Below are 44674 nucleotides of genomic sequence, written 5' to 3' on the forward strand. Positions count from 1 at the left end.
TGGCTTTAGGACCTTGGGCTGTCACTGTTAAAGTAGCGACATAACGTAATTTATTGCCGGCCGCTTCAGCTTTGGCAAAAGTAGCAGCCATAACATTGTTGAGGGTGTCGCGCTCCAGCCAGAAATCATCCCAGCTACCCTGCTCCAAACCCTGAGGTAATAAAGGCGTCAGTTCTATATCATTGATATCCAGTGTTAAACCCAGCTCACGCGCCAGTACCAGCAATTTACGTTGTACATCTTTGCCGGATAAATCGTCACGTGGATCCGGCTCTGTTAAACCTTCGGCCTGCGCCTGTAACACAAAGTCAGAAAAAGGCGCACTACCGTCGTATTTACACAACAACCAGGACAAAGTACCGGAAAAAATGCCGCTGATTTGCTGAATATGATCACCGGAACTTTGCAGCTCCTGCAAAATACGTTGCACCGGTAAACCAGCGCCAACAGTGGTATTGGCCAACCAGCTGACCTGCTGCTCGGCAACAGTAGCGGCGATATGCTGATATTGCGCCAGCGGTAAGGTTACCCCTTGTTTATTGGCGCTGATTAAGTGACAACCTGTTTGCACAAAGTCGGCATAAGCTTCAGCAAAAGTTTTACTTGGTGTGATGTCCACCAACACTTTTGGGCTTGGCAAGGCTGTTAAATAATCGAGTAAATCCTGTTTTTGATACAAAGGCGCCGCCGCTAACTGCGGCTGCCAGTTGTGCACATTCAGCTCGTCACTAAAACAGGCCTGGCGCGAATTCAGCACACCCGCCAGTTTTAATTCAATTTGCCCGGCAAAAGCCTGTTGTTGTTTGGCCAATAACGCCAAAAATTCAGCACCAACATTACCAGTGCCGGCGACGACCACATTCAGCCGCACCTGTGTTGGCAACAGCAGCTGATGAAATTCGGTGAGTTCTCTTGCTGTTAAAGCGGGTGCAAATAACCAAAGCGCTAATTCGTGGTTGGCAAAACTAAAAGCCGGTTGTTGCCGCTCCAGCCAATGCGCGGCCTGCAACGACAACTGTTTTTGTTGTTTAGCAGCTGGCTTTACCCAGGCAACAGCCTGATATTGTTCACTGCTGACTCTGGGGTAAATCTGTTGCTGACCCAGATAACTTAATAAAATATCTAGATTTTTTTGCGCAACGACCCAGGAGTTGTTATCGCCAGGCACTGCAAACACTGTCAGCTGCAAGCTGGCCGCAACAACTTCGGCCTTTAGCACCACGCCTTTTGGCAAAGTGACCAGCACCACATCGTTTAAATCAGTGACAAACTGCACTTCTATCGCGGCCTGGCGGCTGACTTTACAACCAGGCTGCTCCGGCTCGTAACTGCTGCGTACCACCAATTCTGCGGCATAATCATGCAACGGGCTTAACGTTTTGGCATGCAACACAGGGTTACCCAATTGCGCCAATAGCGTGGCCTGAGCAAAAGGCACCTGACGGTAAGCCCGGGCTGAAGGCACTTTACGTGGATCTGCACTATAAATGGCATCCACATCTGTCCAGATATTAATACTTTGCGCCTGCACCAACCGACCCAAAATAGTGGCGGAATAATCACTGCCATTACGGCCAAGGGTAATGCTGTCGCCTGCTTCATTGCGGGCAATAAAACCAGTCACCACATTAAAACCGTTTATACACAGCGGTTTTAACAAAGCTTGTGATTCTTGCCATAACACCTGCTGGCCAGACAGTTTTAAAAAGTCGCGTGCATCTATCGCTTTGGCGGCAACACCACGTTCCTGCAATAAAAAGCTCAGCAACAAGGCCGACAGTTTTTCGCCTGTTGCCAGCACATCGTTGTGTTGACCTGCCAACACCAAAGCCGGAATAGCCGCCAGCCAATGGTTCAGCTCATTTAACACTAAAGGTGCAGTAGCAGCAGTTAAAGTGCGGCTAACCAGCAAACGTAATTGTTGTGCCAACTGCTGGTACTGAAGTTCAAACGCTGAGGTGTCAGTAGCGCAGTCGAGCAGCGCCAGCAAATGGTCTGTGGTATCACCCGGCGCCGAAACCACCACAAAAGCTGAAGCCTGAGCTTGCGGCAGCAAAATGTCGGCCACCGCATGAAACCGCTCGCTTGAGGCTAAACTGCTGCCACCAAATTTATGCACCACCAGCACAGAGGCTGCTGAATTCGTTGAAGAAACTGACGATAAGACGGTCATAAAACTCACCAGAAAGCGGCCAGCGCCGGATTTAAACGAAAAGACTGTTCAGCTTCTGCCGCATTTTGGCGTCCGGCATCATGGTGTTTTGCCGCTGCAGTTGTCGCAACAACCTGAGTGCCGGCGTCGGCAGTGGTGCTGCCAGCAGTGTTGCCAGAATGCGGTTTGCCGTCGGCCTCAATAGCCAAAGCCACAGCCGCAAAAGCCTGAGCTAAGTCGGCCAATAAATCTCTTGGGTCTTCAATGCCCACAGATAAACGAATTAAGGTTGGGCCAATACCGGCCGTTTTTTGCGCGGCGGCATCCATAGAAGCGTGGGTCATGGAGCCTGGGTGGCAAATTAAACTTTCAATGCCCCCTAAAGACTGTGCCAGCGTAAAACAACGTAAAGCGCTGAAAAACACCGGTAAATAAGCTTCATCAGCCGCTAAATCAAAGCTGACCATGGCACCAAAACCGTTTTGTTGGGCTTTGGCAATGGCATGACCCGGATGGTCTTTCAGGCCGGGATAATAAGTTTTGGCCACCAGTGTTTGCTGCTGCAGAAATTCCACCACCAGCGCAGCGTTTTCCTGATGGGCTTTCATTCTTGGCAATAAAGTACGAATGCCCCGCAAGGTTAAGTGAGCGTCAAAAGCGCCGCCTGTAACCCCTAAACAATTGGCCCACCATTTCAATTCATCACCAATGGCCTGATCTTTGGCAATCAGCGCACCACCAACAATATCGCTGTGGCCGTTTAAATATTTAGTGGTGGAATGCACCACAATGTCAGCGCCCAGTTGCAGCGGTTGTTGTAACACCGGCGATAAAAAAGTGTTGTCCACCACCACCAACGCATTGAGGTTTTTTGCAAAATCACAGACCGCTTTGACATCAGTGATTTGTAGCAATGGATTGCTCGGTGTTTCCAGCCAAATCATTTTTGGTTTGGCGTTTTGCACCAGTGCTTTCCAGTCGTTTTGCTGAAAATTAACAATCACTACTTTAAAAGCTTGTTTACGGTTAGCCAGATTGACAAACAAACGGTAACTACCACCGTAACAATCATGTGGGATCACCAGCGTGTCCTGGGGTGTTAGCAGCTGCAGTGCCAATAAACAGGCTGACATGCCGGTGCTGGTCACTAAACCTTTGGCGCCGCCTTCTAATTCAGCTAAAGCATCACCCAATAAGTCGCGGCTTGGGTTATTGGAGCGCGAATAATCGTATTTGCCCGGCTGTTTAAAAGCTTTTAATTCGTAAGTTGAAGTTAAGTATAAAGGTGGAGTAACAGAGCCATAAGCCGGATCCTGCGCTATGCCAGCGCGGGCGGTAATAGTGGCGGAGTGGCGGTTCGACATAGTTAACCTCAAACTTATATAGGCGTTTAGACGTCTAAAAGTATACTTGCCAAAAATGAGAAGTCAAAACATTTAGACGTCTACAATGATTATTTCTTGCGCATTGTTTGTGTCCCGTCGTATAAAGAAGTAAAATTCCGGCCCAAAATGCGCTACGCAACTTAAAAAAACAATCAAGGTACAACTATGGCTAAGTGGAATGGTGAATACGTTCACCCGTATGCCGAACACGGCAAAAAATCTGAGCAGGTGAAAAAAATCACCGTTTCTATCCCGCTGAATGTATTAAAAGTGCTGACTGATGAAAGAACCCGCCGTCAGGTCAATAACTTACGTCATGCCACCAACAGCGAATTATTATGTGAAGCTTTTTTGCATGCCTTTACCGGTCAGCCACTGCCAGCCGATGAAGACTTACGCAAAGACAACCCACATCAGATTCCGGTGGAAGTGCGTAACATTCTGACCAGCATGGGCAAACCAATTCCGGTTATTCAGGAAGCTGAATCTGACGAAGAATAATCTGACTCACCACTAAAAATTCCAAGAGTCAGAAAATACAATAAACACAAATCAACAGAATGCAGAAACCCGCCAATTGGCGGGTTTCTTTTTTGCGTTTTTAACTACAGCGGTTTATTGCTGCATATAACCATCTGGCATGGCTATACGGGCAACGCCTGAAGCAACAGCTGCGTCAGCCACAGCTTTGGCCACTCTTGGCAACAAGCGTGGGTCCATAGGTTTTGGAATAATATACTCTTTGCCAAACTCCAGGCTTTTCACCTGGGACGCCACCAACACGGCTTCCGGCACCGGCTCTTTGGCAATTTTGCGGATGGCTTCTACCGCCGCCACTTTCATTTCGTCGTTGATCACACTGGCACGCACGTCCAGCGCACCACGGAAAATAAAAGGGAAACACAACACGTTGTTTACCTGATTTGGATAATCCGAACGGCCTGTAGCCATAATTAAATCTGAACGCACGGCATGCGCCAGCTCAGGTTTAATTTCCGGATCCGGGTTAGAGCAGGCAAAAATTACCGGTTTATCCGCCATTAACTTCAGCGCTTGTGGCGGCAATACGTCCGGGCCCGACACACCCACAAATACATCAGCGCCGTCCAGTGCATCTTCCAGCGTGCGTTTGTCGGTGTTATTGGCAAATAAGGTTTTGTATTTGTTTAAATCTTCACGGCGGGTGTGAATTACACCTTTAGTGTCGAGCATATAAATGTATTCACGTTTGGCGCCACATTTAATCAGCAATTCCATACAGGCAATAGCGGCAGCACCGGCGCCCATACAAACGATAGTGACTTTACGGATATCTTTGCCCTGAATTTCCAAAGCGTTTAACAGGCCAGCTGCTGTGACAATAGCGGTGCCGTGCTGGTCGTCGTGAAACACCGGAATATTGCAGCGTTTAATCAGCTCTTTTTCAATTTCAAAACATTCAGGCGATTTAATATCTTCAAGGTTAATACCACCAAAGGTGTCGGCAATATTGGCAACAGTATTAATAAATTCTTCAGTAGTGCGGTGCGTCACTTCAATATCAATCGAATCAAGGTTCGCAAAACGTTTAAATAACAACGCTTTACCTTCCATCACCGGTTTTGAAGCCATAGGGCCTAAATTGCCTAAACCTAAAATAGCGGTACCGTTGGTGATCACAGCCACCAGATTGCCTTTGGCGGTGTATTTGTAAACGTCGTCCGGATTGGCGGCAATTTCCCGCACCGGCTCAGCCACACCCGGGCTATACGCCAGCGCCAAATCTTTCACCGTTTCGGCCGGTTTACTAATCTCAATACTGATTTTGCCTGGCTTAGGTTCGGCATGATACCGCAGTGCTTGTTCTCTGAAATCTGACATGGTAAGAGTGTCCTGACGCTTAGCCCTTTGGGCATTTAGTTGTATTTGCCAATCTTTTGCCATTTTTTTGCGAAGGTGCTGCGCAAAAGGCCGCTCATTCTAATAAGCAGACCCGCTGAATCAAATCATTAACTTTCTGATCGTACCACTGGTGTAGGAACAGCTGCACTTTCAGACAATTTGCACACCAGCTACCGGCCAAAAACCATGCACCGATACCCGCCCTTTGTGCTGCACATAATTTGTGCAAATTTCAGCGTCTTAGGGTTTATAACAAGTTTTTCTGACGAAACCAAGCAGTATTTCAGAGGGAGGTATGACCAGTGATGGTGCTTATTATTAACCATGCAATATAGATGCATAAACGGCCAGATGGATAATGAAAGGTTGTTGATATTTATGCAGTACACTGCAAAACAGACAGGTAAAACTTGTTTAAAATCAAAAATATAAAGCAATAGCGAATAGAAAAAAATTTGCATAATTTTCTTTTTCTTATGCAGAGGAATTTTTTTGCACAAGTGCAGTGTTAGCAGGAAGCTGTTATAGCGAATGAAAGAAAACAGTACTCAAAACAAAAAGATGAAGTTGTAGACCTGCGAGCAACAACAGGCTGTAGCCAGGCGGCTTGATTCAGTAAATTGCCAAATTGCAACCAACAAAAAAGGCACCGGAGTGCCTTTTTGCTGTTTTACAACGGGAAGCCGGATTATTTGGCACCCAGTACCGCAAAACGTTTTTTGAAGCGGTCAACACGACCACCTACGTCCAGAACTTTTTGCTTACCAGTGTAGAACGGGTGGCAAGCTGAGCAAACGTCCAAGTGGATGTCTTTGCACAGAGCTGAACTTGTTTTGAATGCATTACCGCAAGTACAGGTTGCAGTGATTTCTTTGTATTCCGGGTGGATACCTGGTTTCATGGCTTACCTCGTTGGGCCGTATCGCAATCTGATCAGTCTTGCTGTCAAACACCATACGTATTTCAGTTAAATTAGGGCGCGTAGCTTAATAGATCAGCAGGCCTTATTCAACAAAAAAAACCGTCTGCAGAAAAAAAGCTCAGTACCAGAAGCTACAACAGAAATAGCCCTGTTCAGGGTGCATCCCGCTTTGTACACTGCAGGGAGTTTGTCCGCGGAATTTAACTGTGCTGATTGTTCGTGTTGCCCTACCGGTGCCGCTGCGCCAACATTTTGATTATCAACTGGAAACTGACGATCCTACCCATGTGAAAGTTGGTGCAAGGGTGTTGGTGCCTTTTGGCAAACGCCAGCTGGTGGGTATCGTCTGGCAAATAAATCCAGTGGATAGTTTTAACGACAACAAACTAAAAACCGTTAGTGCCCTTTTGGATCCAAGCCCTGTGCTTGGGCCTAAACTCAGAGATTTACTGAGTTTTGCCAGCGATTATTACCATCATCCGCTGGGTGATGTACTGACCAGTGCTTTACCGGCTTTATTGCGGGAAGGCCGTTTGCTGGATGATGAAAAACATAAAATAATAAAGCTCACTGAAACAGGCCAAAAGCTCAGCGAACACGATTTTCGCCGCTCCGCCAAACAGCTGGCCTTGTGGCAAGCTTTGCGCACAAATGAGCTTTCTGAAGCAGAGTTACTGCAAAATCACAGCAGAACCACACTGAATCAGCTGCTGGAAAAAAACCTGGTTGAGCTCGTCAGCCAACCTTTTGCACCATTTGTTTATCAGAGAGAAAAACAAAAAGCGCTGCAACTGAACCCGGCACAGGCACTGGCCGTCACCGCAGTGGTACAGGCGCTTGGCAGTTTCAGCCGTTTTTTGCTGGAAGGGGTCACAGGCTCTGGCAAAACCGAAGTGTATTTACAGGCAATAACGCCTGTGCTTGCCAAAGGTCAGCAGGTATTGGTGCTGGTGCCGGAAATTGGCTTAACGCCACAAACACTGGCGCGTTTTGAAAAACGTTTTGCTGTGCCTATGCAAAGCTGGCATTCCAACATGACCGACAGCGAAAGGTTGCGCGCCTGGCAACGCAGTCAGAGTGGTGACGCTGCTATTACCATAGGCACGCGCTCGGCTTTGTTTTTACCCTTTAGAAATCTGGGTTTATTGATCATTGATGAAGAGCATGATCAGTCGTTAAAACAGCAGGACGGCTTTCGTTATCATGCCCGCGACTTGGCGGTTAAACGCGCCAGTATAGAGCAGTGCCCTATTCTGCTGGGTTCTGCCACGCCCAGCCTCGAATCTTTATATAACGTACAACAGAAAAAATTCAGCCATCTGCAATTACCGGAACGTGCCACCAGTCAGTTAGTGCCACAAATAGAACTGATTGATTTAAAACAACAAGTACTGAAACACGGTTTGGCAGACGGCACGCTGGCGCAAATGCGCCAGCATCTGAGTCGCGGCCGTCAGGTGATGTTATTTTTAAACCGCCGTGGTTTTGCTCCGGCGCTGATTTGCCACGAATGTGGCTGGCTGACCGAATGCCTGCATTGCAGCGCTTTTACCACTTACCATAAACAAAGCCGCCAGCTGGTGTGCCACCACTGCGCCGCCACCAGACCAGTGCCGCACCAGTGTGGCGCTTGTGGCAGCACCCAGCTGGCACCTGTGGGTCAGGGCACAGAACAATTGGAAGAGCAACTGGGCAAATTGATTCCGGATTTTCCTATTACCCGGCTGGACCGCGACAGCACCAGACGCAAAGGCAGTCTGGAAGCACATCTGGCTACTATTCAAAGTGGCGCCCCACAGCTTGTTATCGGTACTCAGATGTTAGCCAAAGGCCATCATTTTCCGGCTGTTACTTTAGTAGTGATTGTTGATGTGGACGGTGCCTTGTATAGCAGTGATTTTCGCGCTGCCGAGCAGTTATCGCAGCTGCTGACCCAGGTGTCAGGCCGCGCTGGCCGTGGCGACATGCCTGGCAAAGTGCTGTTGCAAACCCATTATCCGGGCCATCCGCTGTTGCAGGATGTGATTCAGAATGGCTACAGCGCTTTTGCCCGCAGTGCCTTAAAAGAGCGGCAACAAACCCAGCTGCCGCCTTATCAGTTTATGGCGATGTTTCGTGCTGAAGGCCTCGACAGCGCCATTTGCCAGTTATGGTTGTCGGAACTGCAGCAAATTTGTGCCGGGCAAATGCAAGCGGCAACACCGTTAGCTCCGGCCAAAAGAGTACAGTGGCTTGGGCCTGTGAAAGCACCGCTGGAGCGCAAAGCCGGTAAATATCGTTGGCAGTTACAGTTATTTAGCCCGGATCGCAAAGCTTTACATCAGATGCTGGAGCTGTTGTTAGACCATATCAGTCGCTCGGCGCTTAGCCGAAAACTAAAATGGCAACTGGATGTAGATCCATTGGATCTGAGTTAATGGCCAGATAAAACTGCACAGCAAAACATCAACAACAGCAAAGGCGAATCTTATGTCATTTCTTTTTTGCTGAACTTCAGTAGAATGCCCTAAAGCCTGTAAAAAAGTGTGAAGCAGTTTCCTGTTATGCCCCAGCAAGATTATGTCAAAGCCGCAAGGCCAGCCCCAAGAACACGGAAAAAAGCCAATGCGCCTAAACCGTTGCCCAAATTATTGATTGCAGCTGTGTTGCTGTTGTTAATCGTTTTTGGTTATTTCCTCTGGCACATTTCACACCGCCCTGGTGCAGAGCAACTGGCGGCAGAAACTGCTGCCGCTCTGCCGGCCAAAACCGAAGTGCTGGATGAACTGCCACAAAAACCGTCAAAAGAACCTTATACCTACATTGAAGAGCTGCAAACCAAAGAGGTTCAGGTAAAGGCAGACGAGCTGGAATCAAAAAAACCGGCCACTATGTATTGTGGCGCTTTTAAAACTCTGGACGCTGCGCAGCAAACCAAAGCCAAAATTGCTTTTGCCGGTTTAACCGCTTCTATTAAAGAATCGTCCGGCAAGTTCAGAGTTGTGATAGGTCCTTATGCCAGCCGCCGTCAGGCCCAAAACGACAAAAACCTGTTAAAACGGCAAAAAATCGCCGATTGTTGGATCCCACTTTGATACATAGCCGGAGTGCAGCGCTGCAGCACTCCGGCTAGCTTCAGCCCTGCCGCTCCCTCGTCAGTATTACCCCCACAGCTATTGCACAGCTGCAGCTTGAAAAAACAGACAAATGCCCTTATTTCCTGAAACAGTGCCCGCTTTCAGGCTGAATACAGCCGTTTAAGAAGAGATATTATGACCACAATAGTTTCTGTACGCCGTAACGGTCAGGTTGCCTTAGGTGGTGACGGCCAGGTTACCTTGGGTAATACAGTCATGAAAGGCAACGCCCGCAAAGTGCGGCGTTTGTACCATGGCAAAGTGCTGGCTGGTTTTGCTGGTGGCACTGCTGACGCTTTTACCTTATTTGAACGTTTTGAAGCCAAATTGGAAATGCATCAGGGCCATTTGATGCGCGCCGCTGTTGAACTGGCCAAAGACTGGCGCACCGACCGCATGCTTCGAAAACTCGAAGCTTTATTGGCGGTAGCCGATGCCAACTGCTCTTTGATCATTACCGGTAACGGTGATGTGATCCAGCCGGAGCAAGACTTAATAGCTATTGGCAGTGGTGGCCCTTTTGCCCAGGCCGCCGCCAAAGCGCTGCTGGACAATACTGAACTCAGCCCACGCGACATCGTCGAAAAAAGCCTGACTATTGCTGGTGATATCTGCATTTACACCAACCAGCATCACACTATTGAAGATTTGTAAGAAGGTCCGTTATGTCTGAAATGACCCCAAGAGAAATTGTACATGAGCTGGACCGTCATATTATTGGTCAGCAGGACGCCAAAAGAGCAGTGGCTATTGCGCTGCGTAACCGCTGGCGCCGTATGCAACTGGACCCGGCGCTGCGCCAGGAAGTCACGCCAAAAAATATTCTGATGATAGGCCCGACCGGCGTTGGTAAAACTGAAATTGCCAGACGCCTCGCCAAACTTGCCAACGCACCATTTATTAAAGTGGAAGCCACTAAATTTACTGAAGTGGGTTATGTCGGCAAAGAAGTGGAAAGTATTATCCGCGATCTCACCGACAGCGCCGTAAAAATGGTGCGTGAGCAGGAAGTTGCCAAAAACCGTTTCCGCGCTGAAGAAGCCGCTGAAGAACGTATTCTGGATGTGTTATTGCCCCGCGCCCGCAACAATTGGGGTGAAGTGGAAGCGTCCGACAGCGATGCCAACACCAGGCAGATTTTCCGCAAAAAACTGCGCGAAGGTCAGCTCGATGACAAAGAAATTGAGCTGGATTTAGCGATGCCTGCCATGGGTGTGGAAATTATGGCGCCACCAGGCATGGAAGAAATGACCCAGCAACTGCAAAGTATGTTTCAGAATATGGGTTCGGATAAAACCAAAAAACGTAAACTGAAAATTAAAGACGCTTTTAAGCAGCTGATTGAAGAAGAAGCCGGCAAGCTGGTGAATCCGGAAGAACTCAAAGCCAAAGCTTTGGAAGCTGTAGAACAAAATGGCATTGTTTTTATTGATGAAATTGACAAAATTTGCAAACGTGGCGAAACATCAGGCCCGGACGTTTCCCGTGAAGGTGTACAACGGGATTTGCTGCCATTAATCGAAGGCTGCACCGTCAATACCAAACACGGTATGGTGAAAACCGACCATATTCTGTTTATTGCCTCTGGTGCATTTCAGATGGCCAAACCATCAGATTTAGTGCCTGAATTACAAGGCCGTTTACCGATAAGGGTTGAGCTGCAACCGCTGTCAGCCAATGACTTTGAGCGTATTCTGACCGAGCCTAAAGCCTCGTTAACAGAACAAACCATTGCCATGCTGGCCACCGAAGGTGTTGCGCTGAGTTTTAGCAAAGAAGGTATAGAACGTATTGCTAAAGCCGCATGGCAAGTGAATGAAACCACAGAAAATATTGGCGCCCGCCGTTTATACACTGTGATGGAAAGATTGCTGGAAGAAGTGTCGTTTGAAGCATCCGACCATGCCGGACAAAAACTGCTGGTTGATGGCGCTTATGTTGACAGTCATCTGGACGCTTTAGTGCAGGATGAAGACTTAAGCCGGTTTATTTTGTAACCTCCCAACTACAGTGCCGGAACTGGGTTCAGCACAACAGTGGCTTAGTCTCCGATTTGCACAACAGACAGCACAACACCCATAACAAGCCCGGCCATCACGGGCTTGTGTTTTTAAGGACAATAGCATGCATCAGGTGACTAAATTACATTACCACCAACAAGCAAAAATGCTGGATGTGCATTTTGATGATGGACTTTGTGCCGTCTTCAGCGCTGAATTTTTGCGGGTTTTGTCGCCTTCAGCCGAAGTGCGCGGCCATGGCAAACTCAGGCTGGTTAGTCATAAAAAGCAGGTCGCTATCAGCCAGATTTTGCCTGTGGGTTTATACGCCGCCAAAATAGTGTTTGATGATGGCCACAACAGCGGCATTTACAGCTGGCCCTATTTGCGCGACTTACATCAAAACCACGAAGTTTTATGGCAGGATTATTTAACCCGCCTGGCTGCTGCCAATAGTAACCGGGAAGCCAGTTTAAACTTTAAGCAACTCTGAGCTGGTGTCGACAAAGCAAACACACTTTTGGGCAGCAGCTTAGGTGGATTGCTGTTGCTCATGCCATGTCTGCGCTTTTGTTGCAACGCACTTTTGCATCAGCGCACTGTTGCAGCAGCACCTTGTTGTAGCTGCAACTGATACAAAGCCGCTATTAAATCGGACTGGCTGATCATGCCGGTTAACTGTTGTTGTGAGTTGATCACCGGAATATGGTGCAAGCCCAAATCAGCTAACAAAGGCACTAACGCAACTATATGCTGCTGTTCACTGGTAGTGACAACTTGCTGACGCATCAGCTCGGCTACAGGGCGCTGCAAGCGTTTTTTATCTTTGAGTTGGAACACAAAGGTGCTGAAATATTTGCTAAAAGTCCGGTAGTCGCTTTTTGGTATCTCCTGCAGAAAATCCACCAGCGAAATAACACCCAACAATTTTTTGTTAGCATCCACCACAGGCAACAGCTGAATTTTATGCTGTTGTAACAAGTTCCAGGCTTCAACAAGAGTGCTATTGGGCGACACCACTATTAAATCCCGCGACATAATGTCACCACATAACAACGCCGGGTGTTGTCTGGCAAAAGCACGTTGTTGCGCTTGTTGATACAACAACTCTAAATCCTGCTCACCGATATCCAGCACAGTGTCTGCGCTGTTCAATGCCGACATTAAATCTTCGGCTTGTACACCAAGCCGTTTTAATGGCGGCGCGTCATGATGCCGATGTACAGGGTCAAAGGCCTGAGTGGGTGCAGGTAAAATGGGTCTTTTCAGTACCCACTTATTCAAAAGCAAAGCAACACAGAGCATCACCAACATATTCAAACCGACCGGATACCAGAGAAAATCCAGCGGCAACAGTCCCTGAGGCGAAGCAATCACCGGCACCAGTGCAGTGGCACCACCAGGCGGATGCATACATTCAAACAGGTACATAGAAAACAGCACCAGCGCTATGGTCACTGCAGCCATCAGTGCCAGATCGGTAAAAAGATGGGAACAGGCAAGACCAATACAAGCAGGAATAAAGTGCCCTGCCAGAAAAGACCAGGGTTTGGCCAGCGGGCTATTGGGCAGCGCAAATAACAACACCGACGAAGCGCCCATAGATGCAAGTAAGATCACAGCGGCACCCGGCGAACTTAATTGCTGGCTGATCAGCGTCACCAGATAAAGTGCAACGGCCGCGCAGCAGGCAACACTCAAGCGTTGTGATAAAGGTAAAGCGGAAAGACGCTGGCTGTCGGCCTTTGTTAAGCCTAATCTCGCCAGTAACAGAGTCCATTTGGAAAAAAAAGCAGGAGGCACGCGCTTCACCTTGGATCACAATAGGGCGCTTATGCTAACGCCAGTGCCCGGAATTTACAGCAAAAAAAACCGCAGCCAGGCTGCGGTTTATCTCAATGCATGACAAAACTGTCGTTAAGCGCGGAATTTGTCCACTGTCTGATGCAAGCGGGCGGCTTGCTCGGCCACTTCTTCGCTGATTTGGGCGTTGTGTTTGGCAATAACCAAAGAGTCCTGTGAAATATCCCTGATACGCACCACATTTTTATTCACTTCGGACGCCACATGGCTTTGCTCTTCAATGGCCGTGGCTATCTGGGTAGTCATGTCCATAATGGTGCTGACGTCATGGGTAATGGTGGCAAGTAACTGACTGGCCATCCCCGCCTGCTGCACACTGGAACTGCCCTGCTCGCGGCAACTTTGCATGGTTTGCACTATGGTTTTGGTGCGGCCCTGTAAACCGGCAATAATTTGTTCAATCTGCCGGGTGGATTCAGCGGTGCGCTGCGCCAGGCTACGCACTTCATCGGCCACTACAGCAAAACCCCGGCCTTGTTCACCTGCCCGTGCCGCTTCAATAGCAGCATTCAGCGCCAGCAAATTGGTTTGTTCGGCAATACCACGAATAACATCCAACACTGAGCCGATAGTGGTACTGTCTTTTTCCAGCTCAGCCATCACTACAGCAGCTTGTTGTAACTCATTGGATAAACTGGTGATACGCGCCACTGTCTGCTCCACTTCTTTCATGCCTTCGTTGGCATTTTTGTTGGTGATTTCAGCTTTATTGGCAGTGTTTTCGGTGTTACCGGCAATTTCGTCAATGGTAGCGCCCATTTCAGTCACAGCTGTTGCCACCATGTCACTTTCCATCTGCTGCTGACTCATGCCCCGGCTGGTATCTGAGGTAGATTTGGCAAGCTCTGCAGTGGCTTTATCCAACATTTCCAGCGCCTGATTGACACTGCGAACCAAGTCCTGAATATCTGACAACATCTGGTTAAAATCTTTGGCAAGCAGGGTCATTTCATCATTGCCACTGACCTCGACCCGCTGACGAAAATCATTGTCAGCACGGATAATTCCTATGGTGCGGCACACATTGGCAATAGGTCGCAAAATACTGCGGCTGGTCATCAGCACCAACGTCATCACCAAAATCAGCACCAGCACAAATAAACTGAATGCTAGCCCTTGTGTGGTGGCAACAGCGGCATCTACTGCTTCTTCCGCATCAGAGGCCATTTTTTTCAGACTTTCTTCCGTTTGGTGAATAGCTGCACGCATCGTGGCCATCACCCCCTGCTCCTGGGTTAAACCTATCGCCTGCTGCCCTTCCACCAGTGCATGAAAGGCCTGTTGATACAAAGCTGCGGCCTCCAGCAAATCAGCCGTTGCACCAGCCCCGGTTAACAAAGCTTGAAAACGGCTGAACTCAGTGTCAAAAGCTGTTTGATATTTCAGATCCAGCCGCAACATGAAGTCTTTTTCGGCCCGGCGCAGCTGCAACAAACTCACCAGTAAAGTGTCGTTATTCACTTGTTTAAATTGCTGCTCCAGCTGATGGGCTGCACTACGGAGTTTGCCGTATAAACCACTTTGATGATCAAGCCCAACCTGCTCTGACAATTGCACTACCTTGGCAAACTGCTGCTGATAACTGTCAGTCTGACGGTCGAACTCCTCCAGCGCAGCAGTATCAATACCAGCCTGCTGTAAACCTTGCTTCAGGTGTTCACTATGTTGTTCCAACTCGCTGTGCGACTTTTGGTATTTGTCGCGATAGGATAAATCTTTGCGCATCAGAAAGTCTTTTTCGTGACGGCGTAAAGTTAATACATCGGTTTTTAAGGTGTCGATATCCAGTCTTAATTCCGCCAACTCTCCTTGTTGTGCACTCTGATAAATCAGCAGGGCCAACATCACTAACATGGCCAAACCAACCGCCAGACCATTAAGTAACAGGCGTTGTTTGATGGAGAAATTGCGCAGCATATCAAGATTTCCTGAGGATGAAATGAAGCCATAAGTATAAGAAATAAAAGCTAATATTGCTGCAGAAAACCCAAAAAACTGTAAATGTATACACTATGGAAACAAAATTGCCTGCGCCAGCAAAACTGCAGTCAGCCCAAGTGCAGCACCAGCGCAAACATCACCGGGAAAATGTACCCCCAGCAAAATACGACTCAAGCCAACGGCAAGCGCCCAGGGAAAAACCACAATCAGCCAGAAAGGTGCAAGCATGGCCACCACACCCAGCAGCACAAAAGCCCCGGCAGTATGGCCTGAGGGTAAACTAAAACGGTCAGAAGGTAAGATATGCGCCTGAAATTTGCCTTGCCAGAACTCGACAGGGCGCTGACGCCGGAACAGGTTTTTTAACAGCAGATAAGCAGGCAGTTCTATGGCATAAGCCAGCGCCAGTAAAAACACAAAATCCAGCACTGCAGCGCTATGCGCCAACCACAACACCAGCGCAAGAGCTGCATAACAAGGGCCGTCTGCAGTTCTGGAACAAGCGCGGCACAAAGGTGCCAATGCACTGCTGCCAAAACGCTGAAACAACAAAGTGAAAAAATACTGATCAAAAGCGGCAAGCCGGGCAAGTTTCATCAGGCAATCCAATCTGCTTCAGACTGGATTTAGCCTAAAAGCCCAATGTGACAAACAGATGAAACAACTTAACAGAACGATTTGCGGCTTAACAACGCCAGCGCTTCGGCTTCCGGCAAAGGTTTAGCAATCAGGTAACCCTGCACAGCGTCGCAGGCCATATGGCGCAACAAACCAAGCTGATTCTCATCTTCCACACCTTCGGCCAGAATACGTTTGCCAAGCCCATGCGCCAGCGTAATCATGGTTTTGACTATCATCATGTCAGAGTCGCTGCCCGCCATATCTGTGATAAAACTACGGTCGATTTTAATTTTATCTATCGGCATTTTGCGCAGATAACCGAGCGACGAATAACCGGTACCAAAGTCGTCAATCGACACTCTGATGCCCATTTGCTGCAGCTCTGTCACATAGTTACTGCCTTTTTCCATATCGCCCATCGCAGTGTCTTCGGTAATTTCCAGCTCCAGCATCGAAGAAGGCACCTGATAACGTTCCAGCAGCTGCTGAATTTTCAGTTTTAAACCTTCCTGCTCAAAGTGAATAGGCGACATATTGACAGCAACAGGCAACATAATACGTTGTTGTTTCCAACGCCCTAAAGTCGCCACCGCCTGCTCCAGCAAGGCCAAATCAAGCCGCTGACTTAACCCCAGCTGCGCAGCAGCAGGTAAAAACTGCGCTGGCATTAACAAACCCCGTAATGGATGTTGCCAACGCACCAAAGCTTCAAAAGCGTCAATCCGCTGCTCTCTTAAATTCCATTGTGGCTGGAAATACAACACAAACTGTTGCTGCTCTATGGCCAATAACAACTCTTTTTCCAGCAATAACAAGCGGGCTGATTCTTCTTCCATCCCGCTGTGGTATTGCACCCAACGTTGTTGTTGTCTTTTGGCCTGGTGAAAAGCGATATTGGCTTTTTGCAACAGGGTTTCGGCATTGGTGGCATGTTCCGGATAAACCGCCAGTCCCATACTGGCCGTCAGTTTCAGCTGCACATTCTCAAAAGAAAATGGTTTTTCTATTTGTTGTTCAATATGTTGTAACGCAAATTGCCGCTGCTTTTCGTTATGGGCTTCGCTTAACACCAGAGCAAAAATGTCACCGCCTGTGCGGGCAATAAAACGCGGTTTTAAAATGCTGGCTTCAAAACGGCGGTTCACTTCCCTAAGGATGCGATCCCCTTGTTTTAAACCTACAGATTCGTTGATGGTTTTAAAGCGATCCAGCCCCACCATCACCAGTAACAATGGCTCCTGCTGTTGTTGCATCAGCAGATTCAGCTCCTGTAACAAAGCATCCCGGTTTAAAGCGCCGGTCAGATGATCATGACTGTCCAGATAACGGGTTTTAGCCGTCAGCTGCAAATTGGCGGTACGTTCGTCTTCCTGCAGCCAGATAATCAGACCCAAACCCAAAATTGTCTGGCAAAACAGCTCCAGATGTTTGCTGACCAGAATGACTCTGTTCAGGGTGTCGCCGGTACCAAACCACACCGACAACAAGGCCACCACCACCAGCTGAAAACCCCATAACAGAATGCTGCTGGCGACAAGCTTGGTCACAAAGATATTTTTTTGCAGTGAAAACAACCAGATACCAGCAACAAATAATGCAGAACCAATAAACAGCAGTCGTAAATTCACCTGCAGATAATGTTTCCATGGGCTGATTTCACTGTCAAAAGCAAACAGTAACACCGAAAATAACGCTATTAAACCAACCAGCCATAACAGCTGATTGACGGTTCGGGAGGCAATACGCTCTGAGGTGACAGCTTCACGCACCCCAACCAGCACCCAGATGGCAAAGGCATAACAGCTGAAGATATAAATAAATTCAAAGAGTTGTCGCAGATAATCGTGACTGACAAGATCGGTGGCAAAATAGCTGTAGCAACTGAGGCTAATGACATAAAGCGCCAGCACAAAAAAAGCCACTGACCAGGATTTCAGATAGTGTCTTTGGTAAATACGGTAAAAATGCCAGAGCACAAGACTCAGCACCAGCGCCAATCCTGCCTGAATCAAAAACAACGATAATCTGGCCAGAATCAGATCAGTGCTCAACGAACTTTACCTAATTTGTTTTAGCTCAAAGCTAAAAACTACCACAGCAACCGGAGATTTGCACTGTAGCGTACAGATAAATTGCAGTCGCAGGCAGCTGAGAACAGGCTTGAGCTTCGCAGGGATAAGTTTATACTGTGCTCTGGATCAATGACTTATCAGGCGGACCAACCAATGCAATACAATACTTCCGAATTATGCGACTTGTATGCTGACATGATTGATGTGGTGGAACCGCTGTTTGCAAATTATGGCGGACGCCGCTCTTTCGGGGGCATGATCCAGACCATTAAGTGTTTTGAAGACAATGGTCTGATCCGGCAAGTGCTTTCCGAACCAGGTGTTGGCAAAGTGCTGCTGGTTGATGGTGGTGGTTCAGCCCGCCGGGCCCTGTTAGACGCCGAACTGGCTGTGATGGCCGCCGAAAACGGCTGGGAAGGTATTGTGCTGTACGGCAGTGTGCGTGATGTCGACACGCTGGAAGATTTTGATATTGGCATTCAGGCGGTTAATGCCATTCCGGTTGGTGCTGATGATCAGGGTTTTGGTGAAGTGGACGTACCGGTTAATTTTGCCGGCGTGACTTTCCTGCCTGGTGATCATCTGTACGCCGACAGCACTGGCATTATCCTGTCTGCAGAAGCCCTTGATATTGAATAACTTTTTTAAATAGCTACCGAGAGTTCGATGAAAGAACTGTTAATTCGCTACAAGGCCGCCAATTTGGCGGCCTTTCAGCAACAGCGTGCCGGTGAAACCCGTCTGGGTGAAACTCTGATGTTCCCCGATGCCACTTTACCCTTAGCCGACACTCTGCGTTTGGCCAAAGCGGCCGGTGTTTTGTATGTGCTGCTTGGCATTGCCGAAGATATAGGCCCACGCGCCAATTTTGGTAATGGTGGTGCAGACTTAGGTTTTCAGGCGTTTTTAAAACGATTTATCAATCTGCAGGCCAATGATTATCTTGATGGCCGGCAAATTCTGCTGCTGGGTGAAATTAACCTGCAGGATCTGCAACAACAAAGTGCTGCACTGCAAAGCCATGATGCCAACGACCTGACGAAGCTTCGGCAGTTATGTGCCGAAGTGGACGAAAGAGCAACACCTGTGCTGCAAGCCATTTTTGACGCTGGTTTAACCCCACTGGTGATAGGCGGCGGTCATAACAATGCGTTGCCACTGCTGAAAGCTTTGGCGCAAAGTAGTGGCGGCAAAGTGAATGCGGTAAACCTTGATCCCCATTGTGATTTTCGTTTGCTCGAAGGCAGACACAGCGGTAACGGTTTTAGTTACGCCAGTGCCCAGGGTTATTTAAACCATTATTTTGTGTTGGGTTTACATGAACTGAAAAACTCAAAAGCAGCTTTTGAACAACTGCAACAAGCAGGTGCCGGCTATTGCAGTTATCAGGAGATTTACCTGCATCAGAACTTTAATTTTAACCAGGCTATTGCCAAAGCCGTCAGTTTTGTCACAGCCAGCGCAGCTCCGCTGGGTATTGAACTGGACACTGACAGTATCAGCATGATGCCGGTCAGTGCTTTTACCAATTGTGGTGTTTCAGTGCGCGAGGCCGAACTTTATGTCTATCAGCTGGCTAAGCTGCCACAAAGCCGCTATTTGCACCTGGCAGAAGCAGCACCGGCACAACATCCGGCCGGTCTTGCCGCCGGCATGTCAGAAGCAGGTCAGGTACTGACAGCTTTAGTGCTGGCTTTTATTCAGGCCAGACAGAGCTGAAGCTGCAGGGGTTTAAATAACCTTGTCAACAAAGGCAGCTGCTCCATCCATCAACTACAGCTGCTGGCATAACCCCAATAAAAAAGCGCCGAACATCAGCGCTTTTTTATTAAAAACGATAATCAACTTATTGGTTACGTTGATGAAACCACTGTTTTAACCAGGAAGGCAAACCATGCAGCGCAAAAGGCCTTGAATATAAAAATCCCTGACCCCGCTGACAACCCATTTTTATCAGACGATCGGCCACTGCCTGCTCTTCAATCCCTTCGGCCACCACTGTCAGTTGCAGGTTTTTGGCAACATCCAGAATTGCTCCTGTCACAGCAGCCTGAGTGTCAGAACGGTGCAAACCGGCAATAAAGGAACAGTCCACCTTTACCTGTTGCACCGGCAACTGACGGATGTAACCTAAAGACGACAAGCCAGTGCCAAAATCATCCAGCGCCAAAGCCACCCCCAGCTGGCGTAAACGCTGCAGCACCAACAAGGTTTTTTCCGGGTCTGCGAGCAGGGCCTGCTCTTTAATTTCCAGGATCAGACTTTCAGCAGGCACATCTGCTTCTTCCAGCAGTTGTTGCAATTGTTCCACCAGCTCCATCTGCATTAAATCACTGCTGGCCAGATTCACAGCCAGAGCAATATCAAAACCCTGCTGGCGTAACTGCTGCAAAGTCTGTACAGACTGACGTAACACCCATTGGGTTAACGGATAAATCATGCCCATTTCTTCGGCCATCGGCAGGAAATCTTTGGGCAACAACAAACCCCGGCTTGGATGTTGCCAGCGCAACAACACTTCAGCGGCGACCACCTGAGAGGTATGTAAATCCAGTTGTGGCTGCACATCAAGTTGCAATTGCTGCTGCACTATGGCATCACTTAACTGCGACATCATAATCAATTTGTCATCGGTGTAACTTTGCATTTCAGGGCTAAACACCTGAGTTTCGCTAAAGCGGTACAAATGAAACTGCAGCGCCTGATAAGCTTTGTCCATCAGTTCATTCACTAAAGTACCGTGCTGCGGGTAATGCGTCACCCCACTGGCAATACGGTATTCAATGGCACAACCGTGGATCAATAAAGGTTCAGGCACATTGTGTTCAATACGCTGCGCCAGATATTCCGCCTGATGTTGTTTGCGCCCGGCATGCACCCAGGCTGCAAAATCAACACCTCCCAGATGTGCCACTGAAGCATGTTGGCTTTGCCATTCCAGTTTTAGTACATCAGGTTCATTCACCAGTTGCTGGTTAATCCGGGCGGCAATTTGTGTCAGCAGCAAGTTGGCGTTGCTTCGCCCCAATGCTTTATTGATCTGTTCAAAATCTTTGATTTTTAATAACAATAACGAATAATGCTGGGCAGGATCCCGTTGCAGCAACAGACTGATTTGTTGCTCAAAAGCCAGTTTGTTGGGATAACCTGTGATTTCGTCATGCAACATGCGGAATGGGTCCGGCAGTTGCTGCGCGCTTTTAACATAGGCTTGCAGACTACGGTTTTCGCGTTGGCTTCTGAGTAATAAAGCCAATAACCCTAACGAAACCAGCAGCAACAGCGGTAATAACCAGTCAGCCTGAGCCGTTAAACCAGACATAGCCCAGACTGGTGTGGCAAAAAATGCAGTGGGCACCCAGACAAATTTCAAAATTTACTTCTCATCAGACCCAGATGGTTTCAGCTTACTCTTTTTGCTTATTTTGTAAAGCCGCGCTCAGCGCGGCAAGGATATCAATTTACCATTAATAATCAGTTGCTTAAGCTGAGAAACCCCAAACTGGTAACAAAGCTCAGCTGGCTGACTGATAGCATAAAGGGCAAAATCAGCTTTTTTCCCGGCAGCAAGTACACCTCTGTCAGTTTTACCCAGTGCTTTGGCAGCGTTGATAGTGACACCTTTTAGCGCTTCTTCCGGTGTTAACTTAAACAAAGTACAGGCCATATTTAACATCAGTGGCAGGTTACACAATGGCGAAGTGCCGGGGTTTAAATCGGTGGAAATGGCCATCGGCACCTGATGTTGACGCAACAAATCAATGGGCGGCATTTTGGTTTCACGCAAAAAATAATAAGCACCAGGCAACAACACGGCGACAGTGCCAGCTGCCGCCATGGCTTTCACATCGTCTTCAGTTAAATATTCAATATGGTCGGCCGACAAACCGGCAAATTCAGCTACCAAAGATGCACCGCCTAAGGCTGACAACTGCTCAGCGTGCGCTTTCACCGGCAAACCAAGCGCCTTAGCTTTTTCAAATAACAACCGGCTTTGTGCCACAGAAAAACCAATGCCTTCACAAAATACATCCACTGCATCCACCAGCCCCTGCTGATGCAAAGCCGGCAGCATAGTTTCCGTCACCAGAGCCATATAACCGTCGCTGTTATTGGCATATTCAGCCGGCAGCGCATGGGCACCTAAAAAGGTTTTTTCGATATGAATAGGATGGTTTTCACCCAGCAGTCTGGCTACTTCCAGTATTTTTTGTTCAGTTTCTAAATTAAGGCCATAACCGGATTTCACCTCAACAGTAGTCACCCCCTGACGAAGCAGCGTGTTTAATCTGTCTTTGCCCAACACAAACAACTCTTCGTGCGAAGCGGCTCTGGTTGCGGCAACAGTCGATTTAATACCACCACCTGCTGCGGCTATTTCCTGATAACTGGCACCCTTTAAACGCATTTCAAATTCATTGGCACGGCTGCCGGCATACACCAGATGGGTGTGGCAATCAATCAAACCGGGCAACAGCCATTGACCCTGACCATCATACAAAGGGGTCGCCAGCAAATCACAAGGCGGCAGTTCAGCTTTTGGGCCACACCAGGCAATCAGACCATCTTTAATGGCCAAAGCCCCATCTGCAATAGCGCCATAAGGCTGACCATTGTTGGCCATAGTGGCAAGCTGAACATTGTGCCAGACGGCGTCAAACTGATGTGTGGCGGACATAAAAACTCCCGAGCTGAAAATGCAAAAACAACAAAACCCTGAATAGCTGCACAACACCACCATCTTTGACTGACCAGCATAGTTGCAGTTTTTTTGGCATGAAAAAGGGTTGGTACCACAAATAATTTAACCTGAACAGCTTGTATATACAACAAAGCTCCGCTATTTTTTGCGTCATCCAGACAGGCCATTTCAGCCACAACAATGCAGGCGCCCCTGATGCTAAAAACCACAGATAGCAGTACGCCCAAATTTGCTGCCATTAAAGAGTTTATTTTCAGCCAGATAGAATCTGGTAACTGGCCAGAACACAGCCGTGTGCCTTCTGAAAACGAGCTCTGTGCCCAGTTTAATGTCAGCCGAATGACAGCTCGCCGGGCTTTGCAGGAACTGACAGAACAAGGCGTGTTGTACCGCACCCAGGGGGTTGGCAGTTTTGTTGCCAGCGCCAAGTCTCAATCAGCGCTGCTGGAAATCCGTAATATCGCCGATGACATTCAGGCGCGTGGTCATTTTCATTCGGCCGAACTGGTGCAGCTGACTGAACTGCCCTGCCCGGCGGTGGTTGCCGGCGCTTTGGGTTTGGTACGCAATGAACCGGTGTTTTTTTCCCTGATAATCCATTACGACAACCAACAACCACTGCAGTTAGAAGCCCGTTTTGTCAATCCAAAACAAATTCCGGCTTATTTACAGCAGGATTTTGTGTTGCAAACCCCTCATGAATATTTAAGCGCAGTGGCGCCTTTAACTGAAGCTGACCATGTGGTTGAAGCCATTTTGCCAGACGAATTTACCTGTAAATATCTGAAAATTAATAAGACTGAACCTTGCCTGCGTTTAACACGCCGTACTTTCAGCCGCGATGGCGCCGTCAGTTTTGCTTATTTAACTTCTGCTGGCAGCAGGTACAGGCTGGGTGGTCATCTGAATATCAACCCCGGCAGTAAAAAATAAAAAACCTGCAACCGGGCTGTCATGACGTCAAAGGCCCTGCCGCCGGCCAAAACTGCAGACCTCAAGTGTTCTGCCGGCTAACAGCTGGATTGTCTGGTCATAACGATATACACAAAGCCAAACCCACAGCAAATACAGGAACCAAGCGCAAAACAGGTATCAGCGGGAAATAATAAAGCCCACGCCAAAGCCCACAGAATTCACATCGTATTTTTGCAAAGGTACAGAGCGAGCTATGCTTGTCACTGAAATGGCAAAATCAATATAACCAGACGCCAGAGCCAGCAATGATAACCAGACGCTGTTTGCAGTTTTTCTAAACAACTGGCTAGACCAGCGTCAGTAACTCTGTTAATTTCCGAGGCGGTTTTAGCCTGCTTTGGTTAACGCCATCCTAAAAACATAACTAGAAAAATCAGTATCAGGGTAGACAGACAAATGAAACTAACTGTTGCACACAAAGTGAGCATTGGCTTTGGCTTTATTGCCTTGTTGTTGTTGATCGCCAGTTTGTCATCACTCTGGAGTTTTGCTGTGGTGTCTGATGCCAGTAGCAGAGTGAATGAAATAGCGGTGCCGGCACAACAACAAAGTAACAATGCCCAAATTCAGTTGCTGAAACTCGCCAAACTGTCTGCTTTGGGTTTTACCGCTGAACAAGACGCAGAAATCAGTAAATATCAGGCCGAATTTGCCAAAGCCGAACAGCAATATCAAAACAATTTCAACGGCTTGCAAAAACTGCTACAACAAGATCCACAACTGAACAAACCTCTTCAGGATGCCGGCAAACACTACGATGATTATGTTGCAGCCGTCAAACTGATGTTCAGTGCCAGACTACAAAGCCTCAGCAGCGCAAAAACAGCGGCTGCAGAACTGACAACTTTAGTGCAGCTGATCGATGATGCCGGTGCCACTTTGCTGGACATTTCTTATCTGGAAGTTGCCGGCAAAAAACAACAGCTGGAACTGATTGCCGGAGCGGCCGGCCGGGTGGATGGTCAGTTGCTGACATTGATGCAAACCTTACGCGAAACCGGTGCGTACAGCGACATTAATCAACTAACAGAAAGCCAGCAGAATATTGAATTTGCCTTAAGTGATATGCAGGGCAACCTTGATTATATTAACAATCTGGTGCCTGAAGTTGGTGCACAGGAGCTTTGGGCTTCTTTTAACGAACAGCTCAGCAACTTTAAAAACCGCATTGCAGCCCAGGATAGTCTGGTTGCGCAAAAACAACAGCAACTCAAAGCGCTGGCGCAGGCCAGACAACAACTGGCCGCTTCTGAACTTGCGGTGACGCAGGCGGTAACAGCCCTTGATCAGGTACTGACAGGTGCAGGTCAACAATTTACCAGTCTGCAGGATGAAATGTCTGACACCCTGAGTTTTGGCACAGCCCGCACCTTCGTGCTGATGCTGGTGCTTATTGCGTTGGCCGGTGCTGCTGCTTATTTCACCATAAACGCTATGCTGCGGCCGCTGGGCAGTATTAACAAGGTGCTCGGCGAAGTGGCAGCAGGTGATTTAACCCGTCAGCTCAAAATTGAAAATGATGACGAATTTGGCGCTTTATCGGCCAAGGTCAACAGTCTGATCCTGGCGCTGCGCGAGCTTATTCATGGGATAACCGCCAACGCCAACGAACTGCAACAAAGTTCGGTGTTGTCGCGCACTGAAGTGAACGAAATTAATCAGGCACTTGACCAGCAGCAGCAACAAATTGCAGCTGTGAATAACACCACAATGCAGCTGGAAGACAATACCCATCAGATTGCCAGTCAGGCACAACAAGCAGTCAGCGAAATGCAACACGCCTTGACTCAAAGCCAACAGATAGATGCCATTTCAGCACAAAACAGCAGTTTGATTACCAGCCTTGCCAGCCAGTTAACCGAAACCGCCGATATGATGTTAAAGGTGAATGATCAATCCAACAACATTGGCAGCATACTGGCGACCATCAGGGGTATTGCGGAACAAACCAATTTATTGGCACTTAATGCTGCTATTGAAGCGGCCCGGGCCGGTGAACAAGGCCGGGGTTTTGCCGTAGTGGCGGACGAAGTACGATCTTTGGCGGTGCGCAGCCAGGGGGCAACAGATGAAATCCGTCAGATGATTCAGGCTCTGCAACAACAAAGTACAGCCGCAGTGCAGGCCATCAGCAGAGGTAAAAGTGATGCCGACACTTGTGTTGGCCACACCAGTGAACTGGTATTGTCGTTAACAAATATCAATCAGGCTATTGCTCAGATGCACGGTATCAGTGCAGCTATTGCCGATGCGACCGGCAATCAATTACAGCTTGGCAGCGCCATTGGCCAGAATATGAGCCGCATGGTAGAACTGGCGGAACAAAGCAGCGACAAAGCCAGCCGCACTCTGGCCCACAGTGACGCAGTGGCACAAAGTGCAGATGCACTGCAACAATCCATTCAAACCTTTAAGATCTGACAACAAAACGGCAACTGTTCAGTTGCCGTTTTTGCTTTTATCTTTTGTCTTTTTGCTCACACCACAGCTGTGTCATCTTGGCTTGACTTGACTTGACTTGACTTGACTTGACTTGACTTGACTTGACTTGACTTGGCTTGGCTTGGCTTGGCTTGGCTTGGCTTGGCTTGGCTTGGCTTGGCTTGGCTTGGCAGATTCAACAACACTGCTGCGACAACTGCAATGATATTTGCCAAAAAAGCGGCTGTTCATCTGACGCTTCAGATCTGCCACCCCCTTGAGGCTTTGTTGCCAGCAAAATAACAGAACCCGGACACACCTTGCATCAGCACCAGAAGAAGATGTCATCATTAGAATAAAAAGAAAAAGGCTGGACCAGGTCCAGCCAGGCAGGAAACATCTGCTTATCCAACCCTGGATTTATGTTGTTCCTTTCGCGAAAACGCCTGTGCATATTGCCAAAATAGAGACAAGAAAAACCTGACGAAAACTTGATATTGTCGCCTCGTCAACAAATTGCGGCGATGAAGTTGTCACTACCCAGTTGTCGCGCCAAAGTCACAAAATCGGTTTGTACTATCTGAGCTTCACGGGCAAAAATTCTGGCTTGGGCTGACATCGGCTGCACCGCTATCACTAAAGCGCTGTCGCACTGATGCACCAGCATCAGCTGAAAAAGCTGGCACATCTGCTCAAGCCCGGGGGGCTCTATAATTTCCGGAAACAATTGCAGCAATACCCTGCTGTTACCATCGGCATAGAGATAAAAATCCGTTTTACCACTTAAAGGCTGTAACAAGGCGCCATATCGCTGAAAAAACTGCTGCTGTTGTGCTTCAAACTGCTGCTGCCGCTGTGAATCAGACTGATAATGTCGTTTCTTAAGCAGATTAAGCACTGAAGGTGTAGCAACAAACAACAATAAATTCAGCAACATCGCAACTAAGACCGCACCGAGAAACAACCACCAAACCCAGTCGGCACGCCACAGGCTGTTTAACCAGGCCCAGCGCAACTGCTCCTCGATCAATAAATAAGCTGAGCCGGTAAAAATGCCCAGCAAAACAACAAGCGCCAAGCCTAGCATCCATTGATTCGACATAACACTACCTTGTTCAGAACAGGCAGGCAGTATGCTTCGTCGTGAATATTGAGACTTTATTACTACATGATAAAAAACTGATAAATGAGATATATCAACAGTATGGCAACGCCTGCACCGGCGATAAAAAACGATAACTAAAACCGGGCAGACTTTGGCTATACAGCGCAGAGACCGTTCTTGTTTGTTCTTGTGCTGGCGCGAATTGTGGCTCCGGCAACCCCTGACTTTGGGTTGCAGCAGTGTAAAACTCCTGCTTACTGGGATGTTCCGGGCAACAAAGGTTAAAACAGTCACTTTGTTGTATGTTCATTTGCAGCAGTTGCCGGATAAAAGAAGCGATATCCAGCGCGTGCACCATATTCACAGCTAAAGCGGCACCGGGTAATAAACGACCACTACAGAATCTTGCCGGGTGCCGGCCAGGGCCAATCAACCCCGCCAATCGTAACGTAACGCACGGTTGCACCTGTTGTAACTGACGTTCTGCTGCAGCGAGAAAACGGGATTTTTCATTATCTGGCAACAATGTTTTTTCTGTCACTTCTCCGCTCAAACCCTGATAAACACCGGTACTGGAGCAATGGATCAACCCACGCACACCGGCCTGAAGTGCAAGCCCCGCAACGTTACGTAACAACAACAGGTACTCCTCTTCGCTGCGTTGGGAGGCCGCTGGAGGGATAGCACAAATTAACCAGGCGTTTTGCCAGATTTTTTGTTGTTCCGGCGTTAATTGCGCCAGTGGCAATTGCAGCAACATCGGAGAAATTGCCTCCGGTAATTGTAATAAGCCCTGTTGCGACTGCCGGCTGCCATACACCTGATAAGAAGCTGCAGCCAGACTAAGTCCGAGCTGCTGCCCAAGCCAGCCACAACCGACAATCACCACCTTGGTTTTATCCGGCATCTGATACCTCCGCAGCTTTTGGCAATACCACAAAACGACCTTCAAACTCAGCCACAACCTGCTCGCCGTCCAGTAGTTCTACACTTAAGCTTTGCCGTACCTTTTTCCCTTGGGCTAACCCCTGAAGGCTTCCCCTTACCTGCAACAAACTAACCCTGGCTCTTGGTTGGCTTTTTAACGGCGCCAGATAGCGAATGCGACCATCTGCCAGCACTATGTCACCATCCAGACCCAACTCCTGAAGTTGCAGGTGAACCAGGCCCCAGCCTGTTAAAGTGGCCATGGCATAGATGCTGCCGGCAAACATGGTGTGATGCAGATTTTGATTTGGCGCCAAAGCGGCCTGACAATACAAGGTGCTGCCGTCAAATTTCTCAATATCCAGCTGCATAAATGCCGACAACGGAATAGTCTGATGCCATAAGGCCACCAGTTGCCTGCACCAGGCCTGTAATATGCTGCTGTCACGGTCAAAACAAATCTGTTTCCACATCTGCTGATGCGGGATACCAAATAACGCCGCTTGCATAGCGCCATATTGATAACCGGCTTGTTGGTAAAAACCAGTTGCACTGTCCCGGGCGTTTAAAATCAACCTTTTTGCCCCAAGTGCCAGCGCCTGCTGCTCCAGCGCCTGCAGGACCCGTTGGCCAAGCCCCTGCCCTCTTGCCTGCTCAGACACCGCCATATAACGCACTTGTGCAGTGCTTTCATCCAACAGATGTAAACGGCCAACAGCCAAAGCTTCACCACTGTCACTTTGGATCATCCTGTGTACTGCAACGTCTTCCAGCTCGTCGCGTTCAGAACCGGGTGGTTGCAACCAGGGTGCACGCAGCACCTGATAACGCAACTGATAATAAGCCTGCCATTGAGCTTCGGTATGCGGAGCGATAAGCTGCCATTTCATCGGATTTTCCTTATTCAACTGAGTTGAGACGCAGCGTGTTGCCGGATGCAGCTGCGGGATAACTTTGGGGGCATTGTGGAACAAAGCGACATCAGAACTCAAGCCATACTCTATTGGCAACAACTGCCACAAGGCTCAATACAAGTGGTGCAGGATGAATGTTTTCGTTATCTGCTGCTTGATGGTCAGCGTCAGGGACAGATGCAACTGAAAGCAACGGCAGAAGTGACTTATCCACATTTACAGCTGGTGTTGCGGCTGCTTGCTGCACACCATGGGCAGAATATATTGCAACTGGGGCTTGGCGCCGGTGAATTTAACCGTGCTGTTGCCAGTCGCTGGCCGGAACGACAACTGAGCACAGTTGAGCAAAATCCAGACATTATCCGCTTGTATCAGCAGTTTTTTGCGCCCGTCACAACAGAGCAGCTGTATTGTGCTAAAGCCTTGGAATATAGCCGGACGGCACTTTTGCAAGGCCGGCAGTACCAGGTAATTTTTATGGATCTATATCCCTGGCCAACAGACTGGGCTCTGTTATTACCAGACTTATGCCAGCTGTTAACGGCGGACGGCATGATACTGCTTAATTTGACACAACCTGAGTTGGCAGAGCAGTTACAATTATTTGCCCAAAATCAGCAGTGTCAGCTCCGGCTCTATGAGGTCGCAGGTTATCTGAATAAAATCCTGCTGCTGACTCCCGGATAATCACTTATACCTGCAACCAGAAGGTCACAGGGCCATCATTCACCAGGCTCACCTGCATATCAGCGCCAAACTGTCCTGTGGCAACTGCAATACCCTGCCCGGCGCAATAAGCAACAAATGCCTGGTACAAAGGTTCAGCCACTTCAGGCAAGGCCGCCGGGGTAAAACTGGGCCTGAGTCCAGAGTTGGTATCAGCGGCCAAAGTGAACTGCGACACCACCAGCAGCGAACCGCCGTGTTGTTGTACGTTCAGGTTCATTTTGCCGTTCTCATCGTTAAACAACCGATATTTCAGCACTTTGTCCGCCAGCTTTTGCATGCTCTGCAGATTGTCCGTGGCTTCAACCCCAAGCAACACCAATAAACCAGGGCCAATGGCCCCCACCTGCTGCTCATCTACCTCAACACTGGCACGGCGCACCCGTTGTAATAACGCAATCATCAACTATTCCTGCGCAGTCAAAAGTTCCGCCAGCATAACGGACATGTCATACAAAGCTCGGCAGATACCGGCTTCACTGGCTGAATGCCCGGCGTCCTGCACTATTTTTAACACTGAACCCGGCCACTGTTGTGACAAAGTCCAGGCGTTTTCCATTTTACAAACAATGTCATAACGGCCATGCACTATGTAACAGGGTAAATGCCGGACTTGCGGCAAATCACGCAACAACTGGTTGGGAGCCATAAAACAATGATGCAGGAAATAGTGGTTTTCAATCCGCGCCAGCGGCAGCGCGGATTCTGCCTCTACTGCACCCGCTCTCATATTCTGATTAGGTAACAAAGTGGCCACTCGTGCTTCCCACAAACTCCAGGCTTGTGCTGCGTTCAGCTGAACTTGCGGATCCGGGTGCTGCAATAATTGCTGATAGGCAACTAAAACATCCAGTCCGGCGGCTGCCTGAATAGGCGCCATAAAATCGGCAAAATAATCCGGAAACAACTGACTGGCACCACCACCTGGCCGGTATAACCAGTCGATGTCTTCTGGCCGCGCCAGAAAAATGCCCCGCAAAATAAAACCCAGACAGCGTTTTGGATATTGCTGGCCATAATACAAAGCCAGGGTGCTGCCCCAGGAACCACCTGCCACCACCCAACGTTCTATGGCCAGATGCTGCCGGATAGCTTCAATATCTTCACAAAGCGTTGCGGTACTGTTGGCCGTTAAACTGGCAAAAGGGGTGGACTGGCCACAACCACGCTGATCAAACAAAATAATACGGTAACGGCTGGCATCAAACAAAGTACGTTGAAAAGGTGAACTGCCGCCACCCGGGCCGCCATGACACATTAACACCGGGATACCGGCCGGGTTGCCACTTTGCTCAACATAAATACGATGACCATCAGGCCGCTCGAGAAAAAATGTCTGATAAGTTTCTACGGGTTCAGTGCGGTACATCAGAAGACTCCGAAGGGGCTGCAGACTGCTGCTGATGACGCTGCGCCAACAAATGCCGGTGTTCAAACTCCTGCAGCAAGGCTGTCAGTTCAGCGCCAAGCAACACTACCAGCCAGGATAAATACACCCAGACAAACAAGATAGGCACCAGCGCCAGAGCGCCATAAATTGCCTGATAAGACGGAAAATGCTGAATATACAACGCAAAACCTTTTTTCAGCATTTCAAACAACACTGAACTAAACAAAGCGCCCCATAAAGCATGGCTGTAACGCACCTTTATATTCGGCACCAGCTGGTACAACATAAAAAACGCCAGCAATGAAAAAGCATAAGGCGCCAACCGCAGCAACAGCGTCGACAACCAGGGTGTGTAGTTATCAGCCAGATGGGTAAAAGAGGCCAGGTAAGAAGTTAGTGCAATAGAGCTGCCAAGCAGAATGGGACCAAGTGTTAAAATCATCCAGTAAATTGACAATGAAATCATCACTCTGGGTCGCTTTTGTACCCGCCAGATTTTATTCAGTGTTTTGTCGATATTGTGAATAAGCATCAAAGCGACTACAACAAGGAACATCACTCCCACTGTGGTCATCTGGCCAATATTATCGACAAAACCATTAATATAAGTCTGAATCTCAACACCGCGTGACGGCACTATATTGGCATATAAAAAGCTTTCTATTTCCAGCCGCAAACCGGCAAACATCGGAAATGCATTTAATACCGAAAAAGCCACCGCCAACAAGGGCACCAGCGACAACAACGAGATATAAGCAAGATAACCGCCTATCATGCCAACCTGGTCGTGTTGGCAACGCTGCAGATATAGCTGCACCAGCCGCCATGTCTGCTGCAAATAAAGAGTAATTTTGTTCAGTTTCACATCAGACATCTTGATCCATCATCCGCCTCGTGTCGCCTTTATACTGCCAGTGGCGCACCTGTGGTTGGTTAAACAGTCCGTTATTGTAAAGTGACTGTTTTGGTATGTTTCAGCGCTTCACTGCTGATTTCTACCAGTTCATCACCGATTTGGTCGATAAACAACACTTTAATACCCAGCCGATCGGCGACAGCCTTACCGTCCGAACTCCCCATACATAAAAATGCTGTAGACCAGGCGTCGCCCAGGGTTGGATTTTCAATTAACACTGTAGTCGACACTGTGTTGTGTTTTACCGGGGCACCAATACGGGCATCAAGCACATGGCTGTATCTTTTGCCATCGGCATCAAAATAATGGCGATAAGTGCCGGACGTCATCACGGCCAGCGGTTCCGGCTGTTGCACCGTAATAATTTTCTGCAACGTCTGTTCACCAGGTAAAGGTTTCTCTATCGCCACTTTCCAGGCTTGTTGTTGTGGTTTTTTGCCTTTGACCTGTAGCTCACCACCGACTTCCACCAGATAATTGTCAATACCGGCCTGTTCCAGAATGTGGGCCAGCTGGGCCACTGTCCAACCCTGTGCAATAGATGAAACATCAACCCGCAACTGAGGTATCTGTTTAGCCAGCATTGAAGGGCTGGGTTGTTGTATTTTTGCCATGCCTACCAAAGCTAAAGTCTGTTGTAACTGCGCTTCACTTGGCTGATTAAACTTGTCGGCTTTAAAACCCCAGAGCTCAAACAAAGGTTTGACCGTTAAATCATAACAACCCAGACTTTGTGACGACACAAAACGAGCTTGTTCAATCAGTTGCACCAGTTCAGTGCCGACTTCTACCGGCTCAGTACCTTGTTGCTGGTTAAATTTTTCAATCACAGAGTCCGGCCGGTAATTCGACATCACCAGGTCAATACGTTCAAGTTCAGTTTCCACCTGTTTTTTTAATGCTGCGGCATCCACAGGTTGTTCTGACCAGAAACTGACATTGTAAGTTGAGCCCTGCGCCGGGCCGGAAAACTTCTGAATGGGATCAGCAGGAGTGCAACTGAATAAAGTTGCCAGCGACAATACCAATATAAGCCTGACGAATACAGATAACATAAGCGGTTCCCCGTCTTTGAAGTGGCGGCAGTTTACAAAATGCCGCCCGGAATTACCAGCACAGGGCAAAACCGTTAAAGTTCGAGATGGCTTAAGATCACCTGATAACGTTTATGCTGATCCGGCGGCAACCAGCCGCCTTCGATGATTTCAACACAATGTTGGGCCAGCTCCGTTAAATCAACATTCAGTTGTTCTTTTGCGCTGATTGCCTGTAGTAAATTCAGGGCTATGTTCACATTGCCTGGTGTTTGCTCCAGTGCATAACGGAAATAGTCGATGGCTTTGGAATAATGAGACGACCCTGAGGCTGCAGCCTGCTGGCGCAACTGCTGATGTTTTTGCTTTTCATGTTGCATCATCAGATTCAGCGCACTGCAATACAAATCGTCATCGTGCGCTACAGTGGCAATTGCCGCCATATAGTGTTCACACATGGCCAGATTGTCACTTTCATAATAAGCACGGGCCCTGTCCAGCATGCCGGTGACCGACAGAGTTTTTTCCAGCGACAGTTGTTCACTGCTTTCTAACAGCACCAGCCCTTTTTGCGTTTTGCCCTGCATCAATAACATCCGGGCTTCCAGCACTAACCTGTCGTGTTCAAAACTGGCCGGATGAAAACGTTTTTTAATAGTGCCAATAAAATTGTCAATTTTGCCAAAGGTCTCTTTCCGCTCTTTTTCAGATTGGTCTTTGGCTACTTCCAATAAAGCCCTGGCGTAATTCAACATATTGTCGGCGGTGTCATGCATCGAATAACGTGCTGAGGCCAGCAGTTTCTGATGCACGCTGACCGCCAGCGGTTTTTGATCATCAACCACTGCCAGATTTGCCATCACGTGCTGGCGCAGGTAATTTTTGGGTGAATAACGTGCCACTTGCTCCACGACATCCAACGCTTCTTTCGCTTTGCCCTGACTGATATAAAGCCGGGTCAGCCAATCCATCGCTTCAACTTTGGTTTCAGCCTGCTGCGAAAGCTCCAGCAACAAAGCTTCGGCCTGTTCCGACTTGCCCTGATAACCATAAGTCACAGCTAACCCAAGCTTGGCCCAGCCAAATTCGCGCACTGTCAGCGCCCACTGATACAGATGTTCAGCTTCGTCAAACCGTTCCAGTTTTAACAACAACTCAGCTTTTAGCCGGCTGGCATGCATCACATATTGGCTTTTATATTCAATCACGTGGTCGCAGGCCAGAATCGCATCGTCATAATCACCACTGCTGATCGCCTGATAAGCCAGCTGCAGAGCGTGTCTGGTGTGATAAGCACGGGAGATCCGCCGTTCAAGTTCGGCGTAACTGAAGGGTTTGAGCAGATAATCGGCCGGCTGAAATTCAATCATACCGTGCACCGCCTGACGCTGGCGCTCGGCGCTGACCACCAGAAAACAACAATCTGGTTTCAGCAGTTTTTCTGTGCGCAGCACTTCCAGCAGCTGGTAACCGTTGCGGCCCTGGCCCAGATGAAAATCACAAAGAATAAAATCAAAAGACATACGACGGCAATAACTCAGCGCCATATCCGCATCCCGCGCCAGCACGGCATCATCAAAACCAATCAGCAATAACATACTTTTGACGTAACTACGGATTTGGTCTGAGTCGTCCACCACCAACACTGTTTTGTCTTTATAAAAAGCGCGCCGCGACGTCATGCTGCTCCTGCAAACTTAGCCTGCTTCTATATTGCAAACAGCCGAACAATACACAGCTCTGTGCCGACTTGCCATTATTTTTACAATTTCTGCATAGCATTCAGTGGTTCTGAGCAGCGGTATCAGTCAGACCATTGTATTGCCATTGCAGCTTCAATCCGGGCTTTTACAGCGCGCAAACCACTCTGTGCAATAGCGGCATACCTTCTGCCCGGCCACCCGCAGTGCAAGAGGCGCAACCACGGATACAGTACTTCCTGTACATCGCCGCTATTTGCTCCTGCAATAGCGGCATACCTTCCGCCCGGCCACCCGCAGAGCGGGGGGCGCAACCACGGCAGCACGCCAAACTGTTGGCGTGCTGAGATCCCGCAGTTGCCCTGTACATAAAACAAAAAGGCCAGCATTGCTGCTGGCCTTTGTTCACTGAAAAACTGATATTAAGCGCGGCTGGCGCGTTTACGGTCGTTTTCAGTTAAATGACGTTTACGGATACGGATAGACAATGGTGTTACTTCTACCAGTTCGTCGTCATCAATAAATTCCAGTGCCTGTTCCAGCGTGTAGCGGATTGGCGGAACCAGGTTAATGGCTTCGTCAGTACCAGAAGCACGGACGTTGGTTAACTGTTTGCCTTTTAAGCAGTTTACAGTTAAGTCGTTGCTACGGCTGTGGATACCAATGACCTGACCTTCATACACTTCATCAGCATGACCGATGAACATACGACCACGTTCCTGCAGCGAGAAAATCGCGTAACCAGCAGCTTTACCCATGGCGTTAGAAATCAGTACACCGTTCATACGCAGGCCGATTGAACCGCCTTTGTACGGGCCGTAATGGTCGAAGCTGTTGTACATCAGGCCTGTGCCTGAAGTTAACGTCATAAACTCAGTACGGAAACCAATTAAACCACGGCTTGGCATCTGGAAATCCATCCGGATGCGGCCTTTGCCGTCTGGTTGCATGTTGGTCATTTCGGCTTTACGTTCACCCATTTTTTCCATGATAGAGCCCTGGTGCTGCTCTTCCACGTCAATGGTGACGTTTTCGATAGGTTCCATTTTCTGACCGTCAACCACTTTCATGATTACTTCTGGGCGGGAAACGGCCAGTTCAAAACCTTCACGGCGCATGTTTTCGATTAACACGCCTAAGTGCAGTTCACCACGGCCAGACACTTTAAATTTGTCGCCGTCTTCAGTTTCTTCAACACGTAAAGCAACGTTGTGTTTCAGTTCGTTATTTAAACGCTCTAAAATCTGACGTGAAGTGACAAACTTACCTTCTTTACCAGCAAATGGTGAAGTGTTGACCTGGAAAGTCATGGTCACTGTTGGCTCATCAACCTGTAAAGCAGGTAAAGCTTCAAGGTTCGTAGTGGCACAAATAGTGTCAGAAATTTTCAGTTCGCCTAAACCAGTGAATGCAATAATATCACCGGCGTTTGCTTCCTGAGTTTCAATCCGTTCCAGACCTAAATAGCTGAATACCTGACCCACTTTACCGTTACGTTTTGAACCATCAGCACCTAATACCGTCACTTGCTGGTTCACTTTTAACGTACCACGTTTGATACGGCCGATACCGATAATGCCAAGGTAGCTGGAATAATCTAACTGAGACACCTGAATTTGGGTGTCGCCATCCAGTTCTACTTTTGGTGGTGCTACGTGCTCAACAATAGCGGCAAACAGATCGTTAATATCAGTTTTTGGCTCGTTGTAATCTAAAGTAGCCCAGCCGTTAATGGCAGATGCATAAACGATAGGGAAATCTAACTGCTCGTCAGTAGCGCCTAAGTTGTCAAACAGGTCGAATACCTGGTCAATAACCCAATCCGGACGTGCGCCTGGACGGTCAATTTTGTTCACAACAACAATAGGTTTTAAACCGTGGGCAAAAGCTTTTTGCGTTACAAAACGTGTTTGTGGCATTGGGCCTTCAACAGCGTCGACTAACAGTAATACCGAGTCAGCCATTGACAGAACACGTTCAACTTCACCACCGAAGTCGGCGTGACCTGGTGTGTCCAGGATGTTGATGTGGTAGCCATTCCAGCGTACTGAAGTGTTTTTCGCCAGGATGGTAATACCGCGCTCAGACTCCTGAGCATTTGAATCCATCATCCGTTCTTGTAACTTAGCGCGGGCATCGAAGGTGCCAGACTGCTGCAGGAGTTTGTCAACAAGTGTAGTTTTACCGTGGTCAACGTGCGCAATGATGGCGATATTGCGCAACTTGCTGAGATCATAAGACATTTATGTGGTGCTCGCTTTGTGAAGTGTTAATGTGTACCCGCATGTATCAAATCACAGCAAGTACCCGAAAAATTCGTGCGCGCATTTTACCTGCTTTGTGGGTCGGAGGGAAATTTATCTGTTTGTTGTATTTTTCCGCAACAACAGAATTTGTCAATTTCGGCATATTTTTAACGTTATTTACTATTTTTCCCACAGCTGCCATCAGCCACCTCTATAAGCCAACAATAGGTTCAGGCGTAACATCTGCACAAGCTCTGGCTGATATAACCTATAAAACGCCGTGATTTTTTTCAGTTGCACAGCAAACACAATGTATTGAAAAAATTTTCCGGACTACACAACATCAGATAAAAACTTGCTATGGTTAGCGCTGCATCCGATTTGGTGCAAGTTGTGATATTTCTGCACCACATTAATGCACCACTGAACCAAAATAGTGCAACAACCTAAAGGCAAACAACAATCAACCTAAGCAGGTTCATTAAAATCAATTAGTTAGATTGTTGGCACAAAACTGGCTTTCGTAGCGCAACTTGTCGGTCTAACCGAAAACCTGAAAAACAGCCTGATTTACAACCCGAATAATCCGGAGGATTGCATGTCTGCATCGAACGTTATGAGTTTTATGAAAGAAAACGACGTGAAGTTTGTTGATTTACGTTTTACTGACACCAAGGGTAAAGAGCAGCATGTCACTATTCCTGCCAGCCAGATTAACGAAGATTTTTTTGAAGACGGCAAAATGTTTGACGGTTCTTCTATCGCCGGCTGGAAAGGTATCAACGACTCCGACATGATCCTGATGCCAGATGCCTCTTCTATGGTACTGGACCCGTTTTTTGAAGAAACCACTATTCTGATCAGCTGTGACGTGATTGAACCAAGCACTATGCAAGGTTACGAGCGTTGCCCGCGTTCTATCGCTAAACGTGCTGAAGAATATTTAAAATCAACAGGTATCGCTGACACTGTATTATTCGGACCTGAGCCAGAGTGGTTTATGTTTGATGACGTGAAGTTCAAAAACGACATGTCAGGCGCTATGTTCAAAGTAGATTCTACTGAAGCAGCGTGGAACTCAGACAAAGGTTATGAAGGCGGCAACCTGGCGCACCGTCCTGGTGTAAAAGGTGGTTATTTCCCGGTACCACCGGTTGACCAACACCACGATATCCGTAGCGCTATGTGTATGGTGCTGGAGGAAATGGGTCAGGTAGTTGAAGCGCATCACCATGAAGTTGCAACTGCTGGCCAGAACGAAATTGCCACCCGTTTTGCCACTTTAACCAAAAAAGCCGACGAAATTCAGCAACTGAAATATGTAGTGCACAACGTTGCCAATATGTACGGCAAAACTGTGACATTCATGCCAAAACCAATTGTTGGTGACAATGGTTCAGGTATGCACTGCCACCAGTCTTTAGCCAAAGACGGTGTGAATTTGTTTGCCGGTGATAAATATGCCGGTCTGTCAGAAATGGCGTTGTATTACATTGGCGGTATTATCAAACACGCTAAAGCCATCAACGCTTTCACCAACCCGTCAACCAACTCTTACAAACGTCTGGTTCCACATTATGAAGCTCCGGTGATGCTGGCTTATTCTGCCCGTAACCGTTCTGCTTCTGTGCGTATTCCATTGGTACCAAGTGCTAAAGCACGCCGTATTGAAGTACGTTTCCCGGATCCGGCGGCTAACCCGTACCTGGCTTTTGTTGCTCAGCTGATGGCTGGTTTAGACGGTATCCAGAATAAAATCCATCCGGGCGAAGCCATGGATAAAGATTTGTACGACCTGCCACCGGAAGAAGAAGCATTGATCCCTCAGGTATGTGGTTCTTTAGACGAAGCGCTGGACAACCTGGACAAATCACGTGCCATTTTCACCAAAGGCGGCGTGATGTCAGATGCGATGATCGACGCATACATTGCATTAAAACGTGCTGAAGCCAAACGGGTTTCTATGGCTGTACACCCACTGGAATACGAACTGTATTACAGCGTGTAAGCAAAAAATGCAGGCCAACAGCGCCTGTCACAAATGACAACAAGTCATGCCAGAAAAAGCCCGCATTTGCGGGCTTTTTGTTCTGGTCAAATGCAATAAAGCACGATAGAGTAAACAAAAAATTACTAAACGACTCACTTGTTGTTATAGGAATAAAATGAAAAAAGCAGTCTGGTTGTTGTTAATTACTTCTTTGGCGTTATCTGCAGCAGATGACAAAAAGGTTTTTGTCACAAAAGACAAAAACAACAATCTGGTATTTTCTGACAGCCCAAGTCCTGGCGCCACTCAGGTGACGGTCAAAGACACTGCCACTGTGATGGCTCCTTCTTCATCAAGCCCCATGCCAACACCTGTGGTGCAGGAAGATACTCAATTTGAAGTGGCTATTTCTAAACCTGAACAACAAGGCACAGTGCGCGAAAACAGTGGCACTGTGTATGTGTCAGGTCAAATCAAACCGATGTTTTCCACCGGCCTTCGTGTGAAACTTTATCTGGATGGCAAACAAGTGGCAGGCCCAACCGGCAATGCCAACTTTATCCTGCATGATGTGGAACGGGGTGAACACCAGCTATTACTGGAGCTGCTAAACGAAAGCGGCAAGGTAATTGCAACTAGTCCTACCACGACCTTCTATTTACATAGAGCTTCGATTATTTCACCAAAATAGTGCATCAGGGCTGAATTTTCAGCCCACAGCCGCTACACTGCCGGTTTCGATGCACTAACATGGTGCAGAGGGCTAGCAGCTTGAGTCAACCGTCATTAAATTTAGCCGGCATCGATTATGCCAATCATCTCACCACCGCCATTATGGTGCTGGATGCCCAGCTTCAGGTGCAGTATTTTAATACCGCCTGCTGTGCACTTTTGAGCATTGGCGAAAAACGTCTTTTAAATCAGTATTTTCCTGCACTTTTCCAGTTCAGCGAACTGCATGCCAGTCGCTTGCTCAGCACTTTGACCACCAAACAGGGTTTTGGCATCAGTGATGTGCATACGGTGTTACCCGATGGCCGCCATATTTTGCTGGATATTACCGCCAGCAGTCTGGAGACAGAACAGGCCACTGTGCTGGTAGAACTCAAACAAGTTGATCAACAACGCAAAATCAGCATGGAAAGTTTGCAGCAACATCAGCACTTAGCTGCGCGTGAGCTTATTCGTGGTCTGGCGCATGAAATTAAAAACCCTTTGGGTGGTTTGCGTGGTGCGGCGCAGTTGCTGGAAGAATCGCTGAATGATGAACAAAAAGAATATACCCAGCTGATTATTGCCCAGGCCGACCGGCTCAGAAATTTAGTTGACCGTCTGCTTGGCCCTTATAAACCACCACAACGCCATCTCGCCAATTTGCATCAGATCATTGAAAGAGTCAGTCAACTGGCGCAAATGGACAACCCATCAGCAGTCCAGTTTAACCGGGATTACGACCCCAGTATTCCGGACTTTTTATTTGACCCTGAACTGATAGAACAAGCCCTGCTGAACATAGTGCGTAATGCCCAGCAGGTGTTACCAGATGGCGGCCAAATCACTTTGCAAAGCCGTATTTTGCACCAGCATACCATTCATGGCCGCCGTCACAGATTAGTGGCAACAGTCAAAGTCATCGACAATGGCCCAGGTATTCCGCCAGAAATTAAAGACACTTTGTTTTACCCTATGGTCAGCGGTAAACCCGGAGGCACAGGCCTTGGGTTATCTATAGCCCAAACTCTTATTCATCAGCACGGCGGCTGGATTGATTGTGACAGCTGGCCTGGCCGTACTGAATTTACTTTATATTTGCCGATCAACGTTGCGGCACACCACGCAGGAGCTTAAAAATGCATCAGGATGTCTGGATTATTGATGATGACAACTCGATTCGTTGGGTGCTGGAAAAAGCGCTGTCACGCGCTGGTATTGTCTGTGAAAGTTACGCTTCAGCTGACTTGATGTTACAACGGCTGGAATATGACCAACCTGCTGTTGTGGTGTCTGATATCCGCATGCCGGGCACAGATGGCATGGCGTTATTGTCAAAATTACAACAACTGGCGCCAGAATTGCCGGTGATTATTATGACGGCGCACTCAGATTTAGACAGCGCGGTAAATGCCTTTAAAAGAGGCGCTTTTGAATATCTGCCTAAACCTTTTGATATTAACGAAGCTGTAGCGCTGATCAGCCGCGCTTTAGAACATGCCAATGCCAAAAAGCCCAAACAACAACCGGCAGCAAGCTCACAACTCACTGAAATTATTGGTGAAGCGCCAGCCATGCAGGAAGTGTTTCGCGCTATAGGCCGTTTGTCGCGTTCCAGTATCAGCGTGCTGATCAACGGCCAGAGTGGCACTGGTAAAGAGCTGGTGGCTCATGCGCTGCATAAACACAGCCCGCGCTCGGAGCAGCCTTTTATTGCGCTGAATATGGCGGCTATTCCAAAAGATCTCATAGAGTCGGAACTGTTTGGCCATGAAAAAGGCGCTTTTACCGGCGCTGCCAACCTGCGTAAAGGCCGGTTTGAACAAGCCGATGGCGGCACTTTGTTTCTTGATGAAATTGGCGATATGCCGCTTGATGTACAAACCCGCTTGTTAAGGGTATTGGCCGATGGTCAGTTTTACCGGGTGGGTGGTCACCAGGGGGTGAATGTTGATGTACGTATTATTGCCGCCACCCACCAGAATCTGGAACAACTGGTAGCAGATGGCAAATTCCGCGAAGATTTATTCCATCGCCTGAATGTGATCCGTATCCATATTCCGGCACTCAAAGATCGCAAACAGGATATTCCGAAACTGGCGCAGCACTTTTTACAACAAGCCGCCAAAGAGCTGAATGTCGAAGCCAAAAGCCTGGCACAAGACACTGAAAAATATCTGGCTCAGCTCGACTGGCCTGGTAACGTGCGTCAGCTGGAAAACACCTGCCGCTGGTTAACAGTGATGGCCAGTGGCAAACAGGTATTGTTATCAGATTTACCACCCGAACTGACCGCAGCGCCTAAAGTGTACAGCGCAGCGAATGGTGATCATCATCAAAGCTGGCAGGAGTTATTGGCGGCATGGGTGCAACAAAAACTGAATGCTGGTGAAGAAGATATTCTGTCAGAAGCTGGCCCTGAGTTTGAACGTATCGTGCTCAAACAAGCATTGCAGTTTACCCATGGCCATAAACAGGACGCCGCCAAACGCCTCGGCTGGGGTCGTAATACCTTAACGCGTAAGCTCAAAGAGCTGGATATGGAATAACGGCTGACAACTGCACAAAAGGCTGTCAGTCAGCAGCATCAGCCATGATGTTCAATTAATAATAACAAGGCGCTGCGCCAATATCACCGGGCACGGCGCCTTGCTCGCACCCTGTTATTGACCGGCCAGTTTTTGCAATAGCTCCAACCGCTGCTGCTCTTCGGCTGACATTTCCACCGGCTCGTCAGATAACGCATCCAACGACATATATTCCACTGCATATTCTGGCTCAGCACTTTTACCGTAGCGCGTGGGTTCGGCCGGGGATGCTGACATTTTCTCCAGCACAAAAGTTTTTAACCAATACGGGCCAGCTCTGCCTGCCAGCACTGTTTTGTGCACTTTTAATTGCAGCTGCTGCGGGCCGCTACCCAGTTTATCTGTGGCTGTGAGTTGCGCCAGTGGCTGCTGCGTCTGGCTAAATAAATTGGCGCGCAAGCGGTAAAAACCAGCTTGTTTAACACTGATATGCAGTGGGATCACTAAATCGGCCCCCACAGCCGATGGGCTGCCGACAGCAGTAATTTCCGCCACCGGCTGACTGTATTCAATAGCGGTTTGTAACTGTTGTTGTTCACCCTGATGCTCAAAGCTAAAACGCACTTCAAGTTCACCGTCCCAGTCAGGCTCCGGGCTTAACACTGCATCATAACGGCCATCCAAACCCTGTAATGCAGCAGTGATCAGTACTTTTTCCTGCTGCAGCGCCACCAGCTGCACCTGAACTTCGGTTAACGCAATACCACTGCTGACAAGACTAACCCGCACCTGTTCCGGGTAACTAAACCTGTATTGACTGGCTTCCAGTCTGATACTGCCACCACCGGCAACCGGAATACTCTGAGCAAAAAACTGGTTCGGCTGTAACAATTGTACGTCTGCCACTGTCAGCGGTCTGGCATAAGCCGGAGCTGCCACTTCAGCGGCATAACTTTGCGCCACCAATGCAAAACTTTGTTGCAGTTCTTCAGGCAGTTGCTCTTTTACTTCCACCAGCTGAGTGCCCTGTTGTTCTGCTTTTGCCTGAGTAACTGGCTGAGGTTGTACCGGTGTAACCAGAGGCGCTATTTGTGTTGGTAACACAGCTACAGGCTGACTAAACCACCAAAACAGCAGCCCGGCCACAACCACTAACCACCACAAATTGCGCCTGTTCATTGTTAACCCTGATTGGCTGTGCGGTACAACAAGTCAGACATACTGTAACTTTCTGAGCCTTTGACCACACGGTATTTCGAAGCAAATATCCACCAGCCGCGGCTTTCGTCGTAAGTGGTGAAGCTTAAAGTTTTGCCATCCAGATAATTTTTACTGCTGTTGACCGCTGTGACATTACCACGCCTTGCGGCGTCTATCAGGTTGCTGTGGGTGTAATCCTGGCTCATCAGCATGGGGTAATGGTACGGCATAAAATTGCTGACACCAGATTGACCCGTCAGTTTGCCGTCAAAGGCTACTGTAGTTGAGCAGCTATCAAAAGCGGCTACTGCAGACGCACCACAACTGGAATGAGGTGACACTACACCGTCATCATTGCCAGGTAAAAACGGGCTGGTCAGACCTAAGAAAGCGGAAGATGCACCGGCAAAACGTAATCTTGGCACCCGGCTTTGTGGCATGGCTGCAAGCTGTCTGGCTGTGTTGACTCTTAAATCCTGCAGCACTCCCACATTGGTGGCACTGGGAATTTCGCCAAGCCAAAGCGATAAAGCAGCTTTCAGCGCCGCGTCGACCAGACCACCACCAGTGGCCACATTCACCGCCAAATCAGCCAGCTCAGAACCACCACCAGCACCGGCAAAATCGAAGGTAGCAACAATATTAAGTGGTGTCATACCGGCGTTTTGCAACCAAAGCGCTTGATTATCAATCAGATAACGACTAACCAAATCGCCGGTGGAATGGCTGACAATAATACAGCCGTTTTTGCAGGTTTGATTGAGCGACAGTTGTTTCAGTTTTGGCCAGACGTAGTCTGTGGCAATTTTACCTTTAATACGCTCATGGGACGGCCAGTCAATCCTTACATCAGCTCTGGCATTCCAGTAGTTTTGCCAATAAGACTCACCATTTTGTGTCACTTCTGCCGCTGCTGGTTTGCTTTTGAGCTGATCAGGCTGAAAACCGTGGATCAACACCACAGGATAACCCGCTACTGCGGCTTGCGCCTGTATGCTAAAGGCAGCCAAAGCCGCCAAAGAGTAAATTAGTTTCATCGTCTATCCCCGTATCTTTATTGATTATGTTCGGGATTTTCCCTGTACAGCAGTCAGGAACTGCCCGTCAGGGTTCCAAGATAGAGCAAAAGAAACTGAACACAACCGATGATTTTGGGGAAATTTGTTAACATCATTCTGACAATACAGCTGTTTTGTTTGAATATTTTTCATATAAAAAGATGAGATGTATAAGTAA

Annotated in this window: 37 protein-coding genes (1 of these 37 running past the window's edge); 16 read left to right on the forward strand and 21 right to left on the reverse strand. The window is 48.3% G+C overall.

What is annotated here, in order from left to right; translation table 11 throughout:
• Nucleotides 1-2173 carry the 5' portion of a bifunctional aspartate kinase/homoserine dehydrogenase II gene (gene metL / locus RCH83_RS05030; protein WP_306519670.1) on the reverse strand. 254 nt of this gene lie to the left of the window's left edge, so 2173 of the gene's 2427 nt are visible here — the first part of the coding sequence; it begins with the start codon at nucleotides 2171-2173; its stop codon lies off the left edge, out of view.
• Between the two features lie 5 nt (nucleotides 2174-2178).
• Nucleotides 2179-3516, reverse strand: a complete 1338-nt coding sequence (gene metB / locus RCH83_RS05035) for a cystathionine gamma-synthase (RefSeq protein WP_306519672.1) — start codon at nucleotides 3514-3516, stop codon at nucleotides 2179-2181.
• A gap of 186 nt (nucleotides 3517-3702) precedes the next feature.
• Between metB and metJ the strand changes: the two genes are divergently transcribed.
• Nucleotides 3703-4038: a met regulon transcriptional regulator MetJ gene (gene metJ / locus RCH83_RS05040; RefSeq protein WP_260655934.1), complete on the forward strand. Its 336-nt coding sequence runs from the start codon at nucleotides 3703-3705 to the stop codon at nucleotides 4036-4038.
• A 114-nt stretch (nucleotides 4039-4152) separates the two neighbouring features.
• On the opposite strand, the gene RCH83_RS05045 is transcribed toward metJ, so the two are convergent.
• Together RCH83_RS05045 and rpmE are read right to left on the reverse strand one after the other, a co-directional pair.
• Entirely contained in the window at nucleotides 4153-5397 is a 1245-nt protein-coding gene (locus RCH83_RS05045; RefSeq protein ID WP_306519674.1) for a malic enzyme-like NAD(P)-binding protein, read from the reverse strand.
• Between the two features lie 709 nt (nucleotides 5398-6106).
• Entirely contained in the window at nucleotides 6107-6319 is a 213-nt protein-coding gene (gene rpmE, locus RCH83_RS05050) for a 50S ribosomal protein L31 (protein WP_082971527.1), read from the reverse strand.
• A gap of 227 nt (nucleotides 6320-6546) precedes the next feature.
• Between rpmE and priA the strand changes: the two genes are divergently transcribed.
• From priA to RCH83_RS05075, 5 genes are all read left to right on the forward strand, one after another.
• Nucleotides 6547-8757 (forward strand): primosomal protein N', encoded by a 2211-nt coding sequence (gene priA / locus RCH83_RS05055; RefSeq protein ID WP_306519676.1) that lies wholly within the window; start codon nucleotides 6547-6549, stop codon nucleotides 8755-8757.
• Between the two features lie 126 nt (nucleotides 8758-8883).
• Nucleotides 8884-9414 (forward strand): SPOR domain-containing protein, encoded by a 531-nt coding sequence (locus tag RCH83_RS05060; RefSeq protein ID WP_306519678.1) that lies wholly within the window; start codon nucleotides 8884-8886, stop codon nucleotides 9412-9414.
• A gap of 177 nt (nucleotides 9415-9591) precedes the next feature.
• Nucleotides 9592-10110 (forward strand): ATP-dependent protease subunit HslV, encoded by a 519-nt coding sequence (hslV, locus tag RCH83_RS05065; protein ID WP_260655929.1) that lies wholly within the window; start codon nucleotides 9592-9594, stop codon nucleotides 10108-10110.
• 11 nt (nucleotides 10111-10121) lie between these two features.
• Entirely contained in the window at nucleotides 10122-11453 is a 1332-nt protein-coding gene (gene hslU, locus RCH83_RS05070; protein ID WP_306519681.1) for an HslU--HslV peptidase ATPase subunit, read from the forward strand.
• A gap of 127 nt (nucleotides 11454-11580) precedes the next feature.
• Nucleotides 11581-11949 carry a gamma-butyrobetaine hydroxylase-like domain-containing protein gene (locus RCH83_RS05075; RefSeq protein ID WP_306519683.1) on the forward strand — a complete coding sequence of 123 codons (369 nt, stop codon included), beginning with the start codon at nucleotides 11581-11583 and terminating at the stop codon, nucleotides 11947-11949.
• A gap of 98 nt (nucleotides 11950-12047) precedes the next feature.
• Here RCH83_RS05075 and RCH83_RS05080 read toward each other — a convergent pair whose 3' ends face one another.
• The 4 genes from RCH83_RS05080 to RCH83_RS05095 all read right to left on the reverse strand — a co-directional run bounded on the left by RCH83_RS05080 (nucleotide 12048) and on the right by RCH83_RS05095 (nucleotide 17932).
• On the reverse strand, nucleotides 12048-13259 hold the full coding sequence (locus RCH83_RS05080) for an HPP family protein (protein WP_306519685.1): 1212 nt from the start codon (nucleotides 13257-13259) through the stop codon (nucleotides 12048-12050).
• A 114-nt stretch (nucleotides 13260-13373) separates the two neighbouring features.
• Complete coding sequence (locus RCH83_RS05085) at nucleotides 13374-15236, reverse strand: methyl-accepting chemotaxis protein (protein ID WP_306519687.1); 1863 nt, start codon at nucleotides 15234-15236, stop codon at nucleotides 13374-13376.
• Nucleotides 15237-15329: 93 nt separating this feature from the next.
• Nucleotides 15330-15857: a phosphatase PAP2 family protein gene (locus RCH83_RS05090; RefSeq protein WP_306519689.1), complete on the reverse strand. Its 528-nt coding sequence runs from the start codon at nucleotides 15855-15857 to the stop codon at nucleotides 15330-15332.
• Nucleotides 15858-15925: 68 nt separating this feature from the next.
• Nucleotides 15926-17932, reverse strand: coding sequence for a bifunctional diguanylate cyclase/phosphodiesterase (locus tag RCH83_RS05095; RefSeq protein WP_306519691.1), 2007 nt, complete (start codon nucleotides 17930-17932; stop codon nucleotides 15926-15928).
• Between the two features lie 174 nt (nucleotides 17933-18106).
• Here RCH83_RS05095 and rraA point away from each other — a divergent pair, with 174 nt between their 5' ends.
• Both rraA and RCH83_RS05105 read left to right on the forward strand, forming a co-directional pair.
• Nucleotides 18107-18592: a ribonuclease E activity regulator RraA gene (gene rraA, locus RCH83_RS05100; protein WP_306519693.1), complete on the forward strand. Its 486-nt coding sequence runs from the start codon at nucleotides 18107-18109 to the stop codon at nucleotides 18590-18592.
• Between the two features lie 27 nt (nucleotides 18593-18619).
• Nucleotides 18620-19672, forward strand: a complete 1053-nt coding sequence (locus RCH83_RS05105) for a formimidoylglutamase (RefSeq protein ID WP_306519695.1) — start codon at nucleotides 18620-18622, stop codon at nucleotides 19670-19672.
• Between the two features lie 127 nt (nucleotides 19673-19799).
• Here RCH83_RS05105 and RCH83_RS05110 read toward each other — a convergent pair whose 3' ends face one another.
• Both RCH83_RS05110 and hutI read right to left on the reverse strand, forming a co-directional pair.
• Nucleotides 19800-21326 carry a bifunctional diguanylate cyclase/phosphodiesterase gene (locus RCH83_RS05110; RefSeq protein ID WP_306519697.1) on the reverse strand — a complete coding sequence of 509 codons (1527 nt, stop codon included), beginning with the start codon at nucleotides 21324-21326 and terminating at the stop codon, nucleotides 19800-19802.
• Between the two features lie 66 nt (nucleotides 21327-21392).
• A complete protein-coding gene (gene hutI / locus RCH83_RS05115; RefSeq protein ID WP_306519699.1) occupies nucleotides 21393-22631 on the reverse strand; it encodes an imidazolonepropionase in 1239 nt (412 codons plus the stop codon).
• Between the two features lie 219 nt (nucleotides 22632-22850).
• On the opposite strand from hutI, the gene hutC reads away from it, so the two are divergent.
• Both hutC and RCH83_RS05125 read left to right on the forward strand, forming a co-directional pair.
• Complete coding sequence (gene hutC, locus RCH83_RS05120; RefSeq protein ID WP_306519701.1) at nucleotides 22851-23588, forward strand: histidine utilization repressor; 738 nt, start codon at nucleotides 22851-22853, stop codon at nucleotides 23586-23588.
• A 438-nt stretch (nucleotides 23589-24026) separates the two neighbouring features.
• On the forward strand, nucleotides 24027-26051 hold the full coding sequence (locus tag RCH83_RS05125) for a methyl-accepting chemotaxis protein (protein ID WP_306519703.1): 2025 nt from the start codon (nucleotides 24027-24029) through the stop codon (nucleotides 26049-26051).
• A gap of 508 nt (nucleotides 26052-26559) precedes the next feature.
• Here the strand turns inward: RCH83_RS05125 and RCH83_RS05130 are convergent.
• From RCH83_RS05130 to RCH83_RS05140, 3 genes are all read right to left on the reverse strand, one after another.
• Entirely contained in the window at nucleotides 26560-27153 is a 594-nt protein-coding gene (locus RCH83_RS05130; protein ID WP_306519705.1) for a hypothetical protein, read from the reverse strand.
• A gap of 94 nt (nucleotides 27154-27247) precedes the next feature.
• Nucleotides 27248-28063 (reverse strand): hypothetical protein, encoded by an 816-nt coding sequence (locus RCH83_RS05135; protein ID WP_306519707.1) that lies wholly within the window; start codon nucleotides 28061-28063, stop codon nucleotides 27248-27250.
• On the reverse strand, nucleotides 28053-28973 hold the full coding sequence (locus RCH83_RS05140) for a bifunctional GNAT family N-acetyltransferase/hotdog fold thioesterase (RefSeq protein WP_306519709.1): 921 nt from the start codon (nucleotides 28971-28973) through the stop codon (nucleotides 28053-28055). The genes RCH83_RS05135 and RCH83_RS05140 overlap by 11 nt, the downstream gene beginning before the upstream one ends.
• Before the next feature lie 45 nt (nucleotides 28974-29018).
• Between RCH83_RS05140 and RCH83_RS05145 the strand changes: the two genes are divergently transcribed.
• The gene (locus RCH83_RS05145; protein WP_306519711.1) at nucleotides 29019-29684 is read left to right on the forward strand and encodes a hypothetical protein; all 666 of its coding nucleotides are present in this window, start codon (nucleotides 29019-29021) and stop codon (nucleotides 29682-29684) included.
• A 4-nt stretch (nucleotides 29685-29688) separates the two neighbouring features.
• Here the strand turns inward: RCH83_RS05145 and dtd are convergent, their stop codons facing one another.
• The 6 genes from dtd to typA all read right to left on the reverse strand — a co-directional run bounded on the left by dtd (nucleotide 29689) and on the right by typA (nucleotide 37006).
• On the reverse strand, nucleotides 29689-30126 hold the full coding sequence (gene dtd, locus RCH83_RS05150) for a D-aminoacyl-tRNA deacylase (RefSeq protein WP_306519713.1): 438 nt from the start codon (nucleotides 30124-30126) through the stop codon (nucleotides 29689-29691).
• 3 nt (nucleotides 30127-30129) lie between these two features.
• Nucleotides 30130-31092: a prolyl aminopeptidase gene (pip, locus tag RCH83_RS05155; RefSeq protein ID WP_306519715.1), complete on the reverse strand. Its 963-nt coding sequence runs from the start codon at nucleotides 31090-31092 to the stop codon at nucleotides 30130-30132.
• Nucleotides 31079-31987: a virulence factor BrkB family protein gene (locus RCH83_RS05160; RefSeq protein ID WP_306519717.1), complete on the reverse strand. Its 909-nt coding sequence runs from the start codon at nucleotides 31985-31987 to the stop codon at nucleotides 31079-31081. Before RCH83_RS05160 ends, pip begins: the two co-directional genes overlap by 14 nt.
• A 71-nt stretch (nucleotides 31988-32058) precedes the next feature.
• Nucleotides 32059-33084: an FAD:protein FMN transferase gene (locus tag RCH83_RS05165; RefSeq protein WP_306519719.1), complete on the reverse strand. Its 1026-nt coding sequence runs from the start codon at nucleotides 33082-33084 to the stop codon at nucleotides 32059-32061.
• A 74-nt stretch (nucleotides 33085-33158) separates the two neighbouring features.
• A complete protein-coding gene (locus RCH83_RS05170; RefSeq protein ID WP_306519721.1) occupies nucleotides 33159-34745 on the reverse strand; it encodes a response regulator in 1587 nt (528 codons plus the stop codon).
• Nucleotides 34746-35185: 440 nt separating this feature from the next.
• Complete coding sequence (gene typA, locus RCH83_RS05175; protein WP_306519723.1) at nucleotides 35186-37006, reverse strand: translational GTPase TypA; 1821 nt, start codon at nucleotides 37004-37006, stop codon at nucleotides 35186-35188.
• Nucleotides 37007-37047: 41 nt separating this feature from the next.
• Between typA and RCH83_RS05180 the strand changes: the two genes are divergently transcribed.
• The 5 genes from RCH83_RS05180 (at nucleotide 37048) to glnG (ending at nucleotide 42259) form a co-directional block, all read left to right on the forward strand.
• Nucleotides 37048-37293, forward strand: a complete 246-nt coding sequence (locus RCH83_RS05180; RefSeq protein WP_306519725.1) for a hypothetical protein — start codon at nucleotides 37048-37050, stop codon at nucleotides 37291-37293.
• Nucleotides 37294-37607: 314 nt separating this feature from the next.
• On the forward strand, nucleotides 37608-39017 hold the full coding sequence (gene glnA / locus RCH83_RS05185; protein ID WP_306519727.1) for a glutamate--ammonia ligase: 1410 nt from the start codon (nucleotides 37608-37610) through the stop codon (nucleotides 39015-39017).
• A gap of 157 nt (nucleotides 39018-39174) precedes the next feature.
• Nucleotides 39175-39690 carry a DUF4124 domain-containing protein gene (locus RCH83_RS05190; RefSeq protein WP_306519729.1) on the forward strand — a complete coding sequence of 172 codons (516 nt, stop codon included), beginning with the start codon at nucleotides 39175-39177 and terminating at the stop codon, nucleotides 39688-39690.
• 80 nt (nucleotides 39691-39770) lie between these two features.
• On the forward strand, nucleotides 39771-40847 hold the full coding sequence (glnL, locus tag RCH83_RS05195) for a nitrogen regulation protein NR(II) (protein ID WP_306519731.1): 1077 nt from the start codon (nucleotides 39771-39773) through the stop codon (nucleotides 40845-40847).
• A gap of 2 nt (nucleotides 40848-40849) precedes the next feature.
• Nucleotides 40850-42259 carry a nitrogen regulation protein NR(I) gene (gene glnG / locus RCH83_RS05200; RefSeq protein ID WP_306519733.1) on the forward strand — a complete coding sequence of 470 codons (1410 nt, stop codon included), beginning with the start codon at nucleotides 40850-40852 and terminating at the stop codon, nucleotides 42257-42259.
• Between the two features lie 114 nt (nucleotides 42260-42373).
• On the opposite strand, the gene RCH83_RS05205 is transcribed toward glnG, so the two are convergent.
• Complete coding sequence (locus tag RCH83_RS05205) at nucleotides 42374-43417, reverse strand: hypothetical protein (RefSeq protein ID WP_306519735.1); 1044 nt, start codon at nucleotides 43415-43417, stop codon at nucleotides 42374-42376.
• A gap of 2 nt (nucleotides 43418-43419) precedes the next feature.
• A complete protein-coding gene (locus RCH83_RS05210; RefSeq protein WP_306519737.1) occupies nucleotides 43420-44475 on the reverse strand; it encodes a hypothetical protein in 1056 nt (351 codons plus the stop codon).
• Between the last annotated feature and the right edge of the window lie 199 nt (nucleotides 44476-44674).

Origin of the sequence: Rheinheimera sp. (assembly GCF_030824435.1) — a bacterium.
GTDB lineage: Bacteria > Pseudomonadota > Gammaproteobacteria > Enterobacterales > Alteromonadaceae > Pararheinheimera.

Excerpts from the sequence above, each read along its gene's own strand:
- metB (WP_306519672.1), bottom strand. The coding sequence starts at position 3,516 with ATGTCGAACCGCCACTCCGCCACTATTACCGCCCGCGCTGGCATAGCG.
- metJ (WP_260655934.1), top strand. The coding sequence starts at position 3,703 with ATGGCTAAGTGGAATGGTGAATACGTTCACCCGTATGCCGAACACGGC.
- RCH83_RS05045 (WP_306519674.1), bottom strand. The coding sequence starts at position 5,397 with ATGTCAGATTTCAGAGAACAAGCACTGCGGTATCATGCCGAACCTAAG.
- rpmE (WP_082971527.1), bottom strand. The coding sequence starts at position 6,319 with ATGAAACCAGGTATCCACCCGGAATACAAAGAAATCACTGCAACCTGT.
- RCH83_RS05060 (WP_306519678.1), top strand. The coding sequence starts at position 8,884 with ATGCCCCAGCAAGATTATGTCAAAGCCGCAAGGCCAGCCCCAAGAACA.
- hslV (WP_260655929.1), top strand. The coding sequence starts at position 9,592 with ATGACCACAATAGTTTCTGTACGCCGTAACGGTCAGGTTGCCTTAGGT.
- hslU (WP_306519681.1), top strand. The coding sequence starts at position 10,122 with ATGTCTGAAATGACCCCAAGAGAAATTGTACATGAGCTGGACCGTCAT.
- RCH83_RS05075 (WP_306519683.1), top strand. The coding sequence starts at position 11,581 with ATGCATCAGGTGACTAAATTACATTACCACCAACAAGCAAAAATGCTG.
- RCH83_RS05085 (WP_306519687.1), bottom strand. The coding sequence starts at position 15,236 with ATGCTGCGCAATTTCTCCATCAAACAACGCCTGTTACTTAATGGTCTG.
- RCH83_RS05090 (WP_306519689.1), bottom strand. The coding sequence starts at position 15,857 with ATGAAACTTGCCCGGCTTGCCGCTTTTGATCAGTATTTTTTCACTTTG.
- rraA (WP_306519693.1), top strand. The coding sequence starts at position 18,107 with ATGCAATACAATACTTCCGAATTATGCGACTTGTATGCTGACATGATT.
- RCH83_RS05105 (WP_306519695.1), top strand. The coding sequence starts at position 18,620 with ATGAAAGAACTGTTAATTCGCTACAAGGCCGCCAATTTGGCGGCCTTT.
- hutI (WP_306519699.1), bottom strand. The coding sequence starts at position 22,631 with ATGTCCGCCACACATCAGTTTGACGCCGTCTGGCACAATGTTCAGCTT.
- hutC (WP_306519701.1), top strand. The coding sequence starts at position 22,851 with ATGCTAAAAACCACAGATAGCAGTACGCCCAAATTTGCTGCCATTAAA.
- RCH83_RS05125 (WP_306519703.1), top strand. The coding sequence starts at position 24,027 with ATGAAACTAACTGTTGCACACAAAGTGAGCATTGGCTTTGGCTTTATT.
- RCH83_RS05130 (WP_306519705.1), bottom strand. The coding sequence starts at position 27,153 with ATGTCGAATCAATGGATGCTAGGCTTGGCGCTTGTTGTTTTGCTGGGC.
- RCH83_RS05135 (WP_306519707.1), bottom strand. The coding sequence starts at position 28,063 with ATGCCGGATAAAACCAAGGTGGTGATTGTCGGTTGTGGCTGGCTTGGG.
- RCH83_RS05140 (WP_306519709.1), bottom strand. The coding sequence starts at position 28,973 with ATGAAATGGCAGCTTATCGCTCCGCATACCGAAGCTCAATGGCAGGCT.
- RCH83_RS05145 (WP_306519711.1), top strand. The coding sequence starts at position 29,019 with ATGCAGCTGCGGGATAACTTTGGGGGCATTGTGGAACAAAGCGACATC.
- dtd (WP_306519713.1), bottom strand. The coding sequence starts at position 30,126 with ATGATTGCGTTATTACAACGGGTGCGCCGTGCCAGTGTTGAGGTAGAT.
- pip (WP_306519715.1), bottom strand. The coding sequence starts at position 31,092 with ATGTACCGCACTGAACCCGTAGAAACTTATCAGACATTTTTTCTCGAG.
- RCH83_RS05160 (WP_306519717.1), bottom strand. The coding sequence starts at position 31,987 with ATGTCTGATGTGAAACTGAACAAAATTACTCTTTATTTGCAGCAGACA.
- RCH83_RS05165 (WP_306519719.1), bottom strand. The coding sequence starts at position 33,084 with ATGTTATCTGTATTCGTCAGGCTTATATTGGTATTGTCGCTGGCAACT.
- RCH83_RS05170 (WP_306519721.1), bottom strand. The coding sequence starts at position 34,745 with ATGACGTCGCGGCGCGCTTTTTATAAAGACAAAACAGTGTTGGTGGTG.
- typA (WP_306519723.1), bottom strand. The coding sequence starts at position 37,006 with ATGTCTTATGATCTCAGCAAGTTGCGCAATATCGCCATCATTGCGCAC.
- RCH83_RS05180 (WP_306519725.1), top strand. The coding sequence starts at position 37,048 with ATGTATCAAATCACAGCAAGTACCCGAAAAATTCGTGCGCGCATTTTA.
- glnA (WP_306519727.1), top strand. The coding sequence starts at position 37,608 with ATGTCTGCATCGAACGTTATGAGTTTTATGAAAGAAAACGACGTGAAG.
- RCH83_RS05190 (WP_306519729.1), top strand. The coding sequence starts at position 39,175 with ATGAAAAAAGCAGTCTGGTTGTTGTTAATTACTTCTTTGGCGTTATCT.
- glnG (WP_306519733.1), top strand. The coding sequence starts at position 40,850 with ATGCATCAGGATGTCTGGATTATTGATGATGACAACTCGATTCGTTGG.
- RCH83_RS05205 (WP_306519735.1), bottom strand. The coding sequence starts at position 43,417 with ATGAACAGGCGCAATTTGTGGTGGTTAGTGGTTGTGGCCGGGCTGCTG.
- RCH83_RS05210 (WP_306519737.1), bottom strand. The coding sequence starts at position 44,475 with ATGAAACTAATTTACTCTTTGGCGGCTTTGGCTGCCTTTAGCATACAG.